This is a genomic window from Metallococcus carri (assembly GCF_011440275.1).
GTDB classification, from domain to species: Bacteria; Actinomycetota; Actinomycetes; order Actinomycetales; family Dermatophilaceae; genus Metallococcus; species Metallococcus carri.
Window position 1 is genome coordinate 56,516 of record NZ_JAAOIV010000001.1, and the last position, 55,263, is coordinate 111,778.

The following is a 55,263-nucleotide window of genomic DNA, read 5'->3' on the forward strand; positions in this document are numbered from 1 at the left end:
ATGCAGATCTCGCTCGAACTCGACCGCCAAGGACGAGGTATGCCGAGCGCCCACCTGGCGACGGTGCTCGATGCGTCCATCGCCGCTCGTCCGGTCCAGGACCTGCTGGCATGAGGCGATTGCTGGACCGCGCCCGCCGCGCTCTGACCCCGCGCTCGCGTCGGGCACCCGACCCGCAGCGCGGCGCGCCGGCGGGCACCGAGCCCGCGCGCCCGGCATACCGCGGTGACTATCGCGGTCTGCCGCCGATGAACTATGCGCCCAAGCCGGACGGCCGGCCCGACCCCGGCGAGATCGTCTGGGCGTGGGTGCCCTTCGAGGAGGATCCAAGCCAGGGCAAAGACCGGCCGGTGCTGCTGATCGGTCGCGACGGGGCCGACCTGCTCGGGCTCTACCTGACCTCCAAGGACCACGAGCGCGATGCCGCACAGGAGCGGCGGGCCGGGCGTCTCTGGCTCGATCTTGGCAGCGGCGACTGGGATGTGCGGCGCCGGCCGAGCGAGGTGCGGATCAACCGCGTGCTGCGCATCGACGAGACCACGGTGCGCCGGGAGGGTGCGGTGCTGGATGCAGCGCGCTTCGAGCAGGTGACGATCGCCGTGCGGGCGGCCTACCAGACTTCCTGACACCGGCCGCGCTGTTTTCCGATACCGTAAGTACCGGCAACCGCTACACTCGCCGGGACGTCTCGCCGGCAGGTACGGCGTGCGCGCCTATCCAGCGTGATCGGAAGGGATCCATGAGCAATCTCAGCAGCAAGCCCTCGCTCGTCGACCGTGGCCAGGCCTATGCGATGCGCCTGATCACCGCCGCGGGCGGCCTCGAGGCGATGAAGAACCCGACGCTGCGCGCCCGGGTGGAGAAGGTCCTCTACCGCGGCGCGAAGAGCGGCTTCAAGGCCCAGACCGCAGCCGGACGCGCCTTCGCCAAGAAGTCCGGCAGCGGCGATCCCACCCGACCCGCGCCGACCAAGCCACGCCGCGAGTTCAACCTGACGCCGACCGACGACCAGCAGATGATCGCCGAGGCCGCGCGCGAGCTCGCCGATGAGGTGCTGCGTCCGGCCGCAGCGCAGGCCGACACCGATCGCACGCTGCCCGAGGAGGTCGCCTCCCAGGCGGCGGCCATGGGGATGACGCTGCTCGCGGTGCCGGCCGAGCTCGGCGGAGTGGCCGAGGAGCGGTCCGCGGTCACCAGCGTGCTGGTGCTGGAGGAGCTCGCCCGCGGCGACATGGGCCTCGCGGTCGCGATCATGTCCTCGGCCGCGGTGGCCAATGCGCTCGCCAACTACGGTGACTCCGCGCAGCAGGCGACCTTCCTGCCGGCCTTCACCGACGAGAAGGACCCGGCCACCGGTGCGCTCGCGCTGGCCGAGCCGCGGCCGCTGTTCGACCCGCGCAAGCCGGCCACGACCGCGACCCGCCAGGGCGACAACCTCGTCCTCAACGGCACCAAGTCGCTGGTCGTCGGCGCCGACTCGGCCGACCTGTTCATCGTGTCCGCCCTGCTCGACAACGAGCCGCGGCTGATCATCGTGCAGCCCGGCACCGAGGGCCTGCGCACCTCCGACGACCCGGCCATGGGCATCCGCGCCGCTCGCACCGGCATGCTGCACCTGGACAATGTCACGGTGCCGACCACCAACATCCTCGGCAGCACCGACGACCACCTCGACGCCATCCGCCGCGGCCGGCTCGCGTGGGCGGCCTGCGCGGTCGGCACCGGCAAGGCCGCGCTCGACCAGCTGACGACCTACACCAAGGAGCGCAAGGCCTTCGGTGAGCCGATCGCTTACCGGCAGGCCGTCGCCTTCACGGTGGCCAATATCGGCATCGAGGTCGACGCGCTGCGCCTGGTGTGCCTGCGCGCCGCCGCCCGCCTCGACGCGGGCAAGGACGCCAGCGCCCAGATCGCCCACGCCCGAGCGTTGGCGGCGACCCACGGGGTGCAGATCGGTTCCGACGCGGTGCAGCTGCTCGGAGGCCATGGCTTCGTCAAGGAGTTCGACAACGAGCGCTGGTACCGCGACCTGCGGGCCGCCGGCATCCTCGAAGGCACGCTGCTCGTCTGAGCTCCCGGCATACATCTTTGAATTTGACTGCGCTGCAAAGGAATTGAGCAGATGATCGATCTCGAAGTCCCGAAGAAGTTCGTGCCCCTGGTGCGTCAGGCAGCCGGTATGGCGGACGAAGTGTTCCGGCCGATCAGCCGCAAATACGACCTCGCCGAGCACGAATACCCGCGCGAACTCGACCTGATGTCCGCCGTGATCGACGGGCTGTCGGAGTCCGGCGCCTCCCAGGGCGCCGGTGCGTCCGGCTCGACCCGCGCGAAGGATGACGACTCGGCCGACGAGCCGGCCGGCGTCGGCGCCGGGCGCAATTCGCGGTCGGCGAGCAAGACCAACAAGAACGGCGCCAACCTGTCCTCGGTGCTGTCGATCATGGAGACCTGCCGCGGTGACGTCGGACTGACCCTCAGCCTGCCGCGCCAGGGCCTCGGCAATGCCGCGATTGCTGCCGTCGCCAACGACGAGCAGAAGGAGCGCTACGGCAACCGGTGGGCCGCGATGGCGATCACCGAGCCGGACACCGGCTCCGACTCCGGCAATATCCGCACCACCGCCACCAAGGATGGCGACGAATACGTCCTCAACGGCGAGAAGATCTTCGTGACCTCCGGTGAGCGTGCCGAGCTCGTCGTCGTGTGGGCCACGCTCGACCGGTCACTCGGCAAGAAGGCGATCAAGTCCTTTGTCGTTGAGCGGTCCAACCCCGGGCTCAAGCTGGTCCGCCTGGAGCACAAGCTCGGCATCCGTGCCTCGGACACCGCGGCGTTCACCCTCGACAACTGCCGGGTGCCTGCGCAGGACCTGCTCGGAGACCCGGAGATCCGCACCGAGGGCGGCTTCGGCGGGGCGATGCAGACCTTCGACAACACGAGGCCGCTGGTGGCCGCGATGGCCGTGGGCCTCACCCGCGCCTGCCTCGACCTGACCGCCTCGCTGCTGGACAAGGCCGGCGTCGAGGTCGACAACGACGCGCCGATCCCGACCCAGAGCTACGCCCAGGCCACCTTGGTGCAGCTGGAGGCGGAGTACGAAGCGGCCTACCTGCTGACGCTGCGCGCCGCGTGGATGGCCGACAACGGCAAGCCCAACTCGATGCAGGCCTCGATGGCCAAGGCGAAGGCCGGACGCACCTGCGTCAACGTCGCGCTGAAGTGTGTCGAGCTGTGCGGCGCTGTGGGGTATGCCGAGACCGAGCTGCTTGAGAAGTGGGCGCGCGACTCCAAGATCCTCGACATCTTCGAGGGCACCCAGCAGATCCAGCTGCTCGTGGTGGCGCGCCGGTTGCTCGAGCTGAGCTCGTCCGAGCTGAAGTAGGCCGATCGTTCGCGGACGCGGGCGCGGGCGCGTAGCGGACGCGGACGCGTGGCGGGCGCGGGCGCGTGACGCGTGGCCGGTCGCTCGCGTCCGCATCAGCGCACGAATGGTGCTGCGGAACTGCGGACGCTGGCAGGTGCCCGGACGCTCGCGTCCGCGTCAGCGCACGTGCTGTGGTGCAGATTTGCGGACGCTGGCAGGTGCCCGGTCGCTCGCGTCCGCGTCAGCGCACGTGCTGTGGCGCTGATGTGCGGACGCCGCCGGCGTCGAGGGCGGCAGTGACGAGCGCGACCGCTTCGTCCGCGTCGATGCCGTATGCCGTGACCTCGCGGGCGTAGGCTGCCGCTGCCTGCGCCGCCTTGTCACGCTGAGCGTCTCCCCCGGCCGCGACGAAGGTTCCCTTGCGACCGCGGGTCTCGATGACCCCCGCACGCTCCAGCTCGGTGTAGGCGCGAGCCACCGTGCCCGGAGCCACCCCGAGATCCGCCGCGAGACCGCGCACTGTGGGCAGCTTCGTGCCCACCGGCATACCTCCGGAGTTGGCACCCTCGGCGATCTGGGAGCGGATCTGTTCGTAGGGCGGCGTGCCGCTGTCATCGTCGATCTCGATCATGGTGAGCCCAAGTGTGCCGCTCGGAACGTGAAAAAGCCCCCGGTGTGCTGGCACCGGGGGCTTGGCAGCGGGGCGGCTCAGGCCTTGCGCAGGTCTTCCGAGCGCTGCCACGCGACGATCAGGTCCTCGCGCGCACCGGGCGTCGTCGCGTTCTCCAGAGCGCGGACGATCGCCCGGCGGCTGCGGGCGGCCTCACGGTGGTTCTTGAACGACTTCGCGAGCGAGGTCATGACTGCACTGCTCCTTGTGTGACGTAGGTCATTCGAACATGAATTGTTCGATATCTAAATGATAGGAACGCTGGCGCGGCCGGCCAAATTCCGGACGCCCAACGTGAGCGAACTCACCCAGATCGGCACCGCAGTGACGTCTCGCGGGGATCTACTGACCTTTCGCGAGGACTTACTGACGTTTCGCGGGGATCTACTGACGCTTCGCGGAAATTGAGTGACGCTTCGACGCGCGGATGGGAGAGGATCGACCCTCGTGAGTCACATCGATGTGCAAGGTCTCGACTACTTCCTCCCCGACGGCCGACCGCTGCTGGGGGACGTCAGCCTGCGGGTGGGTGACGGCGCCACGGTTGCTCTCGTCGGTCCGAACGGCACCGGCAAGACGACGCTCATGCGGATCATCGCCGGCGAACTTGACGCCCACGACGGTGCGATCACCCGCACCGGCCAGCTCGGGGTGATGCCGCAGTTCATCGGCAAGTCCCGCAAGGAGGGCGAGACCGTCCGCGATCTCATGCTGTCGGTCTCCCCCGACCCGATCCGCGATGCCGGGCGCGCGGTCGATGCGGCCGAACTCGCGATCATGGAGCGCGACGACGAACCCGCCCAGATGGACTACGCCCAGGCGCTCGCCGACTGGGGCGAGGTCGGCGGATACGAGTGGGAGACCCTCGCCGATGTGTGCACGACGGCCGCCTTGGGTATGCCGTTCGAGCGGGCCCAGTTCCGCTCTCTCGCAACGCTTTCCGGTGGCGAGCAGAAGCGGCTGGTGCTGGAGCTGCTGCTGCGCGGGCCGGCCGATGTGTTGCTGTTGGACGAGCCGGACAACTACCTCGACGTGCCCGCAAAGCGGTGGCTGGAAACCCAGCTGCAGACTTCGCCTAAGACCGTGCTGCTGATCAGCCACGACCGCGAGCTGCTCGACGCCGTCGCCACCCGCATCGCCACGCTCGAGCCGCAGGCCTCGGGCGCGACCTGCTGGGTGCACGCCGGCCGGTTCTCGACCTACCATCAGGCCCGCCTGGACCGCAATGCGAAGCTCGAAGAGTTGCGCAAGCGATGGGACGAGGAGCACGCGAAGCTCAAGGCCCTGGTGCAGCTGTACAAGCAGAAGGCGGCATACAACTCCGATATGGCCGCGCGTTATCAGGCGGCGCAGACCCGGCTCGCCCGCTTCGAGAACGCCGGGCCACCGGAAGCCCTGCCCTTCGAGCAGAAGGTGACCATGCGGCTGCGCGGCGGTCGCACGGCCAAGCGCGCGGTCATCTGCGAGGGGCTCGAACTCGCCGCGGGTGAGAACGTGCTGATGAAGCCCTTCGATCTGGAGATCTGGTATGGCGAGCGCGTGGCCGTCCTCGGGTCGAACGGCTCGGGCAAGAGCCACTTCCTGCGACTGCTCGCTGCCGGTGGATCCGACCCGGACGTCGAGCACCAGCCGGTCGGCGACATGGTGCCGGAAACCGTTGCGCACCAAGGGAATGCGCGCCTCGGCTCGCGCGTGCGACCGGGCTGGTTCGCCCAGACCCACCAGCACGCCGGCCTGAACGACCGCACGCTGCTGGAGATCCTGCACCGCGGCGACGAACATCGCGAGGGTATGCCGCGCGAGCAGGCGTCGCGTGCGCTCGACCGGTACGAGCTAGCCCGCTCGGCGGAGCAGACCTTCGGATCGTTGTCGGGCGGACAGCAGGCGCGCTTCCAGATCCTCCTGCTGGAACTCTCTGGCGCGACGCTGCTGTTGCTCGACGAGCCGACCGACAACCTCGACCTCCATTCGGCCGAGGCGCTCGAAGACGGGCTCGAACAGTTCGACGGGACCGTCATCGCGGTGACCCACGACCGATGGTTCGCGCGCGGCTTCGACCGTTACCTGGTGTTCGGCGCGGACGGTCGGGTCTACGAGTCGGCCGAGCCGGTGTGGGACGAAAGCCGGGTGCAGCGGCGGCGGTGATCGCACCCACTCGCGGTTGAGCGAGCGGAGCGAGTCGAAACCACCCTCCCCGTCGCCGGTTGAGCGAGCGGAGCGAGTCGAAACCACCCGCCCCGTCGCCGGTTGAGCGAGCGGAGCGAGTCGAAACCACCCGCCCCGTCGCCGGTTGAGCGAGCGCAGCGAATCGAAACCAGCCTCCCCGTCGCCGGTTGAGCGAGCGGAGCGAGTCGAAACCAGCTGGCGTTCAACGGGTTTCGACGCGGACTCGGCTAGCGCCTCGTCCTTGCTCAACCACCGGAAGTGCGGCGCAGCACCCCCTCTCGCCGGTTGAGCGAGCGGAGCGAGTCGAAACCACCCTCCCCGTCGCCGGTTGAGCGAGCGCGCCGAGTCGAAACCAACTGGCGTTCAACGGGTTTCGACGCGGACTCGGCTAGCGCCTCGTCCTTGCTCAACCCCCGGAAGTGCGTCAAAACCCCCGGGGGAAGGCGGTCGCTATAACCGCCAGATTCCTCTACTACGGATGTCGTTAGAGCCAGGGCGGGAGCTGCGGGGGTGCCTCGCTGGTGAGCGCCGGACCGGGACGGCCGGCGAGATAGGCGGCGATGGCCGGCAGGCTGCCGGTCACTCGGGTTGCCTGGTCGCCCGAGCCGTTTGCGCCGCTCACCTGCCAGCGGCCGGCGCCGTCGTCGGCGACCAGATCGAGAGCAGGACCGTCGCCCCGGGACCGCTGCCGGGTGATGTCGCCGACAAGCTGCACCAGGAAATCCCGTGGCAGGTCGGTGAAACCGACGCCGACGGCGAGATCGACCGAGTGGATCAGCACCTCGCGCGCACGCATCCACACCGTCGCGCTGGCCGGCACCGGCAGACCCTTGCTGGTGCGGACCTCGCGCGCCCATGCCTCCGGCGTCAGCGCGTCGAAGGCCTGAGCCAGCCGGTCCGCCGACAGCTTCACCCGAGCCCGCAACTCACTGGGCGGCTGACCAGCACCCCGCTCGATGTCGGCTTCCCGTTGCGCCGCAGAGGCATACATCGGGGTCTCCACGCCGGTCGCGGCCCAGTGCACGAGGTTGCCGAGCGCGTCGGCGTTGTCGGCCACATGGGCGATGAGGTGCGCCCGGGTCCAGCCCGGCAGCGCGCTCGGTTCGGCGAACTGTGCGTCCGCAATGCCGTCGACGGTCTGCACAAACAGCTCGGTGCCCTCGTCGGTCATTCTCCGGGTGTCCCCAGTGCTCACGAGATTCCTCCGTCCGCGACCACGACATTCTCGCATCGTCCGAGGCCGTCCACTTCGGTGATGACCGATTGCCCCGGCGTCAGGTAGCGGGCCGGGGTGCGCGCGTGCCCCACGCCGCCGGGCGTGCCCGTGGCGATGACATCGCCCGGGACGAGAGTGACCATCGTCGACAGATAGGACACCAGGTCGACCGGGTCGAAAAGCAGGTCACCCGTGGTGTCCTGCTGCATCAGTTCGCCGTCAACGAGGGTGCGTATGCCGAGCGCCGGCCGGGTGCCGCCCGGCAGTTCGTCGGGTGTGACGAGCCAGGGACCGAGCGGCGAGGTCGCCTCCCAGTTCTTGCCCTGCATCCACTCCTTGGTGCGGAACTGCCAGTCCCGGCAGGTCACGTCGTTGAACACCGCGAAGCCGGCAATCGCCTCGGCCGCCTCAGATTCCGACGCCCGCCGCACGGGCGCGCCGACGATCACCGCCAGCTCGGCCTCCCAGTCGAAGGCCTCGGTCTCGACCGGCCGCCGCAGCGCATCGTGCGCGCCGACGAGCGTCTCGGCATATTTGGTGAAGAGGGTGGGATAGCGCGGCAGGTCCCGGCCCATCTCCTGAATGTGGGTGCGGTAATTCAGCCCGACGCAGGCGATCTTGCCCGGAGCCGGGATCAGCGGCGCGTAGGACAAATCAATCACGGCCAGGGTCGCTCCCCGCGCCGACTCGGCGACCGACCGCCAATCGGGCAATGTCAGCAGCCGACCGACGTCTGGGTAGTCGAGCCGAACGGCGGTCTCACCATCGATGCGGACCGCCGTGGTGCGGCCGTCGTCGAGTCGGACGGTCGCGAGCTTCATCGTGGGTCTCCTTCGGTCGAGCGCGCGAGTCCGAGCGCTTCGAAAATCGGTGCGTCAGTGAACTGAAAAAGATCGAGCGCGCCGGAATCCGAATCGGACGCCGAGGCCTCCGACCGGATCGACAGCGGCTGCCAGGAGGGCACGACGAACAGGTCGCCGCGCGCCACCCGCCAGGTCTCCTGCCCGACGGTCACGCTGCCGCTGCCGTCGAAGACCTGATAGACCGACGAGCCGGCCTCGCGGCGGGGTGCCGTCTCCACGCCGCGGACGATGCGGTGGAACTCCGCACGGATCGTGGGCAGCACGTCGGCTCCGGTCGTCGGGCTGACGTAACGGACCGCGGCGTGCCCGGGTTCGAGGGTGCCGGGGTCACCATCGTGTTCAAGCCGCAGTTGGTCGGTGAGGGCGGCATCGGTGTGCTCCCAGCGGTAGCACAGCAGCGGCGTCGCTGCGGTCGGACCAGGCTTCGACACCGGTCGCAGGCCGGGATGCGACCACAGGTGCTCCGAGCGTGAGCGAGCGGGCGTGGTCCGTTCGGCCGCATCCAGCCGGTCGCGGCCGAACTCGAAGAACTGCGACTCGATGCCGCACTGGAACGGGATGTCCAACCCGTCGATCCAGGCCATCGGGGTCGTCGCGGCGTTGTGGTGGGCGTGCAGACTCCAGCCCGGTTGGGGCAGGAAGTCACCGCGGCGCATGGGCACCGGGTCCCCTTCGACCACCGTCCACACCCCCTCGCCTTCGACGACGAAGCGGAACGCGTTTTGGGTATGCCGGTGCTCGGGTGCGTCCTCCCCCGGCATGAGGTACTGGATCGCGGCCCACAAGGTGGGGGTGGCGAACGGCATACCGCCCAGTCCCGGATTGGCGAGGGCGATCGCGCGCCGCTCGCCTCCGCGACCGACGGGCACCAGGGTGCCGGCTCGTTCGGCCAGGCCGAGCAGCTCGCGCCAGGACCACCGGTGCGGTTGGGCGCGCGAGCGCGGGTGGGCTGGCATCAACTCACCGATTTCAGTCCACAGCGGTACGAGTTGCTCCTTGTCGAACCCGCGGTAGAGGTCGGCGAGCTCGGGCGAGGGCAGCGGCTGGCCGGGCGCGTCCGGCGCAGGGATCGCAGGGTCGGTCATCGGGTGTCCTTTCGGGCAGTTCGGGGTTCAGGCGACGGCCGTCTGCGGCTCGGTGCGACGGCCTGGGCGCACCGCCAGCGAGGTCGTCCACAGCAGCACCGCGGCGGCGACGGCGGCGAGGGAGAAGGTCAGGAAGTTGCTGCCGACACCCAATTTCGCGTCGATCAGCCAGCCGCCGACCTGCGGCGCCAGCACCGCACCGATCCGACCGAAGCCGAGCGCGAAGCCCAAGGCTGTGCCGCGCAGCTCGGGCGGATAGTGGCCGGCGATCGCGGCGAGGATGAGGCACTGGGTGCCATGCGTGCCGATGCCGGCGACGATGAGCGCGGCGTAGACGGCGGACGACTGCGAGGGATACGTCAGCAACAGGCTGAGCGCCACACCTGCGGCGAAGGCTGCGCCCGCCGCGCTGCGCAATGGTCCGAACCGGACGCCGGCCCAGGCGGTGAGCGTGGAGCCGATCACCGCGCCGATGTTAAGCGCGAGCAGGAAGGTGAGCGGCTTGCCGAGATCGAATCGGTGATCGGACGCCATCAGCTTGGGCAGCCAGGTCGCCAGGCCGTACCACGCGAAGAGGGTCACGACGGTGGCCAGGGAGAACAGGACCGTCACCTTCCGCCACGGCGGCTGTATGACGGTCGCGAAGCTCGGCCGTGCCTGCGCGGGGGCCGCCCGGTCGGGCAGCCCGTAGCGCGCAGCGCCGCGCGCGGCCTCCTCGATCCGGCCCTGGCTGCGCAGCCAAGTTGGCGACTCCGGCAGCAGCCACACGCACACCGGCAGGAGCACGACCACGGCGACCGCGCCGACGGCATACATCGCTCGCCAGCCCGGCCCCGGCAGGATCACCAGCCCGAGCAGCGCGGCGATCGACCCGCCGATCGGGACACCGGACATCATCACCGTCGCGACCACCGAGCGGTGTCGGTCGCCGACGAACTCGGCGGTGAGCGCGTTGGCCGACGGCACGAGGCCGCCGAGGCCGATGCCCGCGACGAACCGCAGCAGCCCGAAGACCTCCGCGCTCGGAGCAACCGCGCACAACGTGCTGAAGACCGAGAACCACAGCGTCGCCCAGATGATCGTGCGACGACGCCCGATGCGGTCGGCCAGATAGCCGGCTCCCAGCGCACCGACGAGCATGCCGGCGAAGGCGAGGCTGCCGATCGTGCCGGCGGAGGAGGGTGTCAGCCCCCAGCCGGGCTCCTTGAGCAGCGGCGGGATCGTGGTGCCGTAGACGATGAGGTCGTAACCGTCGAAGACCACGACGAGCCAGCACAGCAGCACGACCACCCAGGGAGAGCGCCGCCGTGACGGGCGCGCGTTCGCGGGAGTTGAATCAGTCATGCCGGGCAGCGTGATGGATGTCTCACGGTGAAGAACATAGAGTTCTGCTATGAAGAACGCACCCGCCTATGCGGTGAGCAGTGTGGACCACGCCTTGCAGATCGCGGTGATGCTGCAGGTCGAGGGACCGCTGTCGCTGTCCGAGTGTGCTCGGCGGCTCGGCATCGCGCGCTCGACCGCTCACCGGCTGCTGGCACAACTGGTCTATCGCGACTTCGCTCGGCAGAGCGACGACCGGCTCTATCACGCTGGACCGGTGATTTCCCTTGCGGCACATGGACGTTCGCGCACCGCATTGTTGCGCAGCGTCGCCCTGCCGCATCTGCACGCCCTCGTCGAACGCTGCGGCGAATCGGTCAACCTCGTCGCGCTTGCGGGCGACTACGTGCGGTTCATCGGTTCGGTCGAGTGCAGCCAGCCGTTGCACGTCGGCAATCGCGAGGGGATGGTCTTCCCGGCCCACCTCACCTCCGGGGGCAAGCTCATCCTCGCCGACCTGCCCCCGGACGAGGTCACCGCGCTGTATGCCGAGGAGCGCTGGGAAGGGCGCCTCGACCAGCGTCCGTCACTGCCGGCGCTGCGGCGCGAGCTCACCGGCGTCCGGCGCGCCGGCTTCGCGCTCAACCGCGATCGCACCGAGACTGGGGTCACCGCGGTCTCGCGGCCGATCCGGGCTCCCGGCGCGCCCGCGGAGGCCGCTGTGGCCATCTCGATGCCGTCGGCGCGGTTCCGCTCACAGGACCTGCAGGACTATCTGACGATGCTGGCGGTCACCGCGCGTGACATCGAGCAGGATTTCGCGCGAGCACTCGCCGACGTCGGCTGACTGCGGTCAACGCGTGGCGTCGTAGCGGCGCAGCGCCTCCCTGCGCTCCTCCGCGTGATCGACGATCGGTGCGGGATAGCCGTCCGCTCCACCGTGCTTCCACGGCTCGTGCGCGGCAGCTCCCGCCAGCCCGCGCAGTTGCGGCACCCAGCGCCGCACGTACTCCCCCTCCGGATCGAATTTGCGGCCCTGGGTCACCGGGTTGAAGACCCGGAAGTAAGGCGCGGCGTCGGTGCCGGTGCCGGCGGTCCACTGCCAGCCGTGGTTGTTGGAGGCCGGGTCGCCGTCGATCAGGTGGTCCAGGAAGTGCCGCGCACCGACCGGCCACCACACGTGCAGGTCCTTGGTGAGGAAGCTCGCGGTGATCATCCGCACCCGGTTGTGCATCCAGCCCTCGGCGAACAGTTGGCGCATGCCCGCGTCGACAATCGGTATGCCGGTCTCGCCCGCCTTCCAGGCCGCCACCGCCTCGGGCGCGTCGTCGTAGACCATCGACGCCAGTCCCGGCCGCAGGTCGCTCCAGAGCGCATTCGGGTTGTGCCACAACACATCTGCGTAGAACTCGCGCCAGGCGAGCTCGGTGCGGAAGGTCTCGGCGCCACTGCCCGTGACCTCTGCCAGGTCGGCGAGGAGCGTGCGCGGGTGCAGCACGCCGAAGCGCAGATAGGGCGACAGCCGCGAGGTGGTGTCGAGGTCGGGCCGGTCGCGATCGGTGGCATAGGAGGCAAGATCGTCCGCGACGAACTCCCGCCAGCGGGCCAGTGCCGATGCTTCGCCCGCGCCGGGGAGCGCGACGTCGGCTTCGGCCGCGCTCGTTACCCGCGAGCTGGCCTCGTCATCGCCGTCGAGGCGAGCAACCCGAGGCGTGGCCCGCTCGGCCGGTGCGGGCCAGCCGTGCTCCCGCCAGGCCCGCGCGAAGGGCGTGAACACCTGGTAGGGGTCACCGGAGCCGTTGCGCACCAAGCCGGGACCCACGGCATACGGGCTCCCGGTCTCGACGAAGTCGATTCCGTTGTCCCGCAACGACTTTGCCACTGCCGCATCGCGCTGGCGGCCATAGGGAGTGCACTCCGCAGTCACGTGCACCGCGCGCGCATCGCTCTCGGAGACAACCCGCGGCACAACCTCACGCGGGTCTCCGAAGCGCAGCACCAGCCCACCGTCGAGCGAGGCATCCAGGGCCTGCAGCGTGCGCGCCAGCCACACCTGCCGCGGGGTCGGCTCGTCGGCCCAGATCGCCGGGTCGACCACGAAGAGCGGCACGACCTCGTCCTCGGCGGCTGCCGCGAGCAGGGCCGGGTGGTCACCGAGCCGCAGGTCGCGACGGAACCACAGCACCGTGGTCATGGCGTGACCTGCACCGGTGTGCCGTCGGTGACCCTCAACAGTTCGTCGTAGGTCATCGACATGATCGACGCGGGTGTGCCGGCGGCGGCCCAAATTCGTTGGTAGACAGCCAGATCGGTGTCGACGAAGGTGCGCAGGGGCGTCGGGTGGCCGGTCGGCGCCACTCCCCCGATCACCTGGCCGGTCGCCGCACGCACCCGGGCTGCGGGCGCCTTGTCGATGCGGGTCGCCCCGATGACGCTCGCCAGATGGTCGGTGTCGACTCGGTGCGCACCGCTGGTCATCACCAGGATCGGCTCGTCGTCGGCGAGGAAGCACAAGCTGTTGGCGATCGCACCGACCTCGCAGCCAAGCGCTGCGGCGGCAAGCTGGGCGGTGCGCACCTCCTCGCCGAGCACCCGGAAGTCGGGCTCGACCCCGCGATCACGCATGTGGTGCAGGACGAGGGCGTTGGTCTGGTGCATGCCCCCGATGCTGTCATGTGCCCGGACGGGCCGGTATGACGACCGGGCGCCCGCTGTCGTCCACTTCCACCCGCACGTCGGCGTGATACACCGACGCGATTCGCTCCGCGGTGAGCACCTGCGCCGCCGGGCCGTCGGCCACCACGGCGCCGCGGTCGAGCAGCAGCACGCGGTCGGCATACTGCCCGGCGGCGGTGAGATCGTGCACGGTCATGACCACGACCAGGTCGTGACGATGCCGGAGCCCGTCGACGAGTTCGAGAACCTGCTGCTGATGGCCGAGGTCGAGGGCGGAGGTGGGTTCGTCGAGCAGCAGCACGGTCGGCTCCTGCGCCAGTGCCCGAGCGAGGGTGACGCGCTGGCGTTCGCCGCCGGACAGAGAGCCCAGCTCGCGCGCGGTGAAGTCGGTGAGCTCGAGGGTGTCCAGCACCGAGCCCACCACCTCGCGGTCGACCGGTCGCGGCCCGGAGAAATAGCCGAGGTGTGCGGTGCGGCCGAGCATCACGTAGTCGGCGACTGGCATCGCCTCGGGCAGCACCGGCGCCTGCGGCACATAGCCGATCAGCCGGGCCCGGGGACGCGGACGCAGTCCGGCCAGCTCGACATCGTCGACGGCGGCCCGGCCGGACACCGGCAGCAGCCCGGCGAGCGCGCGCACCAACGACGACTTCCCCGCACCGTTCGGGCCGACGATCATCAGCCAGTCCGGCGACTCCACGGTCAGGTCGACGCCGGTGACAACGTCGACGCCGTCGAAGCGCACCCCCAGCCCGCGCGCGGTCAGCCGCGTCATGTGGCGCTCCCGCGCAGCGCGCGCAACACCCATACGAAGGCCGGTGCGCCGATCAGCGCGGTCACCACGCCGATCGGCAGTTCACCCGGCGACACGATCGTGCGGGCCACCGTGTCGACGAGCATCAGGAAGGCCGCACCCAGCACGAGCGACAACGGCAACACCCTGCGGTATGACGAGCCCGCGAGGCGCCGCGCCACATGCGGGATCACCACCCCGACAAAGCCGATGAGCCCGCTCACCGCCACCGCGCTTGCGGCGGCCAACGCGCTGGCGGCGATCACCAACAGCCGCACCCGGGCGGCCGGCATACCCAAGGAGGTCGCCTCCTCATCACCGACGGCGAGCAGATCGAGATGGCGACCGTGCAGGAAGACGCCGAGGCAGCCGACCACGGCATACGGGAGCATGATCAGCACGCGATGCCAGGTGGCCCCGGAGACCGAGCCGAGCAACCACGAGTAGACCGCCTGCAGATTCTGGGTGGAGCGTTGCAGCACGAAGGTCTGCACCGCGCTGAGGAACATCGAGACCGCGATGCCGGCGAGCAGCAGAGTGGACACATCGCGGCGGCCCGCTCCGGCGAGATAGGCGAAGCCGACACCGAGCAGCGCCCCGACGAAGGCTGCGACCGGCACCACCGCGCCGTCGCTCGACCCGGTGCCGACGATGACCAGGGTGGCGCCGAGGCCGGCGCCGGCCGACGCGCCGAGCAGGCCGGAGTCGACCAGCGGGTTGCGGAAGACGCCCTGATAGCCGGCGCCCGCGACGGCGAGCACGCCGCCGACGAGCCCGGCGAGGATCAGCCGCGGCAGCCGGATCTCCAGCAGCAGGGTGCGGTCGAGCGGGTCGAGCGCGTGCGGCAGGTGCACGCCCGGGAGCTCGTTGATCAGGGTGACCGACACCGACAGCGGGTCGATGCCGGCCGCCCCGACCACGCTGCTGATCAGCAGCGCCGCGAGCAGGACGAGCAGGGCGAGCGTCAGCGCCCGCCCGAAGCGGTGCTCAGGCAGCGCTGCTCGACGCACTGCCGGAGGCGCCACCCTTCACCCCGCTGACCGCCTTGGCGATGGCGGCCACGAACTGCGGCAGGCGCGGGCCCCAGCGCGAGGCCAGGTCGGCGTTGACCGGGATGACGTTCTTGTTCTGCACCGCCGGCATCGCCGCCCAGCCCGGGCGGGCCATCACCTTGGCGACGCTCTGACCACCGTTGGCCGCATCGGCGTCGGCCAGGAAGATCAACTGCGGCTTGGCGGCGATGATGTATTCGGGGGTGAGCTGCGGGTAGCCACCGTCGGCAGCCTTGCTGGCCTTGTCGGCGACATTGGTGAGCCCGAACTGGCCGACGACCTGGCCGATGAAGGTGGTCGACGTGGCCGAATAGTAGGGCGCCGCGCTGACCTCCCAGAAGTAGCTCACGCCGGGGTGCTTGCCGCCCTTGGCCACCTCGGAGGCGATCTGGGTGCGCATCGTCATCACCGTCTTGGCCGCCTCGCGCGGGTGACCGGTGGCGGTGCCGAGCCCGTTGATCTGGGTGTAGGCGTCGTCGATCTTCTGCGCGGCCGGCTGGATGAGCACCGGCACGCCGAGCTTCTTCAGGCCGGCGACGAGGCCGCCGCTGTCCTGGGAGGCGACGACCAGGTCGGGCTTGTATTTCGCGATCGCCTCGATGTTCGGCGTCAGGCCGGAGAGCGTGGTCTTCGGCGCATTGGCCGGGTAGTTGGACAGCGCGTCGACCGCGACGACGGCCTTGCCCGCACCGATCGCGAAGAGGTCCTCGGTGGCGGTCGGCGACAACGACACGATGCGCTGCGGTTGCTTGGGGATGGTCACCTGCCCGTTGGCGGCGGTGACGGTGGCGGGGAAGCTCGCAGCACTGGACCCGCCGGAGCTGGTGGCGGACTCGCTGGAACTGGAGCTTGAGCTGCCGCCAGCGGAGGTGGTGGAGCTGGAGGGAGTGTTCGACCCGCAGCCGGCGAGCAGGGTGCTCACGGCGAGGGTGACGACAAGGGTGGACCGGCGCATTCCGGCATACCTCTTCCGGTTCGGCCCGCGGGTATGCCGTGTGCCTGCGCACATCGCTCTGACCCACGAGAGCTGATGGGACTTCGCGCGGGGAGGCGACCTGGCTTCGCCCGGGTGGGGCGTCACAGTTGCGGGACAGCGCCGGATTCGCACCGGCTTCGCTCCTTCGCGCGACCCGGTGAGGTTACCAGTGCGGGCTGCCCGTCAGAGCGCTGGGAAGGTCAGTCCCCGCGCGGCCAGTCCGGCGATCAGGTCGGGCAGCGCCTCGCCGGTGTGTTTGCCGTTCATGTGCATCAGCACTACTCCGCCAGCGTCGGCACGCACGGTGGTCGCGTCGCCATACACCGCGCGCCGCACGATCCGCGCGGCGCTCGCCCCGGTCCAGTCCCGGGTGTCGCAGGTCCAGAAGCAGTTCTGGTAGATGAGATCTTCCACCGTCTCCCGGAGACGACGATCGCCGAGAAGGGCATCACCATCCTGGAGCGAGGTATCAGCAGCACCCGGTGGCGTGACTACGTCGACACTGTCCAACTCGCCCGGCAGGGCATCGATGCTGACGACCTGCTCCGCTCCGCGCGAGCTGTGGCCCACTTCCGCGGCATCAGCCTCGAGCCCATCGCACCGCATGTGCTCGGCTACGAGAAGATCGGTCAGACCAAGTGGGCAGCGTGGCGTCGCAAGGAGCATCTCGAGGAGATCTGCGAATCGGACCTCGCCGCGCGGACCCTGTGTTCAACAACGGTGGTGCCCGCACCTGCTGACGTCGTCGATCAATAACCGGCGTCGAGGTCCACGACGTTGCGCAGTGGACGCCCCGCGCGGAACGCGGCCAGGTTGTCCCGGAAGAGTTGTGCGATGTGCAGATCCTCGTCCGCGTCCAACGCGGCGGTGTGGGGACTGATCAGCACCCGGGGGTGCTCCCATAGCGGCGAGGTGGCCGGCAGCGGCTCCTCGGCGAAGACATCGAGGGCTGCGAATCCGATTGTCCCGCAGTCGAGTTCAGCCAGCAGCGCCGGCTCATCGATGACCGTGCCGCGACCGACGTTGACCACAGTGGCTCCGCTGCCGAGCGCGCGCAGCACCGCCGTGGACACCATGCCCTCGGTGTGTGCGGTGCCGGGCAGGGTTATCACGAGATCGTCGGCCTGCTGGGCCGCCTCGATCAACCGGTCGGGCGGGAAACTGTGGTCGACGGCGTCGCTGTGACGCTCATTCCGTTGAACCCCGAGCACGCGCATGCCGAGAGCCCGGCAGCGCCGCGCCACCTCCTGGCCGATACCGCCGAGCCCGAGCACCAGCACCGTGCGGCCGGCGAGCGTCGTGGTCGCGGTCCGGTCGGCCCACCGATGCGCACGCTGGTCGCGCTGCAGCTGCAGCACCCGCTTGGCACCCATCAGCAGACCCAAGACGGCGAACTCGGCCAACGGTGGCCCGTGCACGCCGGCCGAGGTGGTGAAGAGGACGCGTTCCAGCGCGGCGCGGGGCAGTCCCGAAGCCACCACCTGTGCGCCACCCCCCGCTGCCATCGTCTGCACCCACCTGAGGTTGGGCGCGCCGGGCAAGAGCCGGCCCAGCGACGCGGGCGACTCGTCAGGAATGCCGTACCAGATGTCGGCACCGACGAGCAGCCGGTCGAACTCGTCCTGTTGCGAACGGGTCCGGGTGAACGAGGGATCACCGACGTGGTCGCCAGGGTGGCGCATGGATGGCAGCAGCGTGGGCTCGTAGCGCACCTGAACATCCGGTATGCCGCACAGCTCGTCGGCTGCCGCGACACTCAGCGGTGTGGCGACCGCGATGATCGGTCGACGGGTCACGGAGCGTGCTCCCCGCTCATGTCGAGCAGCACCTTGCTGTGGCGAGTTCGGTCCCCCGCTGCCGCGAACGCCTCATCGAACCGCCCCAACGGGAAGCTCGCGGTGATGATCGGCTCAACCGCTAGACCACTGGCGAGCAGTTGCACTGCCTCACTCAGCTCCCCGTCGAAGCGGAAGGCCCCCACCATGCGCAATTCCCTTGTCACCAAAAGGTTTCCGGGGATGAGGGTGCCATCGGGTGGCAGCAATCCCAGCTGCACGATCGTGCCGCGCCGACGCACGAGCGGCATCGCCGAGCTGAGCGCGGCGGCGCTGCCGGAGGCCTCGATCAGGCAATCGACCTCGCTCGGCCATGCTTCGGGCTCGGCCCGGTCGGCGCGCACGGTGGCGGTCGCCCCGACCTCCGTCGCGATCTGCAGCATGGTGTCGCTGAGATCGCTGGCCACGATCTCTGCGGCTCCACGGTGGGCCAGCACAGCGACCACCAGGGCACCGATCGGGCCTGCGCCGGTGACGAGCACCCGTTGGCCCGCGACTGTGCCGGCCCGGTTCACGGCGTGCAGCGCAACCGAGAGCGGCTCTGCCAGGGCCGCCGTGCGAAGGTCGAGTCCGTCCGGGAGCGCGAGGACTTGATCGTGCGGCACGACCAGAAGCTCGGAGAAGCCGCCCTGCACGTGCGGCATGCGCGCCGCACTTCCCAGGTAGCGCGTGTCGCGGCATACGTTCCTGTGCCCGGCCAGGCATTCCGGACAGGTGTTGTCCGGCGTCGCCGGGTGAACGACGACCGGCGCACCGACGGCTGGGCCGTTGACACCGGCGCCGATGGCCGCGACGGTCCCGCTCACCTCGTGACCGAGCACCATCGGCTGTTGGATACGGAAGTCGCCGACGCGCCCGTCGTGGACGTAGTGCAGGTCGGAACCACAGATCCCGCCATACGCGATCCGGACGGCGACTTCGCCGGCACGCGGTTGCGGGTCCGGCAACTGCTCCAGCCGCAGGTCGCCCTTACCGTGCACCACGCATGCCTTCATTGCTTGTTCCTCTCGCGGACTTTGTGGATCGCCAGATGGGGTGTCGTTCGGCGATCGTCACAGGACGGCGGTCATGCCGCCGTCGACATAGATGGTCTGACCGTTGACGAAGTCCGACGCCGAGGACGACAGCCACACCAAGGGCCCGACCAGGTCGGCGACATCGCCCCACCGGCCGGCAGGCGTGCGCTTCTCGACCCAGGCGGTGAACTCGGGGTCGGCCACCAACGCGGACGTCAACTCGGTGTCGAAATAACCGGGGGCCAGGCCGTTGACCTGGATGCCATGCGGCGCAAGGTCTGCACACAGACCCTTGATCAACATGGTCAGTGCGCCCTTGCTCGCGCAGTAGGGCGCGATGCCGGGCCGGGCGAGCAACGACTGCACCGAACAGACAGTCACGATCTTTCCCGCGCCGCGAGCGACCATGAGGCGACCGAACTCGCGCGACGTCAGAAAGACACTGCGCACATTGGTCGCCATGATCTGGTCGAAGTCTGCGGTGGGGAACTCGGTGATCGGTGAACGCCGTTGCATGCCAGCGTTGTTGACGAGAATGTCGATGTCGCCAAGCTCGGCAGCGGCCGCGCGCACCTGTTCCTCGTCGGTGACATCGAAGGCCCGCCATTCGACCCGGCCGCGCGCGGTCTGCTCCAGCTCGTCATAGGTCGCAACCAACCGGTCACGGTCGCGCGCGTTGAGCACCACGTCGGCTCCCGCAGCCAGCAGCCCAGCGGCCAACGCGCGGCCGATGCCCTTGCTCGATCCGGTCACGAGTGCGCGCCGCCCGGTCAGGTCGAAGGACGTGAGCACGCTCTACCTCTTCCAGATCTTCTTGTATGCCGCTTCGTAACCCGAGGGGTTCCATGAATTGGCGGGACCCAGGTTGGCCTTGGTGGAGACGTGGACCGCGGGCACATAGCCGGACGCCGGCGCGTTGTTCAGCGCGCGGTTCATCTCATCGATCATTTGCCAGCCCTCTGACACCAGCGGTGACGGCACCGACGCAGCCTGGTAGTTGCCGCTGCGGATGCGCTGCAACGCCGAGGTGTCACCGTCGCCAGCACCGATGTTGACGATGTCACCCGCCTTGACGCCGGCCGCCCGCAACGGCGCCGCGGCATTCTCGAAGTAGACATCGTTGATCGCGGTGGAGTAATTCCACTTCTGGCCGTACTTGCTGACCAGCGACGAGACCGCGGCCGGCATCCGGTTGCTGACGTCGGCCAGCGGGATGTTCTGGGTGCTGAGGAGTTTGATCGAGCTGCACGTCTTCAATTCCTTCTCGATCATGGCCGACTTGCCGGCTGCGAAGGGGATCGACTTGTCGGTGAAGACGACGACGCCGGCCGTCCCATTGCTCTCGGCGATGATCCAGTCGGCGGTGATCTTGGCGACGTCGGCGACCTTGGTCGTCACATTGCTGAAGAGCTTGGGGCTCGTGCTCGGCCCGGGAGTCGCCAGCGCCTGCCACCCCACCAGCGGAATGTTCGCCTGGTTGGCCTGGGCCACCTGAGCCGAGGTCGAGTTGGGGTCGAAACCGCCGATCATGATCCCGTCCGGTCGGAGCGCGAGCGCCTGGGAGAACGCTGACTGGGTCCCGGCGGGGGTGCCCTTGCCGTCGATGACGCGCACCCGCCAGCCGATGGCTTTCGCGGCGGCAGTGACACCGGAGGCGGCGCCGGCGACACCGGGGTTGGTCATATCGGCAGCGACATAAACGATCGACTTGCCGCTGACGGCGGCGGGGCCGGTCGTCGGACCCGCCCACGGCGTGTCCTTTGCGGAGGCCTTGTCGACCGCGGCGCGGGCGCTCTTGACCACGCTGCTGCAGCTACCGCCGGCCGCGTTGGTCTTCGGAGCCGAAGAGCTGTTGCTGCCGTGCGAGCAGGCCGTGAGACCGACCATCGAGATGATCGCCGAGGCCGCGGCGACGAGGCGCCGGATGGAACTGGACATGCGTCGTTCTCCTTCGTGCTGCGGTTGCGGGCAGACGGGGCTGCCTGTCCATCACGCGAGTTCAGGGATAGTGCTATCGGTGGTGGCCCGAGTTCAGCGGCGGTCGGGGACGATTGCGCCGTCGGCGTTGTCCTGGTCAACGGGACCTTGGGACGGTGACGGCGCTCCGGCACTCGGGCTTGCGCTCGAGCCACCGGGGCCCGCATCGCTACCCGCTCCTTCCCGCATTGCCTGTCGGCTGGCGCCGAGTCCGGCGGCGACCTTCCGACGGGCCGAGAAGCCGGCGAGGCCGAGGGCGATGAGGAGGGTCACGCCGTTGAAGAGGTCGGTGACCCAGAAGTCCGCACCCATCTGATTGATGCCCGCGAGGCCGACAGCCAGCGTGATGACGGCGACGACGGTGCCGATGGCGTTGACGCGTCCCGGGCGGATGGCGGTCGATCCCAACAGCGCACCGACGAAGGCTGGCAACAAGTAGTCCATACCAACGCTGGGGTTGCCGACCTGTTGCTGGCTGGCGAGCAGGACGCCGGCAAATCCGGTGACCGAGGCGGACAGCGCGAAAGCGCAGATGGCGTATTTGCGGGTCGATATGCCGACCAGCGCAGCCGCTCGGGCGCTGGAGCCGATCACGTAGAAGTAGCGGCCCACCGGGAATCGTTCCAGCACGACCCATAGGACGGCGGCGACGACCGCGACATACACCGCGACGATGGGGACCGGGCCGATGGCGGTGTCATAGAGGTAGACGAACCCAGTCGGCAGACTTCCACCGGGGACCACCCGCGCCCCACCGGTAATCGCCCCGGTGATCGCATAGAGGACGGTGCCCGAGCCCAGGGTGGCCACGAAGCTGTCGATCTGTCCGAACTCCACCAGCAGCCCGTTGATGACACCCACGAGAGCGAGGGCGAGGACGACCGTGATGCTAGCCACGAGCCAGGGCCAGCCAGCGATCACCAGTTTCAGGGCGAGCACGTGGGCGAGCCCCAAGCCGTATCCGATCGACAGATCGAACTTCCCGATCGCGATCGGGATCATCGCGCCGAGCGCGAGCAGGGCAGGAATCGCGTTGTTCGACAAGATCGCCGACACATTCGCCGAGGTCGGGAAGGTCTGCGGCAAGGCAATGCTGAAGACAGCGATCAGGACCACTGCGAGGAGCGGCAGACCGTAGGTGCCAACCACCCCCGACGCATTCTTCTTCATCAGACGGCTTCCTTCACAGAGCTCGAAGTTGCGGCCGACGAAGCAGCCGTCGTGAGACGGGGGATGGTGAGTTCGTCCCCGGAAAGACTGGTCGTGACCTGGCCGTCGACGAAGACGAGTGCTGTGCGGCAGGCGGTGACGACTTCCTCGAAATCGGTAGAGATCAGCAACACCGCGAGGCCATCGGCTAAGGCCTGGTCGAGCAGGGCGTAGATGTCAGCCTTGGCACCGACGTCGACGCCTGCGGTCGGCTCCTCCAGGATCAACAGCGTGCGCGGCACCGAAAGCCAGCGTCCGATCATGATCTTTTGCTGGTTGCCACCGGACAGCGTGGCGATCGGCAGTTCCGTGCTGAGCGGCCGAACACCGAAGCGCGTCATCCAGTGGTGCGCTTCGCGGCGCTCGGCGCGCGGTGACATCCACGACAACGGCGCTCGCTTGCGCACGGCCGGGTTGACCAGGAGGTTCTCGCGGTTGGTGAGTTCGGGTGCGCAGCCTTCCTCCACCCGATTGCTGGTGACGAAGCCGGTCCCCCGTGCAACGGCGTCCGTGACCGACGTCGGCGCATAAGGCTTGCCGTTGAGCTCCACCGACCCGGCCAGAATCTGCGAACTACCGGCGAGTGCTCGGCCGAGCTGCATGTGTCCGGCACCTGTCAGCCCCGTCATGCCAAGGACCTCGCCAGCGTGCAGCCGCAGACTCACCGGGCCCGCACCCTCGACCACCACATCGCTCAGTTCGAGCACGAGCGGGCCTTGCCCGCGCTCGACAACCGAGTAGGTCGCATGCTTCTTGCCCACAATGTGCTCGACCAGTTGGTCAGGGGTGTAGTCCGACAGAGCACCGTCAGCCACGACCGCGCCGTCGCGCAGCACGGTCACGTGATCGGAGATTCGGAAGACTTCGTCCAGCCGGTGGCTGATGTAGAGGATGCCGTGACCGGAGTCGCGCAGCTTTTTCAGCACCGCGAACAAGCGCTCAGAGTCGTGGGCCGGCAGCGAAGCGGTCGGCTCGTCCAGCACGATGATTCGGGCGTCCTGAGCGAGGGCCCGAGCGATGGCGACGAGGGAACGGTCGGCCCGGCTGAGCGACGAGATCGGCGTGCGCGGGTCTAGGTGCGCGGCACACAACTGCAGTGCGGCAGCACCCTTGTCATGGACTCCGGACCAATCGATCAGGCCAGCCCGACGAGCGTATCCGGTGCCGAGCGCGATGTTTTCAGCCACCGACATCCACTCCACCAAACCCAGGTCCTGGTGAATGAAGGCCATCGTGCCGGGTTCGACCGGGCCGGCTACTTCGGTGCCACCGACCACGACCACACCGGAGGTAGCGGTGTAGACACCCGCAAGGATCTTGATCAGTGTCGACTTGCCCGCACCGTTTTGACCCAGCAGCGCGTGGATGGTGCCGGCCTCCAAGCGGAGGTCGACGTCGTCCAAGGCGACCGTGCCGCCGAAGACCTTCCGCAGCGCGGTGATCTCGATCAGCGGGGTTCGCCCAGGTGCTGGGTCGGGAACCGCCATGACACATCTCCTCTGTGGCCAACGTCACCCTGGCGTTCACCACAATGAACCACGATCAGTATGTTGGTCAAGCCTTCAGGCGAAATTCCGCTCCCAAGCCCTCTGAGGTATGCCGGTCCGCCTCGCCACCGCTCGCAGCGAGGAGTTCAGCTACGGGCTCGCAGGGGGACGCTGATCGCGGCCGCGATCTCGACGAGCTCATCGACGAGTCGAGGCACCCCGATCTCGTGCTCACGCGCCTTCAGGATCGTGGCGCTGACGGCGAACCTGGCCGGTTGGTCGGGCACGTCAATCACCGGAACGGCAACGCACAGCACGCCGGGAGTCGTCTCTTCGTCGTCCAAGGCGTAGCCCCGCTGCCGGCATTCGCGCAGATCGGCCAACAGGGACCCGAGCGTGGAGTGTGACTTCGCGGTGAAACCCGGACTCAGCGGACGGCCCTGATAGCGGTCGCGCACGGCAGCCTCGGGCAGCGTTGCCAGCAAAGCCTTCCCCGTAGCCGTGATGTGAGCAGGCAACCGGTCGCCGATGTTGGCCGTGAGCCGGATCGGCTGCGACCCGTCGAACCTGGCGAGGTAGAGCACGTCCAATCCGTCCAGCATGGACAATCGTGCCGCTTCGGCCGACACATATTTGGATCGTCGGCATTGGGTGTAGAACTCATCGACCTGATCGACCTGGCCCAGATAGGCGCCGGCCAGGCTGACCAGCTTGCGACCCAGGCGGTAGCCCTCGCCCGAGTGCGAGATCAGCCCCTGCTCCTCCAACTCGGCGCACAGATTCGCCGTTGAGGATTTGGCGATGCCCAGGCTGCGGGCGATCTCGGTCAGGGTGAGCCCCCGCGAACCGGTCGTTGTCAGCAAGTCCAGGATCGCCACAGCCCGCGCTACGGCCGGCACCACGCTCTTGCCCTCCGCGGCCATTGCCTGCTCCGCCATCACTGCCCTCTGTCCAAGATAGTGGACTGCGTCCAGTCCTATGGTTTACGGTTGCACGGCGTCCCACTCGAAGTATGACCAGTAGATCGCAGCTCGCGCTTGGCGGGCGGCAAGGACCGCACGACAGGCCGACGCGCTTCGTGTCACAGCCCACTCGTCGGAGAGGACCACTATGTGCGAGCAGGAGCCGACCGCAACGACGGCGAGCACCACAGCCAACCGGGGAGGCCGACCGGTCTCCCGGGCGGAATTCGACAAGATGTTCGAGCAGCTGCGCACCTGGGGCACCCATGCCGACGCCTCGCGCGGTGCGTGGGCCGAGGCCGGTCCCCGACAGGCCGCGGACGCCGCGCGCTTGGTGCGCTCGGGTCGTTCTGCTGCATTGGGATTGCCGTGGAATACCGTCGCCGGACCGGACAACGCGGTGCCGGCACTGCACTACATGTCCGACCTCGGGGTGCGAGAGGCGCCTGAGCCGTCGACCAACAAGGACTTCATCGGGGCCGACTTCCACGGCAAGGCGGTCAGTCATCTGGATGCGTTGTCGCATATCGCCTACCGCGGTGAGCTGTATGACGGGCACGTCTCGACGGAGGTTGTCGACGCGACCGGCGCGTCCTTCGGTTCGGTCGGCGCGCTCGGTCACCTCGTCACCCGCGGCGTGCTCATCGACCTGCCGCACGCTGAAGGCGTGGACTGGCTGGAGCCGGGCACCGCGGTCGGTGCCGAGGACCTTCAGCGAGCCTGTGACACCTTAGGTGTCGAGCCGCGCCCCGGAGACGCCATTCTGTTGCGGACCGGGCACTTCGCCCGACGTCGGAAGCTCGGCCCGTGGGACCCGAGCACGGCCAGTGCCGGACTGCACGTCGATGCGATGCCGTGGATCGCCCGGTATCGTCCGGCGGTCCTGGGTGGCGACGGCGACTCCGACGTGCGGCCATCGCCGACTCCCGGCATACACTCCCCCATTCACATTCTGGCCATCACCGCATTGGGCACCCCGCTGCTGGACAACCTGGACCTGGAAGACCTCGCCTCGCTCGCGGCGTCGGAAGGTCGATGGGAGTTCTTCTTCGTCGTCGCACCGCTCAACATCGAGCGCGGCACCGGCTCACCGGTCAACCCGATCGCGGTCTTCTGATGTGCGCTCAGCCCAGCATCGCCCGCGTTGGTGTCAGCCGCGACTTCCTGGATGACCGTGGTCAAAATGTCTGGGGTGACATCGGCCTGTCCGCCCTGACCGAGGCAGGCATCTCGTGGGAGTACCTTCCGCAGACGGTCTCGACCCTTTCGCCATCAGACATCGAAGGGTACGACGCCCTCATCATCGCCGCGCCGGCAGTCACCGCCGCCACCTTCGAGGGCCTGGCCCAACCGCCGCAGTTGATCGCACGTTTCGGGGTGGGTTACGACGCCATCGACCTGACGGCATGCACCGCCGCCGGGACCATCCTGACCATCACGCCGGACGGCGCCCGCCGGCCGGTGTCGACGGCCACCTTGACGATGATCCTCGCGGTCTTGCACAACCTCGTCGTCAAGGATGCGATCGTGCGCGAGGGCGACTGGTCGCGGCGCGAGCAGTGGATGGGGCGTGGCCTGACCGGCCGGACCGTCGGACTGCTCGGCCTGGGCAATGTCGCCCAGGATCTCGTCGGCCTCCTCGCCCCCTTCGACTGCCGGATCGTGGCCCACGATCCCTACGCTTCCCCAGCGGTCGCCGACCGGCTCGGCGTCGAACTTCTCGATCTCATCGACCTCGCCCGCCGCAGTGACGTCCTCGTGGTCCTCAGCGCGCTGACCGAGCAGACCCGGGGCATGGTCAACGACCAGATCCTGCAGGCGTTGCCGGAAGGCGCCATCGTGGTCAATCTGTCCCGTGGCCCGATCATCGACGAGTCGGCTCTGATCCGGGCCTTGGAGTCCGGCCGGTTGGGCGGTGCCGGCCTCGATGTCTTCGAGCAAGAGCCGACGAGGTCAACCTTGCGTGAGCGCGACGATGTCGTGCTCAGTCCGCACAGTCTCGCCTGGACCGACGAGATGTCTGCTGGCAACGGCGCCAGCTGCGTGCGAGCCGTCTTGGACGTGGCCGCCGGCCGACGACCTCGGTTCGTGGTGAACACCGAGGTTCTGCGTCAGCCACGGTGGGCATCGCTGAAGGAGGATGCGTAATGGTGGACCGCACCCCGATCGGGGTCCTCGGCTTGGGCAACATGGGTATGCCGATCGCCCGCCGCCTGGTCGCCGCAGGTCATCAGGTCATCGGCTGGGATCGTGCCGACCGCGAATTGGACGGTGGCACGATCGTGCGCTCCGCCGCCGAGGTCACCGGCCGATGCGCCACCGTGCTCTATCTCCTGCCCGAACTCGAGATGATCAGACCGCTGCTCGCGGACGGACTGCTCGATGACGCCGCAACGCGGACCCTGATCGTCATGAGCACCTGCTCACCGGTCGCCATCACCGACCTCGCCGCATCGCTGGCGGATCGCGGCATACGGCTGATCGATGCGCCGATGAGCGGCGGCGTGACGGGCGCCGAGCAGGGCCGGTTGTCCATCATGGTCGGTGCGGACCAGGCCGACTTCGACGCGGTGGCACCATTGCTGGCCGTGCTGGGCACGACGGTCCGCCTGCTCGGGCCAGTCGGAGCCGGGTCGGTCGCCAAGGCCTGCAACCAGCTCGTTGTATCCGCGACGCTGTGCGCACTCGCGGAGGCGACACTCATCGCCGAGCGGAACGGTCTGGACCGGGAGTTGATGCTGGACATGCTGGCTGGTGGGCTGGCCGCGTCTGAGGTGCTCACCCAGAAGCGGCACGCCCTGGCTAATGACGATTTCCGCCCCACCGGACCGGCGAAATTCCTGGTGAAGGATCTGCGCTTCGCTGAAGAGGCCGGAGGGTCGCTCGATCTCCCGGTGCGAAGTGCCGTCGCTGGCTTGTTCAACGCCTTGACCGACGCCGGTCTCGGCGACCAGGACAACGCGGTGGTCCTGCAACACCTACGCGACACACAACCTCCCGCGTGATGGCGCCGGTGCCGGCTCTGGTCGTCGCCGGCCCGGCCGGGTCAGGCAAGTCGACTGTGGGCGCGGCGCTCGCCGAGGCACTGCGCATACCGTTCATCGAGGGCGACGACCTGCACCCGCCAGCCAACATCATCAAGATGACTGCCGGGGAGCCGCTGACCGACACCGATCGGGAGCCGTGGCTGCGGCGGGTCGGCGAAACCTTGGCCGCCCACCCGCAGGGCGTCGTCGCCAGTTGTTCCGCCCTGCGCCGCTCACACCGAGCTGTCCTTGTATCGCGATGTCCCACAGCGCTTTTCATCGTCCTTGAGGTGCCGGCCGAGAAGTTGTGGGAGCGGCTCGCTGCGCGCACGGGCCACTTCATGCGTGCCGACATGCTCGACTCGCAGCTCGCGACCTTCGAGAGTTACAGCGACGAGGAGCGCCACCTGCGCGTGGATGCCACCCAGCCGTTGCCGGCGCTTGTGGAAACGATCGTGCGGACAATCGCCGATGTGCCCGCGGCAGCCCGCGGATCGCACCGGCCGTAAGCCTGCTTGTGGTGGAGCTAAGGGGATTCGAACCCCTGACCTCTTCCATGCCATGGAAGCGCGCTACCAACTGCGCCATAGCCCCAGGTGTGCCGACCGCTCAACGCGGCGACCGGCATACTCTAGCCCTGTGCGCGGCCCGCGACCAAATCAGGTGCGGCACAACGCAACTCAGCCCTCGAAGTTGGTCGACTCCATGGGCTCGGCGGCCTCAGTCGCGCTCTTCTTGCGGCGAACGTAGAGCTGCCGGCGCACCCGCGCGACCACGGTGCCATCGCGCAGGGTGAGCTCGGTCTCGAACCACGGCAGCACCTTCTCCCCGCTGGCCGCCTCCGCGCGGATCTGCTCAGTGCGCTCCTTGGGCACCTCGAAGGTGCCGAAGATGGTGCCCACGCCGGGGCTGACATAGGTGATCTCGGCCGCCTGGTCCCACACGTAGTAGTCGCGGCCGAGCTGGTGCATGAGCAGCAGCGCGTAGAACGCATCCGACATCGCGCCGATCGAGCCACCGAAGGCCGTGCCGTGTTGGTTGCGGTTGAGCCGGTTGAGTTTGAGTTCGACGCGCGCGACCGTCCAGTCCGGCGTGAACTCCCGCACCCGGATCCCCATGCCGAGCAGCGGCGGGAAGAAGTTCATCAGCCGCGACAGCTGGTGCGGCTGGTAGTGCTTGCGCGAGCCGAGCTTGGAGGTGCGGCGGGTCATGAGGTCTCTTCCTTCTCGGGCGCCTCAGGTTGCGGCGCGCGGGCGTTCCATTGCTCGATCCGCCAGCCGTGCGGGGACTCGACGAGCTCCGCCCAGTGACAGTTGCCGAGGCCGGCGAAATGCAGCCAGGCGGTGTGCTGGTCGATGCCGGCGAGCGCCGCGACCAGCGCCCGGCCCGCAACCCCATGCGTGGCGATCACCGAGGTCGCGCCGGCCGGCAGCCGCGCCAGCAGGTCGTCCGCGGCGGCGCGGGTGCGCTGCGCAACCTCGCCGACCGTCTCCCCCGTCTCGCCCCGCCGCAGGTCCTCGCCACGAGTCACCGCATCGAGCATCGGGCCGTATGCCGTCCGCACCTGCCCGCCGTCCAGCCCCGACCATCGACCCACGTCGATCTCCCGCAGGCGCTGATCGGTGTGCACGGGCAGGCCGGTCCGCCGGGCCAGGGCTGCCGCCGTCGCCGCGGCTCGTTGCAGGTCGCTGGACCAGATCACCACCGGGTCGTATGCCGTGAGCGCGGCCGAGGCGATCGCCGCCTGCGAGCGCCCCAGCTCCGACAGCTCGGTGTCGAGCTGGCCCTGCCAGATGCCCGCGGCGTTGTGGGTGGTCTGCCCGTGCCGCCAGACGATCAGGCGGCGCACCGGCTCGCCGGCACCGAGCGCACGTTCGGACGGCCCCGGGACGGCAGCGGTCGTCATACGTCCAGGGGAACGGGAGGGCAGTCGCGCCAGAGGCGCTCGAGGTCGTAGAACTCGCGCTCCTCGTCGTGCATGACGTGCACCACGATGTCGCCGAAGTCGAGCAGCACCCAGCGGTCCTCGCGCTTGCCTTCGCGGCGCACGACCTTGACCTTGAGCTCGTGCAGGCGCTCCTCGATGGCGTCGACGATGGCGGTCACCTGGCGCTCGTTGTCACCGGAGGCGACCACGAAGACGTCGGTCAGGGCGAGCTGGTCGCTCACGTCGATCGCGACGACCGAGGTCGCCAGCTTGTCCGAGGCCGCGGCGGCCGCGGCACGCGCGAGTTCGATCGCCCGATCGGTGGCGGTCACGCGGTCCCCTTCTGGTCTGTTTCGTCCTGCAGCACCCCGGCACCGGGCCGGTAGAGCTGGTATTTGCCGATGTACTGCACCACGCCGTCCGGCACGAGGTACCACACCGGCTCCCCCGCGACCACCCGGTTGCGGCAGTCGGTCGAACTGATCGCCATCGCGGGCACCTCCTGCAGGATCACCCGATCCTGCGGCAGTCCAGTCTTGGACAGCTCGTGCCCGGGCCGGGTGACCCCGATGAAGGTCGCCAGATCCCACAGCTCCTCCACGCCCTTCCAGGACAGGATCTGGGCGAGCGCGTCGGCACCGGTGATGAAGAACAGTTCCGCGTCCGGCCGCTGCTCGTGCAGGTCGCGCAGGGTGTCCAAGGTGTATGTCGGCCCCGGCCGGTCGATGTCGACCCGGCTCACCGAGAAGCGGGGGTTGGAGGCGGTGGCGATCACCGTCATCAGGTAGCGGTGCTCCGCCGGGGAGACCTCGCGCCCGGCCTTCTGCCAGGGCTGACCGGTCGGCACGAAGACGACCTCGTCGAGGTCGAGCAGGGACTGGACCTCACTGGCCGCCACGAGGTGCCCATGGTGGATGGGATCGAAGGTCCCACCCATCACCCCGAGTCGCAGGGTCAGTGCCTTTCGCCGTCGGCCGCGGAGCGGTCGTCATGCACCGGCGCGTCGGTGGCCGAGGTGGCCCCGAACCGCGCCGCGGTGTTGCGGAAGGCCCACAGGATGCCCAGGCACACCGCGAAGAAGAGCAGGCCGAGGGCGCCATACATCCAGGGCGGCATCGGGAGTTCGTGCTCACGCAGCGGCGGCACCTCGGGCTCGGCGAGCAGCGACACAAAGCGGGAGGACATGGGCGGCAGCCTAGCGCCTGCTGTCAGGAGTTTTGCGGGCGACCACCTACTATGAGCCCACCATGTCGCTGTGTCTTTCGGTCGTCGTCCCCATGTACAACGAGCAGGACGTCCTGCCGCTGTTCGTCGAGCGCTTGCGCCCCGTCCTCGACGAACTGGGCGAGCCCTACGAAGTGGTCGCCGTGGACGACGGTTCGGCCGACCAGACGCCAGTGCTGCTGCAGCGGTTCAAGCGAGAGTGGCCGCAGCTGCGCGTGCTGCGGTTGCGCGCCAACTCCGGTCACCAGGCCGCGATCTCCGCCGGGCTCGGCGCCTCCCGCGGGCAGTGGGCGGTCACCATCGACGCCGACCTGCAGGATCCGCCCGAGGTCATCGCCGAGATGCTCCACGTCGGGCGGTCGCAGAATGTCGACGTCGTGTATGGCGTCCGCACCGACCGCTCGACCGACACCGCCTTCAAGCGCTCCACCGCGCGGCTGTTCTACACCACGATGCGGCGGCTGTCCGGCATCGATGCGCCGATGGACGCGGGCGACTTCCGGCTGATGTCGCGCTCCACGGTGGACGCGGTGATGGCGCTGCCGGAGCACAACCGGGTGCTGCGGCTGGTCGTGCCGACCCTCGGCTTCCCCTCGGCCACCGTGGGTTATCGGCGCGACGAGCGCGCCGCCGGGGAGTCGAAGTACCCCTTGTCCAAGATGCTCAAGCTGACGCTGGACTCGGTGACCGGGTTCAGCCAGGCGCCGCTGCGGTTCGCCACCTGGTTCGGGTTGATCGGTTTCACCGTCGCGGCGTTGATGCTGCTGTTCGCCCTCTGGCAAAAGGCCCGTGGCAATGTCGTCCAGGGCTGGACGTCGACCGTGCTGATCGTGGCCGGTTTCGGTGGCGTGCAACTGCTGTGCCTCGGCATCCTCGGTGAATATGTCGGGCGGATCTATGCCAGCCAGCAGGCGCGGCCGTCCTATTACGTCGCCTACGACTCCCTGGCCGACGACCGCCGCGCCGACGAGAGGGACGGCAATCAGGCGCGGATCTGACCGTCGCCCTCGACGATCCACTTGGTGCTGGTCAGCTCGGCCAGCGCCATCGGCCCGCGAGCGTGCAGCTTCTGGGTGGAGATGCCGATCTCGGCACCGAACCCGAACTCGCCACCATCGGTGAACCGGGACGACGCATTCACCATCACCACCGCAGCATCCACCTCGGCGATGAATTTCCTTGTCGCTGAACGGTCTTCGGAGACGATCACCTCGGTGTGCAGCGTGCCGAACCGGTCGATGTGCTCGATCGCGGCGTCCAGGGTCGGCACCACGCCGACGCTCATCTCCAGCCCGTGGAACTCCGCCGCGAACTGTTCGTCGGTGACCGGCTCGACCGCGATGCCGGCCGCCCGGCCCAGCTCGACGACGAGCGGCTGACCGTAGAGCGTCACGCCCTCCGCCGACAGGTCGCCGAGCACCTTGGGCAGGAACTCCTCGGCGACCTCGGCGTGCACCAGCAGCGACTCGGCGGCATTGCACACGCTGGGCCGCTGCGTCTTGGAGTTGAGCACGATGTCGCGCGCGACCGTGAGGTCGGCCGCACGGTCGACATACACGTGCACATTGCCGATGCCGGTCTCGATCACCGGCACGGTCGCGCCGAGCACGACGGCCTGAATCAGGCCCGCTCCCCCGCGCGGGATCACCAGATCGACCAGCCCGCGGGCGGTGATGAGGGCGGTGACGTCGTCGTGGCCGCCGTCGAGCAATTGCACCGCATCGGCGGGAAGGTCGGCCTGCTCAAGGGCCGCGCGCAGCGTGCGCACGATCTGCGCATTGGAGTCGGCGGCGGCCGAACCGCCGCGCAGGATCATCGCGTTGCCGCTCTTCAGGCCCAGACCGGCGGCGTCCACGGTGACATTGGGGCGCGCCTCATAGATCATCCCGACCACGCCCATCGGCACCCGCACCTGGCGGATCTGCAGGCCGTTGGCGAGCGTCGAGCCGCGCACGACCTCGCCGACCGGGTCGGGCAGTCCGGCGATCTCGCGCAGCGCGTCCGCGATCGCCGCAACCCGCTCAGGGGTGAGCCGCAAGCGGTCCTGGAGGGACTCCGGCATACCCTGCTCGCGCCCGCGGGTCAGGTCGGACTCGTTCGCGGCGACGATCTGCCCGCTCGCCTGCGTCAACGCGTCGGCCAGTATGCCGAGCGCCGCGTCCTTCTCGGCTCGCGACAGCAAGGCGAGGCGGCGGGAGGCGCTGCGGGCTCGCTCGGCAGCATCACGCACCCGCTGGCGGGACTCCTCAAGGGCGGCGTCGGTCATGCGGTTCATCGTAGGTCGGCTGCGACGGCGGTGCCGAGGCCGACGACATGGTGAGAAACCGGCGCGTGGCTCAGGCCCGCCTCACCCGCGCCCACCAAAAGTCACCATCATGGCGACTTCCGCGGCCAGCACCAGCCGGTATGCCGCCAAAAGTCTCCACATTGGCGACTTCACCAGCCGATACGCCGAACCCGCGCTAAAAGTCTCCACAATGGCGGCTTCCTGCGGGTCTGAGCCGGGGCCGCGGGCGGATCAGGCGGCGGCTGCCTTGTCGCGGCGCTGACGGTTCCAGACCCCGAAGAACACCACGACCAACGTCGCGATCGCCAGATAGTTGCTGTACCGGGCGATGGTCGTGACCAAGTCGTGCGCGGGCTGGCCGACGCGATAGCCGACATACATCCAGATGCCGCGGTAGACGACCGCGGCCGCGAAGTCGATCAGCAGGAATTTGCGCAACCGCATCCCCACGTCGCCGACGAAGGCATTGACGATCGCCGACGGGACGAACGGGATGAACCAGACGAGGAAGACCGCCGGGCCACCGAAGCGGCGAGCGAGCTGCTCGGCATACCGGCCGGTGCGGGCAGCCCAGCGGGAGCGACCGCCCCACACCTCGATGATCCGGTGACCCCACAGCTTGCCGGCCCACCAGAAGACCCAGTCGAATTTGATCGAGGTGAGCGCGGCGGCGAGCAGCCCGGCCCACCACCACGGCTCAGGTCCGATCCGCAGCCGGGCACCGATGTCGACCATCGCGATATTCGAGCCGGTGACGCACGCCAGCAGGTAGGAGTTCAGGCCCAGCAGCACCGGGCGCAGGGGCAGCATGGCGATGCCGTAGACACCCAGCAGCGCGATGGCGGCCCAGCAGCGCAGGTCGGCCTGGGTGGGTTTGCCCTGCCAGGGCATCCGCGGGTCGTCCCACCAGGGCTTCTGCTCGGCCGCGGTCTCGCCCGAGGCCTCGGCTGAGGTCTCGTCGGAGACCGGGTCGGGGGTCGAGGAGGGTTCGGGTGTCATCACTTTCCCCGTCGAAGGACGACCAGATCGTCCCGATGGACGAGCTCGCGCTCGTATTCCGGTCCGAGCTCCCGGGCCAGCTCGCGCGTGCTGCGGCCGAGCAGGTTCGGCAGTTCGTGTGCGTCGTAGTTAACGAGGCCGCGGGCGATCACGGTTCCGCCGAGGTCGACCAGATCGACGGCATCTCCGGCGGAGAATTTGCCACGCACCTCGCGCACCCCGGCGGGCAGCAACGATTTGCCGCGCCGGGTCACCGCGAGCACCGCGCCGTCGTCGAGCACCAGGCCGCCCTGCGGAGCCGTGGCATGGGCCAGCCACAGTTGCCGCGCTGTGCGGGCGCGCTGGGTCGGCGCGAAGACCGTCCCGACGTCCTGCCCGCTCAGCGCGTCTCCCGCCCGGTCCGCAGAGGTCAACACGGTGGTCACGCCCGCGCCAGTGGCGATGCGAGCCGCTTCGACCTTGGTGATCATCCCGCCGGTGCCGACCGCCGAGCCCCGCTTGGAGATGTCGATCTCCCCGAGGTCTTCGGCATCGGGGACGAAGCCGATCCGCCGCGCGCCCGGCCGGGAGGGCGGGCCGTCATACAGCGCGTCGACATCGGAAAGCAGCACGAGCGCGCGGGCGCCGATCAGATGCGCCACCAAGGCGGCGAGGCGGTCGTTGTCGCCGAAGCGAATCTCGTGCGTCGCGACCGTGTCGTTCTCGTTGACGATCGGCACCACTCCGAGGGCGAACAGGCGCTCCAGGGTGCGGCGGGCATTGGTGTAGTGACCACGCCGGGTCACGTCGTCGGAGGTGAGCAGCACCTGGCCGACGAGCACGCCGTGCCGCCCGAAGGCCGCGGTGTATGCCGCCATCAGCGCCGTCTGGCCGACACTCGCCGCCGCCTGCTGGGTGGCCAGGTCGCTGGGGCGCTTGGCCAGCTGCAGCGGCGTCATACCGGCCGCGATCGCACCGGAGGAGACCAGCACGACCCGGTGCCCGGCGGCATGCCGGGCGGCAAGGACATCGGCCAACGCGTCGATGAGCGCGGTGTCGAGCCCGCCTCCCGCGCGGGTCAACGAGCTGGACCCCACCTTGACGACGAGGGGGTCCGCAGCCCGTATGGCGTCCCGGTGGTCCACCCGGCCCAGCCTAGTGAGCGCGGCTCAGTCGTCGGTCCACAGTCCGGCATCACGCTCCGCGCCGAGCTCCTCGCGGGCTTCGCGCTGAGCGTCCTTGCGGGCGTGGAAGTCGTCGCGCTTCTCGGCGCGGGTCGGCCGGTGGTGCTCGTCGAGGCGCAGGTCGGTGCCACGCGCCCCGAGGTGCTCGGCGCCGGTCGACATCGTCGGCTCCCAGTCGAAGACCACGGCGTTGTCCTCCGGGCCGATCAGCACGGTCGAACCGGCCACCGCGCCGGCCTTGAAGAGCGCCTCCTCGACGCCGAGCCGGTTCAGCCGGTCGGCGAGGTATCCGACCGCCTCGTCGTTGGCGAAGTCGGTCTGCCGGACCCACCGCGTGGGCCGCTCACCGATGATCCGGAAGAGCTCGCCGTCGGAGGTGCGCTCCCGGCGCACCGAGAAGCCGGTGTCGTCAACTGCCTTGGGGCGCACCACGATTCGCTGCGGCACGACCGCGGCCTCGATCTCACGGCGGGCCTGCTCGACATGCCGCGCGAGCGAGAAGGACAGCTCCTGCAAGCCGATGTGCGCCACCGCCGAGACGATGTGCACCTCCAGGCCGCGCGCCTCCAGATCGGGCTTGACGAACTCCGCGAGTTCCACCGCGTCCGGCACGTCGGCCTTGTTGAGCACCACGATGCGGGTGCGTTCGGACAGGGGTCGGCCACCCAGGCTTTCGTCGGCGACATATTCCGACAGTTCGTGCTCGATCACGTCGAGGTCGCTCAACGGGTCGCGGCCCGGCTCGAGCGTCGCGCAGTCGATGACGTGCACCAGCACCGAGCACCGCTCGACATGGCGCAGGAACTCCAGGCCGAGGCCCTTGCCCTGGCTCGCGCCCGGGATCAGGCCCGGCACGTCGGCAATCGTGTAGCGCATGCCGCCCGCGGTGACCACGCCCAGGTTGGGCACCAGCGTGGTGAAGGGATAGTCGGCGATCTTCGGCTTCGCAGCGGACAGCACCGACACCAGGCTGGACTTGCCGGCCGACGGGAAGCCGATCAGCGCGACATCGGCGAGCGTCTTCAGCTCCAGCACGACGTCGCGCGTGTCGCCCGGCTCACCGAGCAGCGCGAAGCCGGGGGCCTTGCGCCGCGGCGAGGCCAGCGCCTTGTTGCCGAGCCCACCGCGGCCGCCGCGCGCGACGACATACCGCGTGTTGGCGCCGACCAGGTCGGCCTCGATCTCGCCGCTCGGCGATTTCACCACGGTGCCCTCGGGCACCGGCAGGATCAGGTCCTCGCCGTCGGCGCCATTGCGCTCGGCGCCGGCGCCGGGCTTGCCGTTGGTCGCCTTGCGGTGCGGGGTGTGGTGGTAATCGAGCAGCGTGGTGACCTGCGGGTCCACCTGCAAGATCACATCACCGCCGCGGCCGCCGTTGCCGCCGTCCGGGCCGCCGAGCGGCTTGAACTTCTCGCGATGCACGGACGCGACGCCATGACCGCCGTTGCCGGCCACCACATGCAGCACCACGCGGTCGACGAAGTCGGTCGCCATACGAGAAACTCCCCTCAACAGACACGGAGGGCGAGTCCACCACGGACTCGCCCTCCGATCATGTGTATGCCGCTCAGGCCGTGACGTCCTGCTCGACGACGGCCTCAACGATGTTCACGGTGCGACGGCCGCCCTTGCTGCCGAACTCGACCGCGCCCGCCTTGAGGGCGAACAGCGTGTCGTCGCCGCCACGGCCGACGTTGACGCCGGGGTGGAAGTGCGTGCCGCGCTGGCGGACGATGATCTCGCCGGCGTTGACGACCTGACCGCCGAAGCGCTTGACGCCGAGTCGCTGTGCGTTGGAGTCGCGACCGTTGCGGGTCGAGGACGCACCCTTCTTGTGTGCCATGTCTGCCTACCTCAGAATCGGTTCGAACGTGGGGATGGAGGCTCAGGCCTCGATCGCGGTGACCTTGACGCGGGTCAGCGGCTGACGGTGGCCCTGACGCTTGCGGTAGCCGGTCTTGTTCTTGTACTTCATGATGGTGATCTTGGGGCCCTTGGTGGCCTCGACGACCTCGGCGGAGACCTTGACCTTGGCCAGCTTGTCGGCGTCAGAGGTCACCTGGGTGCCATCCACCAGCAGCAGCGGCTGCAACTCGATGGAGTCACCGGCCTTGACGGCCACCTTGTCGATGATGAGGACGTCGCCGACGGAGACCTTCTCCTGGCGTCCGCCCGCGCGAACGATCGCGTACACGTTGAACTTCCTTCTCGTCATGGCGCACTCGCTCGGTATGACCGGCTGACAGCTACCCCGTCGCGGGACGTCGGCTCGGTGGGCGCACCAAAGGTCAAGATTACTGGTCGGCGTCGGTCCCGGCCAAATCCGTGGCCGGTCCCCCGGTCGGCGGACCGGCGGGAGCCACGACGCGCTTGCGCTTGCGTCGGGTCTTGGTCGGTATGCCGCCCGCCGGGCTGTCCGTGCTCGTCACCGGGCCGGTGACCTCGGTGGCCGGGCTCTCCGGCGCGAGCGGGCGCTCGGCCGGAGCCGGCGTGCTCGTCGCGGGCACCGGCTCCCGCTCGGCCGGAGCCGAATCGGCCGGAGCCGAATCGGTCGGAGCCGAACCGGTCGGGGCCGAGTCGGTCGCCGTGCTCGGCGCGGCGATGGTCGGCGCGACATGGGCGGTGGCGGCGGCGTGCGCCGCGGCCGCGATCTGCGCGGCGGTCGGACCGCTCGGCTGCTTGGGCTGGCTGTCGTGCTGGTGGTCGGTGCCGTTGTCGTTCTTGCGGCCCCGGCCACGGCGCGAGCGGCCACCGCCGTTGCCGCCACCACCGGTGTTGCCGCCCTCGCCATTGCCCGACTTCTCGACCGGATCTGCGTGGATGATGATGCCGCGCCCACCGCAGTGCTCACAGGGCTCGGAGAAGACTTCGACCAGACCGGAGCCGACCCGCTTGCGGGTCATCTGCACCAGTCCGAGGGAGGTGACCTCGGCGACCTGGTGCTTGGTGCGGTCGCGGCCGAGGCACTCGAGCAGCCGCCGCACGACCAGGTCGCGGTTGGATTCGAGGACCATGTCGATGAAGTCGACGACGATGATGCCGCCGATATCGCGCAACCGCAGCTGGCGCACGATCTCCTCGGCGGCCTCCAGGTTGTTCTTGGTGACGGTCTCCTCCAGGTTGCCGCCGGAGCCGACGAATTTGCCGGTGTTGACGTCGATCACGGTCATCGCCTCGGTGCGGTCGATGATCAGCGAGCCACCGGACGGCAGCCAAACCTTGCGGTCCATCGCCTTGGCGAGCTGCTCGTCGATGCGGTGCTCGGCGAAGACGTCCTTCTCACCGGTCCACTTCTGCGCCCGCTCCGCCAGATCGGGAGCGACCGCGCTCAGGTAGTCCGACACCTCCGCCCAGGCGGTGTCGCCCGACACCACGATCTTGCGGAAGTCCTCGTTGAAGACATCCCGCACGACCCGCAGCATCAGGTCCGGCTCGCCGTGCAGCAACGAGGGCGCGCTCGTCGACTTGGCCGAGGCGGCCTTCTCGATGCCGGCCCAAATGCCCTGCAGGCGCTCGATATCGGCCTTGAGGTCCTCCTCCGAGGCGCCCTCGGCGGCGGTGCGCACGATCACGCCGGCCTCCTCGGGAACGATCTCCTTGAGGATCTTCTTCAGCCGGGCACGCTCGGTGTCGGGCAGCTTGCGCGAGATGCCGGTCATCGCGTTGCCCGGCACGTAGACCAGGAAGCGGCCGGGCAGCGAGATCTGGGAGGTCAGCCGCGCGCCCTTGTGACCGATCGGGTCCTTGGTCACCTGCACCAGCACGGTCTCGCCGGACTTCAGGGCGTGCTCGATCCGCTTGGGCTGGCCGTCCAGGCCGGCAGCGTCCCAGTTGACCTCCCCGGCATACAGCACGGCATTGCGGCCCCGACCGATGTCGACGAAGGCTGCCTCCATCGAGGGCAGCACGTTCTGGACGCGGCCGAGGTAGACATTGCCGGCCATCGAGGCCGACTGGGATTCGCGCGAGACATAGTGCTCGACGAGCACCCCGTCCTCGAGCACGCCGATCTGGGTGCGCCCGTCCTTCTCCCGCACGACCATGTCGCGCTCAACGCTCTCACGGCGGGCGAGGAACTCGGCCTCGGTGATGACGGTGCGGCGGCGACCGGCCTCGCGCCCCTCGCGGCGGCGCTGCTTCTTGGCCTCCAGCCGGGTCGAGCCCTTGATCGCGGTGACCTCGTCGCGATCCTTGCGCGGCTCGCGCACCTTGGTGACGGTGCCGGGCGGGTCCTCGCTATCGCCATTGCCGCTGCGGCGGCGACGCCGGGTGCGACGACGGCTGCTGCCGCCCTCCTCGCCCGCGTCATCCTTGGCGCCGGCGTCGTCCGCCTCGCCACCCTGGTTGCCCTCGGCGGTGGACTCCTTGTCGGCGGCCTTCTTCTTGGCGGGGCGCTTGCCCTTGGGCTCGGGCACCTTGTCGTCGGTGTCGGCCTTGTCAGCCTTGTCGCCCTTGTCATCGGCCGCGGTGTCACCGGTGGTGTTGTCGGCATCGGCCTTGCCGCGGCGGCCACGTCCACCACGACGGCGCGAGCGCGGAGCCTGCGCGTCGTCGTCGCCGGAGTCCGTGTCGTCCTGCCGGTCGGGTTCGTCCTGTGCGGCCGCCGGGGCAGTCGCCTGCGAGGTCGCCCGGCGCGGGGCACGGGCTTCGAGGTCGGGAGCCTGGAAGAGCAAGCCGAATGCCGCGCCGCCGGACGCGGGAGCAGGAGGCGTGGGCTCGGGGGCCGGGTCGGCCGGTGCCTGCGAGGCGGAGAAGAGTGACGTGTCCTCGCGCGACGCTTCGTCGGCAGGATTGAGATCGTCCTGGGGGCTCACAGCCCCTCCTTCGGAATCAGCACGCGGGATGGCCCGCAACCTGGGCTCACGCCCGGCACACCCGCATGAAGCGGTTTGGCCGTCGTCGACGCCCGGTGGTGGGCGCCACGACGAAAGTCGTCTGCTGCATCGTCTCGGTTCGCGCTGCGCGCGGCTGCCGAGTCCGCTGCCGTCAGGGGCCGGATCCGCGGGTCGGCGCGCTCACGTGGGCGCGGCCGGTCGGGTGATCCCCCTGCCGGGGCGTCGCGGCGGGTTGCGTGCCGCCGGACGACCGCCGCCCAGTATCGCACACCCGGCGGGGCGTACCGCTCAGCCGCGCTCGGTCAGCGGGTCGTCGAGAGCTCCGTCGGCACGCATCGGTCCCTGCGCCAACCGGGTCACCGAGCGGGTGCGATCGGCCTGCCAGCCGCACAATTCGGTCAACGCGGTGAGTATGTCGGTGGGCCGCACGGCCGGAGTCGTGTGGTGCAGCACCAGATCCAGCCCGGCCGGGTCAGCGGTGAGCTCGGCGCGCTCGATCGCGGCGCGCACATCGAAGGTGCGGGCCCCGGATTTGGTCATCCGGGTCACCTCGGCGCGATCCATCGCCAGCAGGCGCTCCAGCGCGGACCGCAGTCCGGTGACATCGGCACCCGGCAGGTCCACCCGCCATACGCTCGCCTGCAGTCGGTCCGCGAGCGCACCCGGTTCGGCCTCGACCACCTGCAGCACATCCAGACCCGGAGGGAGCGCCTCGTCCAGCGCGACGGCGACCTGCGCGGGATCGGCGCGCTCGGTCAATGAGATCTCGAAATACTCCGCCTCGCTCGCCCACCCGGTCGCCGCCGCATTGGCGTAGCTGATCTTCGGGTGGGGGTGGAAGCCGGCCGAGAAGGCCACCGGCAGCCGAGCGCGACGAACCGCTCGCTCCAGCGCGCGCTGGAAATCCCGGGTCGAGGTGAACCGCAGCCGGCCGCGTTTGGCGTAGCGCACCCGCAACTTCTGCACCGCGGGATCGGGTGCCGGACCTTCGGGAACTCGTTTCGCCACGATCGGTCAGCCTAATGCTCCGTGGTGCGAGCAGCACCAGGCGCCGGTCGAGCAGCGGCAACCGGCTGTTCACCCACTGGTCAATTGTCGTGTGCTCGCTGGGAACAGCCTCCGGGTTGGATGTGAAGCCGGGCTCGGCCATGGCAAGAGTGCTTCCCCCGAATCGCACCGCCGAGCCGTCGGAGGAAAGACGATGACTGCAAACAAGCGCGTTTCCACTCGTGCGAAGGCCGTCGGTGCCGGTGTGGCGGCCCTCGCCCTCATCGGGACGGCAGCGGCCGGCGCGAGCCCGCTCGCCTCGAACGGCAACGGCAAGGGTTATGGCAAGGGTGGTCAGCAGCCCCGCAACGTGATCCTGCTGATCGGCGACGGCATGGGTGACTCGGAGATCACCTCGACCCGCAACTACCAGGTCGGCGCCAACGGCCGGCTGAACCTGGACACCCTGCCCAGCACCGGTGCCTACACCACCTATGCGCTCCAGAAGGGCACCAACGTCCCTGACTATGTGACCGACTCGGCGGCCTCGGGCACCGGTTGGGCCACCGGCACCAAGACCTACAACGGCGCGATCAGCGTCGACACAAACGGCAAGCCGCTGCCGACGATCCTGGAGCGGGCCAAGGCGGCCGGCTACAACACCGGCGACGTCTCCACCGCCGAGATCCAGGACGCCACCCCCGCCGTCCTGGGCTCGCATGTCACCAGCCGCGACTGCAAGGGCCCCTCGGCCACCACCGCCAAGTGCCCGAGCAATGCCATCGAGAACGGCGGCGCCGGCTCGATCTCCGAGCAGCTGATGATGACCCGCCCGGACGTCCTGCTCGGCGGCGGCAAGAAGTACCTCGACGAGCGTGTCGTTGCCGGCAAGTACGCCGGCCAGACGGTGCTCGACCAGGGCCGCGCCCAGGGCTACCAGGTCGCGACCACCGCCGCGGAGATGCAGGCCGCGCCGCTGGGCAAGCCGCTGCTCGGCGCGTTCGCCCCCGGCAACCTGGACCTGGAGTGGACCGGCCCGACCCCGACCCGCACCGGCACCCCGGCGCAGCGGTGCGCCGTCAACGCCAAGCGCAACCCGGCCCAGCCGCACCTGTCGCAGATGACCCGTGTGGCGCTCGACCGGCTGAACAGCCTCAGCCGCGACGGCAAGGGCGCCAAGGGCCGCGGCGGCGCCGACAAGAAGGGCTTCTTCCTGCAGGTCGAGGGCGCCTCGATCGACAAGCAGAACCACGCCGCCAACCCGTGTGGTCAGATCGGTGAGAACGTCGAGTTCGACAAGGCCGTCGGCCTGGCGCTCAACTACCAGAAGCAGAACCCGAACACCCTGGTCATCGTCACCGGCGACCACGGCCACACCAGCCAGATCGTCCCGACCGGCAGCACCACCGCCGGTTACACGGCCACCCTCACCACGGCCGACAACGCTCCGATGACGATCAGCTACGCCACCTCCGATGTCCTCACCGGGCAGGAGCACACCGGCACCCAGATCCGCGTCGCGGCCGGTGGCCCGCAGGCCGGCCGGGTCTCGGGCGTGACCAACCAGACCGACCTGTTCACCACGATGTCGCTCGCGCTGGGTCTCTGACCGTTCACCCGCGCGTATGACGTGAGGCGGCGCCCGCTCGGGCGCCGCCTCATCGCGTGGTCACCTCAGACGACCGAGAGCGGCAGCAGCTTCTTGCCGGTCGGGCCGATCTGGATGTCGGTGCCCATCTGCGGACAGACGCCGCAGTCGAAGCACGGGGTCCAGCGGCAGTCGTCGACCTCGGTCTCGTCGAGCGCGTCCTGCCAGTCGTCCCAGAGCCACTCCTTGTCCAGGCCGGAGTCCAGGTGGTCCCAGGGCAGCACCTCGGTCTCACCGCGCTCCCGCGTGGTGTACCACTGGACATCAACTGGTAGGTCGGCGAATGCCGTTGTGGCACAACGCATCCAGCGCTCGAAGGAGAAGTGCTCGCTCCACCCGTCGAAGCGGCCGCCATCACGCCATACCGCCTCGATGACCCGCCCGACGCGGCGATCTCCACGGCTGAGCAAGCCTTCGATCAGGCCGGGTTCGCCGTCGTGATAGCGCATGCCGATGGCCGAGCCATAGCGCTTGTCGGAGCGGATCGCCTCGCGCAGCTTGGCCAGCCGGGCGTCGGTCTCCTCCGGGCCGAGCTGGGCGCACCACTGGAAGGGTGTGTGCGGCTTGGGCACGAAGCCGCCGATCGAGACCGTGCACCGGATATCGCGGCGGCCGCTCACCTGGCGACCGGTGTCGATGACCCGCTTGGCGAGCTCGGCGATCTGCAGCACGTCCTCGTCGGTCTCGGTCGGCAGACCGCACATGAAGTACAGCTTCACCTGCCGCCAGCCGGCGCCGTAGGCCGCGGCGACAGTGTTGATCAGGTCGTCCTCGCTCACCATCTTGTTGATGACCTTGCGGATCCGCTCGCTGCCACCCTCAGGGGCGAAGGTCAGCCCGGAGCGGCGGCCGTTGCGGGTGAGTTCGTTGGCCAGATCGATATTGAAGGCGTCGACGCGGGTCGACGGCAGTGACAGACCGGTCTGGGTGCCTTCGTAGCGATCGGCGAGGCCCTTGGTCACCTCGGCGATCTCGGTGTGGTCGGCGGAGCTCAGCGACAGCAGCCCGACTTCCTCGAATCCCGTTGCGGCCAAACCCTTTTCGACCATCTCACCGATGCCGGTGATCGACCGCTCGCGCACCGGGCGGGTGATCATGCCGGCCTGGCAGAAGCGGCAGCCGCGGGTGCAGCCGCGGAAGATCTCGACCGACATCCGCTCGTGCACGGTCTCGGCGAGGGGCACGAGCGGCTGCTTCGGGTAGGGCCAGGCGTCCAGGTCCATCACGGTGTGCTTGGACACCCGCCACGGCACACCCGGCGCCGACGGCGACGGCGCGACCCGCTTGATCCGCCCGTCGGGCAGGTAGTCCACGTCGTAGAACGCCGGCACGTAGACCCCGCCGGTGCGGGCGAGGCGCAGCAGCAGTTCGCGGCGGCCGCCGGGACGACCCTCGGCCTTCCACCGCTTGATCTCGTCGGTGATCGCCAGCACCGCCTGCTCGCCGTCACCGACGACGGCGGCGTCGATGAAGTCGGCGATCGGTTCGGGGTTGAAGGCCGCGTGGCCACCCGCGATCACCAGCGGATCGGACTCGGCACGGTCGGCCGCGTGCAGCGGCATACCGGCGAGGTCGAGTGCGGTGAGCAGGTTGGTGTATCCCAGCTCGGTGGAGAAGGACACGCCCAGCACGTCGAAATCACGCACCGGCCGGTGCCCGTCGACGGTGAACTGCGGCACGTCGTGCTCGCGCATCAGCGCTTCGAGGTCGGGCCAGACGGCATACGTCCGCTCGGCGAGAGCGTCAGTGCGCTCGTTGAGCACCTCGTAGAGGATCATCACGCCCTGGTTGGGCAGGCCCACCTCGTAGGCGTCGGGGTACATGAGCGCCCAGCGGGTGGTGAGCGCCTCGCCGGCCGGCCCGAACCCGCCGCAGTCCCAGTCTTTGACCTGGGAGTTGAGCTCGCCGCCGACATACTGGATCGGCTTGCTCACCTGGTCGAGCAGCGGCTCCAGGGCAGGGAAGATCGACTCGCCGGACATGCGTCCCAGGGTATGCCGCCCACCCATGCCGGTCGAATCGCCGCGTGATACCACAGAGGTATCATTTGAACATGGCAATGACACTACGGCTCACCGAGCAACAAACACGGTTGTTGCGCGAGACGGCCGAGCGCGATGGGACCTCGATGCATGCCCTGGCCGTGCGGGCGATCGATGCCTACCTCGCGCCGCGTACCGCAGTGCGTGACCGACTCCTGGGTCAAATCCTGGCTGAGGACGCCGCCGTCCTTGAGCGACTGCGCGACGCGTGACCGACCCGATCTACCTCGACCTGGACGATCTGGTACTCGTCGCAACCGGGGCGCTCGGCCGTCCGCCCGAGGTGCGCGACTGGGGCCTACTCGAGGCCGCTCTCGCGAGACCGCGAGCAACGGTATTCGGGCAAGATGCCTACGGCGACCTGTACCTCAAGGCCGCCGCATTGCTGTCCTCACTCGTCAAGGGGCGCGCGTTGGTTGACGGCAACAAGCGCACCGGCCTCATCGCGACCCGACTATTCCTGGCGATGAACGGGATCCGGTTCACCGGCACCGACGACGACAAGTTCACCCTCGCGCTCGACGTAGCCGACGACACGCTTGGCAGCGTCGAAGAGATCGCAGCCCGCCTGCGTGACCTCACGACTTCGACAACTACAGGGGCTCAGTCCTGGTAGAGGCCGTCTAGGTCGTCCTTGAACTTCTGCGCGACGACCTTGCGCTTGAGCTTCAGGCTGGGTGTGACCTCGCCGTCTTCGACCGTGAGGTCGCGCGGCAGGATCAGGAAGCGCTTGATCTGCTCATGCCGCGCCAGCCCGCTATTGAGCTGATCGACATAACCCTGCACCAGGTCGCGGGCCTCGTCCGAGGTGACGATCGTGCGATAGTCGGCGCCCTGCAGCGAGGACTGCTTGCCGGCCCATTCGGTGATCGCCTCCTCGTCCAGCGTCACCAGCGCGGAGACGAACTTGCGCCCGTCCCCCTCGACGACCAGTTGCGACGCGAACGGACAGATGCCCTTGAACATCGCCTCGATCTGGCTGGGTGCGACATATTTGCCGTTGGAGGTCTTGAACAGATCCTTCTTGCGGTCGGTGATGCGCACGTGGCCGGTCGGGGTGATCTCGCCGATGTCGCCGGTGTGGAACCAGCCGTCGACCAGTGACTCCGCCGTCTCGGTCTCGAGGCCGCGGTAGCCCTGCATCACGCCGCGGCCCTTGACGAGGATCTCGCCGTCGTCGCCGAGCGTGATCTGCGTGCCCGGCAACGGCCAGCCGACCGTGCCGGGCTGGTTGGCATAGGGGCGGTTGACCGCGCACGCGGCGCTGGTCTCGGTGAGCCCGTAGCCCTCCAGGATCGGGATGCCCATGCCGTCGAACCAGGTGGCGATGTCCTTGTTGAGCGCGGCCGAACCGGAGATGAAGAACCGGATGTTGCCCCCGAACCGTGCCCGGATCTTCTTGGCCACCAAGGCGTCGCCGACCTTGTGCTGTATGCCGAGCCCGCCGCCGACGCTGTCCCCGCCGGTGCGCGCGCTGGACACCTTGCGGGCGTTGCCCGCATGCCAGTCGAACAGCTTCGCCTTGAGCCCGCCCTCGTCGCGCATCATCGTGGTGATCCGGCCGTAGACCTTCTCGAAGATGCGCGGCGCGGCACCCATCCAGGTCGGGCGCACGGTCGGCAGGTTCTCCACGATCTTGTCGACCCGCCCGTCGATGGCGGTCGGGAAGCCGATCTGCAGCGGCAAGGTCAGCAGCAGCTTGCCGAAGACATGCGCGAGCGGCAGCCAGAGGTATTGCACGTCATCCTCACCGAGCAGCCCGATCGCATCGACCGCGCTGACCTCGTAGACCCATGAGTCGTGCGGCAGCCGCACACCCTTGGGCCGGCCGGTCGTGCCCGAGGTGTAGATGAGCGTCGCCAAGTGCTCCTTCTGCACCCCGGCGACGCGCTCGTCGACCGCATCGGCATGTGCCTCGAGATATTCCGCGCCGCGCAATTCGAGGTCGACCAGGGTCATCACGTCGTCGCCGTCGGCGCGCCCGTCGAAGGTCACGATGTGGGTGACGCTCGGCACCGCGTCGCGACCCTCCCGGATCATCGCGGTGTGGGTGTCGTCCTCGGTGAAGACGACCTTCGCGCCGGAGTCGCTGATGATGTAGAGCGTGTCGTCCACGGTCGAGGTCGGGTAGATCGTGGTCGTCGCGGCGCCGGCGAGCATCACGCCGAGATCGGCGAGCGCCCATTCCACCCGGGTGGCGCTCGCGAGGGCCACCCGGTCCTGCGCCTCGACCCCGAGCGAGATGAGGCCGGCGGCGATATTGCGGACCCGCTCGTCGGCCTGCTTCCAGGTCATCGAGGACCAGCCGTCACCCTGCGGGAAGCGGAAGGCCTCACCCTGCGGAGTCTTGCCGACCCGGTCGACGAACAGATGCGCCACCGTGGGCTGCGCCTGCTCGATAGTGCTGAAATCCGGCTTCTCGTCCGAGACCGACATGACCATGGGTGACTACTCCTCGCGCGTCCGACCCGCACCTCGGCGGGTGGTTGCGGCCACCCTAGCCCGCCGCCCGGCGCCCGTCAGTAGAGCCGGCGCAGACTGACCAGGTGGACGTTCTCGAGCAGCCCGATCGCCGCCCAGCAAGCGAACATGCTCGACCCGCCATACGACACGAACGGCAGCGGGAGCCCGGTGACCGGCATCAGCCCGAGGTTCATCCCGACGTTCTGCAGGATCTGAAAGAGGAACCAGCACACGACGCCGACCGCGACCAGCCGGCCGAAGGAGTCCTGGGCCGCGCGCGCGATGAGCACCCCGCGGACGACCACGAAGGTCAGCACGAGCACGATCACCGCGCTGCCGAGGAAGCCGAGTTCCTCCCCCGCCACCGAGAAGACGAAGTCGGTCTGCTGGAAGGGGATGAAGCCACCCTGGGTCTGCCGGCCCTGAAAGAGCCCCTCACCGGTGAGGCCGCCCGAGCCGATGGCGATCTTGACCTGGCGCACCTGGTAGCCGATCCCGGTCGGGTCGACGCTGGGGTCGGCGAAGGCGGTGAGCCGGGCCCGCTGATAGGCGCTCAGCACCGGCGTCGTGACCGCGAGGGCGATGGCGATCGCCATACCGACGAGGGCGGCGACCAGCCACCAGCGGGAGGCGCCGGACACGGCGACCACACCGAAGGTGAGGGCCAGCAGGACGAGCACTTCGCCGAGGTCGGGCTGCAGCAGCACGAGCGCGATGGGCACCCCGGCGACCGCGAGCGCCAGCCAGACGTCCCGGGTGGGCGGCGGCGCGCCTCGTTCGCCGCGCTCGGCGAGGATCATCGCCAGGCCGACGCAGAGCGCCCCCTTGGCGAATTCGGCCGGCTGGATCGAAAAGCCCGGCACCTGGATCCACGAGCGCGAGCCGTTGATCGTCGAACCGAGCGGTGACAGCACCAGCACCAGGCCGAGCACCGACACCAGGTAGACCCACGGCGCGATCGCCCGGATCAGCCGGAAGTCGACGCGCATGCAGGTCGCGCCGATCAGCAGCCCGACCACCAGGTTGATCAGGTGCCGCAGCAGGTAGCCGTCGCCATGGGTATGCCGGGTCGCGGACCACACGAGCACCGCACCGACCAGCGACAGGCCGAGCGCCGCGATCCACAGTCCCCAGTCGCCGCGGCTCCAGGACAGCTGCCGCCGGTCGAGACCGAAGGACCGGGCCGGCGAACCGATCACGGCTGCAGCAGGTCCCGGCAGATGTCGACGTCGCGGGTCATCTGCTCGATCAACGCCTCGATCGAGTCGAAACGGACGTTGCCGCGCAGCCGCTGCACGAACTCCACCCGCACGTGCTCGTCGTAGAGGTCGAGGTCGTCGCGATCGAGGACATAGGCCTCGACCGTGCGCTCGGGGACATCGTCGAAGGTCGGGTTGGTGCCGACCGAGATGGCGGCGGGCATGCGGTGGTCGGGGTGGTCCTCGGGCAGGTTGTCGCGAACCAGCCAGCCGCCATACACCCCGTCGGCGGGCACGAGACCGGTCGACTCCGGCGAGAGGTTCGCGGTCGGGAAACCCAGCTCGCGACCGCGCATGTGGCCGCGCACGACGGTGCCGCGCACCTCGGGCAGCCGGCCGAGCACGTGGGCGGCGGCGGGGATGTCGCCCTCGTGCAGGTGGGCGCGCACCGAGGTGGAGGAGAAGCGACCGTCGTCGCCGACGTCCTGCAACACGGTGACCTCGAAGCCGTATTTCTGGCCGAGCTCGCGCAAGGTGTCGACGTCGCCGGAGTTCTTGGCGCCGAACTTGGTGTCCCGGCCGACCACGACCGCCTGGGCGCCGAGGGCCTGGACGAAGACGGCGTGCACGAATTCCTCGGGGCTCATCGCCGCCAGCTCGAGGGTGAACGGCAGGACGAGGGTGACGTCGACGCCGTGGTCGGCGATGCGCTCCAGGCGGGTCGGCAGGTCACACAGCTGGTCGGGGGCGCGGTCGGGGTGCAGGACCCGCAGCGGGTGCGGGTCGAAGGTCACCGCGATGGCGTGGATCGAGCGGCCGCGGGCCTGCCGGACGACTTCGTCGAGCAGCGCGCCGTGACCGAGGTGGACGCCGTCGAAGTTGCCGATGGTGACGACACTCGGGACGACCTCGGAGGGGACGGACGCCAGGTCGGTCAGCTGCAGCACGGCGGCAACTCTAGCGAGCGCCGATCGGCCTCTCGTCAAGGCGCAGCAGCTTCCAGCCGAGCACCGCGAGCAGCCAGGTCACCGCGAAGACCCCGACGATCACGAAACCCACACCGTCGAGGTTGATGCCGCCGATCGCGGCGACCGGACCGGACCGCAGATCCAACCGCTCGGCGAGCACCGAACACACCTCGATGCTGCCGATGACCAGGGCCACGAAGACCGACAGCCAGGTGACGGTCGCGTTGTAGTAAAGGCGGCGCACCGGCCGCGCGAAGGCCCAGCTGTAGGCCTTGGCCATGAAGATGCCGTCGGCGGCGTCGAGCAGGCTCATGCCCGCGGCGAAGAGCACCGGCAGGGTGAGGATCGCGTACCACGGCAGCTGGAAGGCCGCGGCGCCACCGGCGAGCACCAGCAGGCTCACCTCGGTGGCCGTGTCGAAGCCGAGACCGAACAGGAAACCGATCGGGTACATATGCCATGGCTTGCGCACGCTCTTGGTGAGCCCGCCGAGGAAGCGGTTGAAGAAGCCGCGGTTGTTCAGGTGCTGCTCCAGCGCGGCCTCGTCGAGCTCACCGCCGCGGGCGCGCCGCCATACCTTGATGATGCCGACCAGGGCCACCAGGTTGAGCGCGGCGATGATCAGCAGGAAGACACCGGACACGGTCGTGCCGATGATGCCGGTGATCTCGTGCAGCCGGGAGCCGCCGTCCTTGACTGAGGCGGCGAGCGCGCGGATGCCGGCGGCGAGGAGCAGGCAGAGGGCGAACACCACGCTGGAGTGCCCGAGCGAGAACCAGAAGCCAACGCTCACCGGCCGGCGGCCATCGTTCAGCAGCTTGCGGGTGGTGTTGTCGATCGCGGCGATGTGGTCGGCGTCGAAGGCGTGCCGCATGCCGAGGGTGTAGGCGGTGATGCCGAGGCCGATGCCGAACACCTGGGTGTGGCCGGTGCCGTCCGCGCCGAGCTTCAGCTGCTGCGGTGCGACGATCGCGATCAGCGTGCCCCAGCCGATGACGTGCAGCGCGATCACGAAGAGCGTCATACCGATCACCGAACGACGCTCGTCCGGCGTGAACGCCGAGGCGACCCGACGATGCCAGCCGACCGACGGCTCCCCCACGGACGTCGCGCTGGCCATCGGGTGCTCTCCTCGTGATCGGTTCACGCCGGCCGAGCCGACGACCGCCATCCTAATCACGTCCTGCGACTGAGTCGCATCTGGCGTCAGAGTTCGGGACGCCAGCGGTCGCACCGCGCGTCCGCACCAACGCACCACCGCTCGTGCAGATCTGCGGACACCGCATCCACCCCGCACCTCGTGTCCGCACCAACGCACCACCGCTCGTGCAGATCTGCGGACACCTCACCTGCCCCTCAGGTGCTGGCTGCGCTCAGGCGGGCGGGAAGACGACGAGGCTGCGCGCCTGCCGGCCGGAGTCGTCGATCATCGCGACGAGGTCGTCGCCCGGCCCGACGGCCGCAGCCACCGCACCGAGGCCGGTGGCGCCGATCCGCTTGCCGTGTCGCAGATCTTGCGCTTCGTCCGCGGTGAGCTCGCGGGTCGGGAATTGGGCCCGCGCGGCCTCCGCCAGAGGTATGACGGGCAGCGGGTCGCCTCGCTCGACCGTCGCACCGAGGTCGTCCAGCCGGTGGCAGGCGCCCAGGTCGTAGGCACCGACCCTCGTGCGGCGCAGCGCGGTGAGGTGGCCGGCCGAGCCCAGCGCAGCACCCAGGTCGCGAGCCAGCGCTCGCACATAGGTGCCCGACGAGACTTCCACGCTGACGTCGAGGTCGATCAGGTCGTCGTGGCGGCGCAGGTCACGAATCTCGAAGTGCGACACCGTGATTGGCCGCGCAGGCAGGTCAACGTCCTCTCCCCCGCGCACCCGCGCGTAGGAGCGTTTGCCGTCGATCTTGATCGCGCTGACGGCGCTCGGCACCTGCAGCAGGTCACCGGTCAGGGCGGCGACCGCGTCGGCAATCCGCTCGTCGGTGAGTCCGCTCGCACCGGGTGACGAGGTCACCTCGCCTTCGGCGTCGTCGGTGAGCGTGCCCTGCCCGAGCCGGATCGTCGCGTCATAGGCCTTGTCGCAGCCGACGAGATAGGTGAGCAATTTGGTCGCCCGGTTGATGCCGAGCACGAGCACGCCGGTGGCCATCGGGTCCAGCGTCCCGGCATGACCGACCCGGCGGGTCGCGGCCAGCCGCCTCGTGCGGCCGACGACATCGTGACTCGTCCAGCCCGCCGGTTTGTCGACGAGCAGCAGGCCGTCGATCACTCGTCCTCGTCGGACACGCGCGGCTTCTTGTAGGGGTCGGCGTCCCCGGCATACCGCTGGGCGTCGGCGCTGCGGGCGAGCTCGGCGTCCCGCTCGCGCGCGGCGGCGAGGGCGGCCTCGATATTGGCCGCGCCCTCCGGGATGGCGTCCGGGATGAACTCCAGCGACGGGGTCAGCCGGATGCCGAGGCCCTTGCCGACGTGCGAGCGGATGCGGCCGCGCCATTCGGTCAGCACCGCGGCCGTGTCCTCACGCTCGGCGTCGCTGCCGAAGACGGTGTAGAACACCGAGGCGTGCTGCAGGTCGCCGGTGACCCGCACATCGGTGATGGTCACGAAGCCCAACCGCTCGTCCTTCACCCGCCGCTCGACGAACTCGGCGACCAGGGTCTTGATGCGCTCGGCGATCTTGCGGGCGCGTGCGGGGTCGGCCATGACGGCGTCTCCTTCGACAGGCGGGGGTGGGCAGTCACCCAGCCTAGACGGCGCCGGACGTCACTCCTGGCACGGCCGCAACTCGATCCGGCCACCGGGCTGGGCGAACCGGTCGGCGATCTCCTCGGCACGCTGCTGCGAGGCCACGTCGATCAGGAAGAACCCGGCGAGGTGCTCGGCGGCCTCGGCATACGGCCCGTCGGTGACCGGGTGTTCGGTCGGCGTCCAGGAGAAGATCTTGGCCTTGGCCGGATCGTCGAGGGCGGCGGCGGTGACGAGCTCGCCGCGTTCCCGCATGGTGGCCATCAGATCCTCGAAGCCGGCCCCGGAGTGCTCGAAATAGGACTCCGGCTGGGCGCGGCCCTCGTCGGTGAACCGATCGGTCGGGTGCCCCCAGGGTTGGGGGTTGGAGTGGACGAGGATGACGTACTTCATGTCGAGCTCCTTCGCGGATGCTGGGGCCGGGCGGTCCGTCCCTCATGACCATGACGGGCGGGACTCACCGGAATCGACGGCTACTGCGAAGACTGCACCATCTCGATCACGCACCGCGGTCCCGGCGCCTGAGCGAGTCGGCGATCACCAGTCACCAGCACGGCGTCGAGAGCCTCGGCGAGCGCCACGTAACAGGCGTCGTACGGTGTGAGGTTGTTGCGCAACTCCCAACACCTCGTAGTCAGCGCCCGGTGTGGGGCGCGCTCGAGCGGCATTGTCTGCAGGTCACGGATCGCGGTCTCGGCCAGCCTCGGGTCGACCGCGCCCGACCGGACCCCCCGGCGCAGGACGGAAAGAACCTCGAGGTCCACCAGCTCGGGGGCGGCGACGACCTCGCCGCGCAACCTTTGACGCACGGCGTGGCCGTCTGGGCCCCCACTCACCAACCCGACGACGAGCGCGCTCGCGTCAACGACGATCACGGTCGGCCCGCACCATCTCCGCGGTGTCAACAACAGTCAATGCAGCGCCGTCACGGGAGGCCGCTGCGTCCAGTATTTCGTCGAGCGTGGGGCGGGCGGCCTCATCGATCAGGCGAGATCGCAAGTACTCCTGCAGCGACTGATGGGCTGCGGCCGCGCGACGTCGCAGGACGGCGTGCGTGCTCTCCGGCACATCCTTGATCTGGACACTGGGCATGGCGCCATTATGGCGCCATGTCTGCCTCTGCCGCCACCTACGCCTTGCGCGCGACGAGCAGGTCGCGGTCGATCGAGGCATCGACGCGGTGCCGGACGTCGGGGATCTCGCAGACCGTCAGGCCGTGCTGCTCGACCAGTTCGTGCAATTCCTCGACCGGCGCGACATGCCGGTTATACGACAGCCCGATCGCTCCTCCGGTGCGCAGCACCCGCGTCCACGACGGCAGCGAACGGTCCAGCAGGCCGAGCGGGCTGCGCGCCAGCCGGTCACCGTGCGAGCCGTGCTGCACGCCGTATGGCGTGTCCGTCACGATCACGTCGATGCTCGTGGGTCGCAGCACCCCGTCGAGATCGGTCGCGTCGGTGCTGACATAGCGCAGCCGGTCGGTGTGCCCGGCCTTGAACGCCGCCTTGTCGGGCGCGATCTCCAGGGTGAGCTGGCGCCCCCGCGTGCGACCGGCGACGGTCAGCGCCTTCTGCTCCACTTGATGCTTGAACCGGTGCTCGCGTGCCCAGGTCTTGATGAAGGCGGCATACGCCTCGTAGTCCTTGCGATCGATGTCGACGCCGGTGACCTCCAGCCCGTGCAGCAGCGCGAGATTGAGCGTCGTGCCGCGGCCGCACAACGGATCGAGCACCCGCAGGCTGCCGTCGAGCAGCCGCGCCGGCCAGGCGGTCATCGCGGCAGTCACGTTGAGACACAAGCGAGTCCACTGCTCGTTGGTCTTACCGGCGTACTTCTGGATGGTCACCAGATCGTCCGGATAGCGCCGGACTTCGGGCAACTCCAGCGGCCGCAGCAGGTCGCCCTCCGGCAGGTATGCCGCGAAGGTCGCCGACAGCCGCGCGAGCACGCCAGGCACCCGCTCGTCCTCCGGCACGCGCACCACCAGATAGGGCACCCCGGCGATCACCCGAGTCTCGACCTCGACCTGCCCGACCAGGGCGCCCAGCACGGCACCGGCCTCGGCCGCGGCCAGGCGGGGCGCGGCGTCGGCATACACCCGGTTGGCGGACGGGGCGAGCAGGAGCAGATACTCGGACACGGGGCGCAGGTTAGTGGCTGCCGCTGGGCGCACCCACCCGGCGGCGATAGGAGCCCGGCGGCTCGCCGACGAGCAGGGTGAAATCGCGGATGAAATGTGCCTGGTCCGCCCACCCCAGGCCGGCTGCGAGCGACGCCAGGGACTCCTCGCCGCCGGCGTGCAGCGCGACCACCGCGTCATGCACCCGAGCGCGCAGCAGCACCCACTTGGGGCCGACGCCCAACTGGCGGCGGAAGGCGCGCTGGGTGGACCGCACGGTCGTGCCCATCAGCGCCGCGACGGCGGCCACGGTCGTGAGCGTCCGGTCGGCGTCGATCTTGTCCAGCACCGTCGCGACGGTCTCCCCCTCGTGGGTCGGTGGCCGCAGGATCGCCGCCAGGTGGGCGTCGAAGGTCCGCGCCGCATCGGGCAGCCCGGCCCGCAATCCGGCGACCTCGGGCGCGAGGGTGAGCGACCGGTCGGCCCGGCATACCCGATCGGTGACCTCGACCGCCGGCCGCCCGGTCGAGGCGAACAGCACGCCGGCGCGCAGGGCGACACCGGCGACGCCGCCGCGGCCTGTCAACCGGACGTCGAAGCGCTGCCGGGTCACCGCGCCGGTGAGGAAGCAGCCCTCGCCCGCCACCTGCTCGCGCGTGATGCCGCCCCACTCGACGGACAAATGGGTGCTCACCGAGGGCACCAGGGTGGAGACATAGGAGGTGCCCGGTGGCAGGTCGAAGACGACCGACCAGTAGTAGTCGACGAGCGGGGCCAGCTCAGCCGGCGGCGCCGCGCGCTGGAGCGTCGCGTGGCGGGCGAACGCGGCCGGGTCCAGCACGACGCCGCTGGTCGCCCGCTGCCCGGTTGTCGCGTTCGTCCAATCCGCCACGCGCTCCACGGTATGTGCTGGCACCGACACAGTCACCGACTCATCAGGAGGAAACCCATGAGCACCGCCAGCCT

At 69.3% G+C, this 55,263-nt stretch carries 60 protein-coding genes, 1 tRNA gene and 1 riboswitch (2 of these 62 only partly in view); of the genes, 16 read left to right on the top strand and 45 right to left on the bottom strand.

Going from position 1 to position 55,263, the window contains the following annotated elements:
- The 4 genes from G9U51_RS00265 to G9U51_RS00280 all read left to right on the top strand — a co-directional run.
- On the top strand, positions 1–114 hold the 3' end of the coding sequence (locus G9U51_RS00265) for a (Fe-S)-binding protein (RefSeq protein WP_166191519.1). 1,212 nt of this gene lie to the left of the window's left edge; only the last 114 of its 1,326 coding nucleotides appear in the window; the start codon falls outside the window, past its left edge; its stop codon occupies positions 112–114.
- Positions 111–626, top strand: coding sequence for a type II toxin-antitoxin system PemK/MazF family toxin (locus tag G9U51_RS00270; protein ID WP_166191522.1), 516 nt, complete (start codon positions 111–113; stop codon positions 624–626). Before G9U51_RS00265 ends, G9U51_RS00270 begins: the two co-directional genes overlap by 4 nt.
- Positions 627–739: 113 nt before the next feature.
- Positions 740–2,071, top strand: coding sequence for an acyl-CoA dehydrogenase family protein (locus G9U51_RS00275; protein ID WP_166191525.1), 1,332 nt, complete (start codon positions 740–742; stop codon positions 2,069–2,071).
- 51 nt (positions 2,072–2,122) lie between these two features.
- A complete protein-coding gene (locus G9U51_RS00280) occupies positions 2,123–3,385 on the top strand; it encodes an acyl-CoA dehydrogenase family protein (protein WP_166191528.1) in 1,263 nt (420 codons plus the stop codon).
- 223 nt (positions 3,386–3,608) lie between these two features.
- On the opposite strand, the gene G9U51_RS00285 is transcribed toward G9U51_RS00280, so the two are convergent.
- Complete coding sequence (locus G9U51_RS00285) at positions 3,609–3,998, bottom strand: GntR family transcriptional regulator (RefSeq protein ID WP_166191531.1); 390 nt, start codon at positions 3,996–3,998, stop codon at positions 3,609–3,611.
- A gap of 77 nt (positions 3,999–4,075) precedes the next feature.
- Positions 4,076–4,228 (bottom strand): hypothetical protein, encoded by a 153-nt coding sequence (locus G9U51_RS00290; RefSeq protein ID WP_166191534.1) that lies wholly within the window; start codon positions 4,226–4,228, stop codon positions 4,076–4,078.
- A 256-nt stretch (positions 4,229–4,484) separates the two neighbouring features.
- Here G9U51_RS00290 and G9U51_RS00295 point away from each other — a divergent pair, with 256 nt between their 5' ends.
- The gene (locus G9U51_RS00295; RefSeq protein ID WP_166191537.1) at positions 4,485–6,182 is read left to right on the top strand and encodes an ABC-F family ATP-binding cassette domain-containing protein; all 1,698 of its coding nucleotides are present in this window, start codon (positions 4,485–4,487) and stop codon (positions 6,180–6,182) included.
- A 505-nt stretch (positions 6,183–6,687) separates the two neighbouring features.
- Here G9U51_RS00295 and G9U51_RS00300 read toward each other — a convergent pair.
- Genes G9U51_RS00300 through G9U51_RS00315 form a run of 4 tightly spaced genes read right to left on the bottom strand, consistent with a single transcriptional unit; the run spans position 6,688 to position 10,711 of the window.
- On the bottom strand, positions 6,688–7,398 hold the full coding sequence (locus tag G9U51_RS00300; protein WP_207947891.1) for a maleylpyruvate isomerase family mycothiol-dependent enzyme: 711 nt from the start codon (positions 7,396–7,398) through the stop codon (positions 6,688–6,690).
- On the bottom strand, positions 7,395–8,240 hold the full coding sequence (locus G9U51_RS00305; protein ID WP_166191543.1) for a fumarylacetoacetate hydrolase family protein: 846 nt from the start codon (positions 8,238–8,240) through the stop codon (positions 7,395–7,397). Before G9U51_RS00305 ends, G9U51_RS00300 begins: the two co-directional genes overlap by 4 nt.
- Positions 8,237–9,367 (bottom strand): cupin domain-containing protein, encoded by a 1,131-nt coding sequence (locus G9U51_RS00310; protein WP_166191546.1) that lies wholly within the window; start codon positions 9,365–9,367, stop codon positions 8,237–8,239. Before G9U51_RS00310 ends, G9U51_RS00305 begins: the two co-directional genes overlap by 4 nt.
- Positions 9,368–9,394: 27 nt before the next feature.
- Entirely contained in the window at positions 9,395–10,711 is a 1,317-nt protein-coding gene (locus tag G9U51_RS00315; RefSeq protein WP_166191549.1) for an MFS transporter, read from the bottom strand.
- 49 nt (positions 10,712–10,760) lie between these two features.
- Here G9U51_RS00315 and G9U51_RS00320 point away from each other — a divergent pair, with 49 nt between their 5' ends.
- Entirely contained in the window at positions 10,761–11,537 is a 777-nt protein-coding gene (locus G9U51_RS00320) for an IclR family transcriptional regulator (RefSeq protein WP_166191552.1), read from the top strand.
- 6 nt (positions 11,538–11,543) lie between these two features.
- Here G9U51_RS00320 and G9U51_RS00325 read toward each other — a convergent pair whose 3' ends face one another.
- The 6 genes from G9U51_RS00325 to G9U51_RS00350 all read right to left on the bottom strand — a co-directional run bounded on the left by G9U51_RS00325 (position 11,544) and on the right by G9U51_RS00350 (position 16,601).
- Positions 11,544–12,884, bottom strand: a complete 1,341-nt coding sequence (locus tag G9U51_RS00325; protein ID WP_166191555.1) for a cryptochrome/photolyase family protein — start codon at positions 12,882–12,884, stop codon at positions 11,544–11,546.
- Entirely contained in the window at positions 12,881–13,348 is a 468-nt protein-coding gene (locus tag G9U51_RS00330) for a YbaK/EbsC family protein (RefSeq protein WP_166191558.1), read from the bottom strand. The genes G9U51_RS00325 and G9U51_RS00330 overlap by 4 nt, the downstream gene beginning before the upstream one ends.
- A gap of 13 nt (positions 13,349–13,361) precedes the next feature.
- Positions 13,362–14,141 carry an ABC transporter ATP-binding protein gene (locus G9U51_RS00335; protein ID WP_166191561.1) on the bottom strand — a complete coding sequence of 260 codons (780 nt, stop codon included), beginning with the start codon at positions 14,139–14,141 and terminating at the stop codon, positions 13,362–13,364.
- Complete coding sequence (locus tag G9U51_RS00340; RefSeq protein WP_207947892.1) at positions 14,138–15,169, bottom strand: FecCD family ABC transporter permease; 1,032 nt, start codon at positions 15,167–15,169, stop codon at positions 14,138–14,140. Before G9U51_RS00340 ends, G9U51_RS00335 begins: the two co-directional genes overlap by 4 nt.
- A complete protein-coding gene (locus tag G9U51_RS00345) occupies positions 15,147–16,166 on the bottom strand; it encodes an ABC transporter substrate-binding protein (protein ID WP_166191564.1) in 1,020 nt (339 codons plus the stop codon). Before G9U51_RS00345 ends, G9U51_RS00340 begins: the two co-directional genes overlap by 23 nt.
- Positions 16,167–16,249: 83 nt before the next feature.
- A riboswitch (adenosylcobalamin (AdoCbl) riboswitch) is annotated at positions 16,250–16,340 on the bottom strand.
- Between the two features lie 30 nt (positions 16,341–16,370).
- Positions 16,371–16,601, bottom strand: coding sequence for a polysaccharide deacetylase family protein (locus tag G9U51_RS00350; RefSeq protein ID WP_166191381.1), 231 nt, complete (start codon positions 16,599–16,601; stop codon positions 16,371–16,373).
- Between the two features lie 18 nt (positions 16,602–16,619).
- Between G9U51_RS00350 and G9U51_RS00355 the strand changes: the two genes are divergently transcribed.
- Complete coding sequence (locus tag G9U51_RS00355; protein WP_328823265.1) at positions 16,620–16,943, top strand: nucleotidyl transferase AbiEii/AbiGii toxin family protein; 324 nt, start codon at positions 16,620–16,622, stop codon at positions 16,941–16,943.
- Here G9U51_RS00355 and G9U51_RS00360 read toward each other — a convergent pair.
- The 7 genes from G9U51_RS00360 to G9U51_RS00390 form a co-directional block, all read right to left on the bottom strand.
- On the bottom strand, positions 16,937–17,983 hold the full coding sequence (locus G9U51_RS00360) for a D-2-hydroxyacid dehydrogenase (protein WP_328823226.1): 1,047 nt from the start codon (positions 17,981–17,983) through the stop codon (positions 16,937–16,939). The genes G9U51_RS00355 and G9U51_RS00360 overlap by 7 nt on opposite strands.
- Positions 17,980–19,017 carry an L-idonate 5-dehydrogenase gene (locus tag G9U51_RS00365; protein WP_166191567.1) on the bottom strand — a complete coding sequence of 346 codons (1,038 nt, stop codon included), beginning with the start codon at positions 19,015–19,017 and terminating at the stop codon, positions 17,980–17,982. The genes G9U51_RS00360 and G9U51_RS00365 overlap by 4 nt, the downstream gene beginning before the upstream one ends.
- Before the next feature lie 57 nt (positions 19,018–19,074).
- Positions 19,075–19,830 carry an SDR family oxidoreductase gene (locus G9U51_RS00370; RefSeq protein ID WP_166191570.1) on the bottom strand — a complete coding sequence of 252 codons (756 nt, stop codon included), beginning with the start codon at positions 19,828–19,830 and terminating at the stop codon, positions 19,075–19,077.
- Positions 19,831–19,833: 3 nt separating this feature from the next.
- The gene (locus tag G9U51_RS00375) at positions 19,834–20,976 is read right to left on the bottom strand and encodes a substrate-binding domain-containing protein (protein ID WP_207947893.1); all 1,143 of its coding nucleotides are present in this window, start codon (positions 20,974–20,976) and stop codon (positions 19,834–19,836) included.
- Positions 20,977–21,069: 93 nt separating this feature from the next.
- Positions 21,070–22,185, bottom strand: a complete 1,116-nt coding sequence (locus tag G9U51_RS00380; protein ID WP_166191573.1) for an ABC transporter permease — start codon at positions 22,183–22,185, stop codon at positions 21,070–21,072.
- Positions 22,185–23,711 (bottom strand): sugar ABC transporter ATP-binding protein, encoded by a 1,527-nt coding sequence (locus G9U51_RS00385; protein ID WP_166191576.1) that lies wholly within the window; start codon positions 23,709–23,711, stop codon positions 22,185–22,187. The genes G9U51_RS00380 and G9U51_RS00385 overlap by 1 nt, the downstream gene beginning before the upstream one ends.
- A 146-nt stretch (positions 23,712–23,857) precedes the next feature.
- Positions 23,858–24,649, bottom strand: coding sequence for an IclR family transcriptional regulator (locus G9U51_RS00390; protein ID WP_207947894.1), 792 nt, complete (start codon positions 24,647–24,649; stop codon positions 23,858–23,860).
- A 172-nt stretch (positions 24,650–24,821) separates the two neighbouring features.
- Between G9U51_RS00390 and G9U51_RS00395 the strand changes: the two genes are divergently transcribed.
- Genes G9U51_RS00395 through G9U51_RS00410 form a run of 4 tightly spaced genes read left to right on the top strand, consistent with a single transcriptional unit; the run spans position 24,822 to position 28,208 of the window.
- A complete protein-coding gene (locus tag G9U51_RS00395) occupies positions 24,822–25,790 on the top strand; it encodes a cyclase family protein (RefSeq protein ID WP_166191580.1) in 969 nt (322 codons plus the stop codon).
- Complete coding sequence (locus tag G9U51_RS00400) at positions 25,790–26,821, top strand: 2-hydroxyacid dehydrogenase (RefSeq protein ID WP_166191584.1); 1,032 nt, start codon at positions 25,790–25,792, stop codon at positions 26,819–26,821. Before G9U51_RS00395 ends, G9U51_RS00400 begins: the two co-directional genes overlap by 1 nt.
- Complete coding sequence (locus G9U51_RS00405; protein WP_166191587.1) at positions 26,821–27,678, top strand: NAD(P)-dependent oxidoreductase; 858 nt, start codon at positions 26,821–26,823, stop codon at positions 27,676–27,678. Before G9U51_RS00400 ends, G9U51_RS00405 begins: the two co-directional genes overlap by 1 nt.
- Positions 27,678–28,208, top strand: coding sequence for a gluconokinase (locus G9U51_RS00410; protein WP_166191590.1), 531 nt, complete (start codon positions 27,678–27,680; stop codon positions 28,206–28,208). Before G9U51_RS00405 ends, G9U51_RS00410 begins: the two co-directional genes overlap by 1 nt.
- A gap of 9 nt (positions 28,209–28,217) precedes the next feature.
- Here the strand turns inward: G9U51_RS00410 and G9U51_RS00415 are convergent.
- The 6 genes from G9U51_RS00415 to G9U51_RS00440 form a co-directional block, all read right to left on the bottom strand.
- Positions 28,218–28,293: transfer RNA gene (locus G9U51_RS00415), tRNA-Ala, on the bottom strand.
- 86 nt (positions 28,294–28,379) lie between these two features.
- Positions 28,380–28,910 carry a DUF4442 domain-containing protein gene (locus tag G9U51_RS00420; protein WP_235945263.1) on the bottom strand — a complete coding sequence of 177 codons (531 nt, stop codon included), beginning with the start codon at positions 28,908–28,910 and terminating at the stop codon, positions 28,380–28,382.
- Complete coding sequence (locus tag G9U51_RS00425) at positions 28,907–29,605, bottom strand: histidine phosphatase family protein (RefSeq protein WP_166191593.1); 699 nt, start codon at positions 29,603–29,605, stop codon at positions 28,907–28,909. The genes G9U51_RS00420 and G9U51_RS00425 overlap by 4 nt, the downstream gene beginning before the upstream one ends.
- Positions 29,602–29,958: a ribosome silencing factor gene (gene rsfS, locus G9U51_RS00430; RefSeq protein ID WP_166191596.1), complete on the bottom strand. Its 357-nt coding sequence runs from the start codon at positions 29,956–29,958 to the stop codon at positions 29,602–29,604. Before rsfS ends, G9U51_RS00425 begins: the two co-directional genes overlap by 4 nt.
- Positions 29,955–30,578: a nicotinate-nucleotide adenylyltransferase gene (nadD, locus tag G9U51_RS00435; protein WP_166192564.1), complete on the bottom strand. Its 624-nt coding sequence runs from the start codon at positions 30,576–30,578 to the stop codon at positions 29,955–29,957. Before nadD ends, rsfS begins: the two co-directional genes overlap by 4 nt.
- A gap of 2 nt (positions 30,579–30,580) precedes the next feature.
- On the bottom strand, positions 30,581–30,811 hold the full coding sequence (locus tag G9U51_RS00440) for a hypothetical protein (protein ID WP_166191599.1): 231 nt from the start codon (positions 30,809–30,811) through the stop codon (positions 30,581–30,583).
- 62 nt (positions 30,812–30,873) lie between these two features.
- Between G9U51_RS00440 and G9U51_RS00445 the strand changes: the two genes are divergently transcribed.
- A complete protein-coding gene (locus G9U51_RS00445; RefSeq protein WP_166191602.1) occupies positions 30,874–31,848 on the top strand; it encodes a glycosyltransferase family 2 protein in 975 nt (324 codons plus the stop codon).
- Here the strand turns inward: G9U51_RS00445 and G9U51_RS00450 are convergent.
- The 8 genes from G9U51_RS00450 to G9U51_RS00485 form a co-directional block, all read right to left on the bottom strand.
- The gene (locus tag G9U51_RS00450; RefSeq protein WP_166191605.1) at positions 31,833–33,125 is read right to left on the bottom strand and encodes a glutamate-5-semialdehyde dehydrogenase; all 1,293 of its coding nucleotides are present in this window, start codon (positions 33,123–33,125) and stop codon (positions 31,833–31,835) included. The two genes, G9U51_RS00445 and G9U51_RS00450, sit on opposite strands and share 16 nt — an antisense overlap.
- 243 nt (positions 33,126–33,368) lie before the next feature.
- Positions 33,369–34,136: a DedA family protein gene (locus tag G9U51_RS00455; protein WP_166191608.1), complete on the bottom strand. Its 768-nt coding sequence runs from the start codon at positions 34,134–34,136 to the stop codon at positions 33,369–33,371.
- Entirely contained in the window at positions 34,136–35,260 is a 1,125-nt protein-coding gene (proB, locus tag G9U51_RS00460) for a glutamate 5-kinase (RefSeq protein ID WP_166191611.1), read from the bottom strand. The genes G9U51_RS00455 and proB overlap by 1 nt, the downstream gene beginning before the upstream one ends.
- Positions 35,261–35,284: 24 nt before the next feature.
- Positions 35,285–36,793 carry a GTPase ObgE gene (gene obgE, locus G9U51_RS00465; protein WP_166191614.1) on the bottom strand — a complete coding sequence of 503 codons (1,509 nt, stop codon included), beginning with the start codon at positions 36,791–36,793 and terminating at the stop codon, positions 35,285–35,287.
- Between the two features lie 73 nt (positions 36,794–36,866).
- On the bottom strand, positions 36,867–37,142 hold the full coding sequence (gene rpmA, locus G9U51_RS00470; RefSeq protein WP_166191617.1) for a 50S ribosomal protein L27: 276 nt from the start codon (positions 37,140–37,142) through the stop codon (positions 36,867–36,869).
- A gap of 42 nt (positions 37,143–37,184) precedes the next feature.
- A complete protein-coding gene (rplU, locus tag G9U51_RS00475) occupies positions 37,185–37,493 on the bottom strand; it encodes a 50S ribosomal protein L21 (RefSeq protein ID WP_166191620.1) in 309 nt (102 codons plus the stop codon).
- Between the two features lie 100 nt (positions 37,494–37,593).
- Positions 37,594–40,143, bottom strand: a complete 2,550-nt coding sequence (locus tag G9U51_RS00480) for an Rne/Rng family ribonuclease (protein WP_456238023.1) — start codon at positions 40,141–40,143, stop codon at positions 37,594–37,596.
- Positions 40,144–40,422: 279 nt separating this feature from the next.
- Positions 40,423–41,142, bottom strand: a complete 720-nt coding sequence (locus G9U51_RS00485; protein ID WP_328823229.1) for a TIGR03936 family radical SAM-associated protein — start codon at positions 41,140–41,142, stop codon at positions 40,423–40,425.
- A gap of 193 nt (positions 41,143–41,335) precedes the next feature.
- Here G9U51_RS00485 and phoA point away from each other — a divergent pair, with 193 nt between their 5' ends.
- Complete coding sequence (gene phoA / locus G9U51_RS00490; RefSeq protein ID WP_166191628.1) at positions 41,336–42,730, top strand: alkaline phosphatase; 1,395 nt, start codon at positions 41,336–41,338, stop codon at positions 42,728–42,730.
- A 65-nt stretch (positions 42,731–42,795) separates the two neighbouring features.
- Here the strand turns inward: phoA and G9U51_RS00495 are convergent, their stop codons facing one another.
- Complete coding sequence (locus G9U51_RS00495; protein WP_166191631.1) at positions 42,796–44,751, bottom strand: TIGR03960 family B12-binding radical SAM protein; 1,956 nt, start codon at positions 44,749–44,751, stop codon at positions 42,796–42,798.
- A 71-nt stretch (positions 44,752–44,822) separates the two neighbouring features.
- On the opposite strand from G9U51_RS00495, the gene G9U51_RS00500 reads away from it, so the two are divergent.
- Together G9U51_RS00500 and G9U51_RS00505 are read left to right on the top strand one after the other, a co-directional pair.
- Entirely contained in the window at positions 44,823–45,023 is a 201-nt protein-coding gene (locus tag G9U51_RS00500; protein ID WP_166191634.1) for a CopG family transcriptional regulator, read from the top strand.
- A complete protein-coding gene (locus tag G9U51_RS00505; RefSeq protein ID WP_166191637.1) occupies positions 45,020–45,427 on the top strand; it encodes a type II toxin-antitoxin system death-on-curing family toxin in 408 nt (135 codons plus the stop codon). The genes G9U51_RS00500 and G9U51_RS00505 overlap by 4 nt, the downstream gene beginning before the upstream one ends.
- On the opposite strand, the gene G9U51_RS00510 is transcribed toward G9U51_RS00505, so the two are convergent.
- The 11 genes from G9U51_RS00510 to G9U51_RS17705 all read right to left on the bottom strand — a co-directional run bounded on the left by G9U51_RS00510 (position 45,415) and on the right by G9U51_RS17705 (position 55,189).
- Positions 45,415–47,253 (bottom strand): AMP-dependent synthetase/ligase, encoded by a 1,839-nt coding sequence (locus tag G9U51_RS00510; RefSeq protein WP_166191640.1) that lies wholly within the window; start codon positions 47,251–47,253, stop codon positions 45,415–45,417. The genes G9U51_RS00505 and G9U51_RS00510 overlap by 13 nt on opposite strands.
- 77 nt (positions 47,254–47,330) lie before the next feature.
- Positions 47,331–48,473, bottom strand: coding sequence for a rod shape-determining protein RodA (gene rodA, locus G9U51_RS00515; protein ID WP_328823230.1), 1,143 nt, complete (start codon positions 48,471–48,473; stop codon positions 47,331–47,333).
- The gene (locus G9U51_RS00520) at positions 48,470–49,420 is read right to left on the bottom strand and encodes a bifunctional riboflavin kinase/FAD synthetase (RefSeq protein WP_166191644.1); all 951 of its coding nucleotides are present in this window, start codon (positions 49,418–49,420) and stop codon (positions 48,470–48,472) included. Before G9U51_RS00520 ends, rodA begins: the two co-directional genes overlap by 4 nt.
- A 10-nt stretch (positions 49,421–49,430) precedes the next feature.
- Positions 49,431–50,561: a Nickel transporter NicT gene (gene nicT, locus G9U51_RS00525; protein ID WP_166191648.1), complete on the bottom strand. Its 1,131-nt coding sequence runs from the start codon at positions 50,559–50,561 to the stop codon at positions 49,431–49,433.
- Between the two features lie 253 nt (positions 50,562–50,814).
- A complete protein-coding gene (gene truB / locus G9U51_RS00530; RefSeq protein WP_166191651.1) occupies positions 50,815–51,702 on the bottom strand; it encodes a tRNA pseudouridine(55) synthase TruB in 888 nt (295 codons plus the stop codon).
- On the bottom strand, positions 51,699–52,136 hold the full coding sequence (rbfA, locus tag G9U51_RS00535; protein WP_166191654.1) for a 30S ribosome-binding factor RbfA: 438 nt from the start codon (positions 52,134–52,136) through the stop codon (positions 51,699–51,701). The genes truB and rbfA overlap by 4 nt, the downstream gene beginning before the upstream one ends.
- Positions 52,137–52,196: 60 nt before the next feature.
- A complete protein-coding gene (locus tag G9U51_RS00540) occupies positions 52,197–52,571 on the bottom strand; it encodes a YciI family protein (protein ID WP_166191657.1) in 375 nt (124 codons plus the stop codon).
- A gap of 80 nt (positions 52,572–52,651) precedes the next feature.
- Positions 52,652–53,053 carry a type II toxin-antitoxin system VapC family toxin gene (locus G9U51_RS00545; protein WP_166191660.1) on the bottom strand — a complete coding sequence of 134 codons (402 nt, stop codon included), beginning with the start codon at positions 53,051–53,053 and terminating at the stop codon, positions 52,652–52,654.
- On the bottom strand, positions 53,040–53,270 hold the full coding sequence (locus G9U51_RS00550) for a FitA-like ribbon-helix-helix domain-containing protein (RefSeq protein ID WP_166191663.1): 231 nt from the start codon (positions 53,268–53,270) through the stop codon (positions 53,040–53,042). Before G9U51_RS00550 ends, G9U51_RS00545 begins: the two co-directional genes overlap by 14 nt.
- Before the next feature lie 37 nt (positions 53,271–53,307).
- On the bottom strand, positions 53,308–54,318 hold the full coding sequence (locus G9U51_RS17700; RefSeq protein ID WP_166191666.1) for a TRM11 family SAM-dependent methyltransferase: 1,011 nt from the start codon (positions 54,316–54,318) through the stop codon (positions 53,308–53,310).
- A 10-nt stretch (positions 54,319–54,328) separates the two neighbouring features.
- Positions 54,329–55,189, bottom strand: coding sequence for a helix-turn-helix domain-containing protein (locus tag G9U51_RS17705; RefSeq protein WP_166191669.1), 861 nt, complete (start codon positions 55,187–55,189; stop codon positions 54,329–54,331).
- Between the two features lie 57 nt (positions 55,190–55,246).
- Here G9U51_RS17705 and G9U51_RS00565 point away from each other — a divergent pair, with 57 nt between their 5' ends.
- Positions 55,247–55,263 carry the 5' end (the start) of a VOC family protein gene (locus tag G9U51_RS00565; protein WP_166191672.1) on the top strand. Its footprint extends 349 nt past the window's final position, so only the first 17 of its 366 coding nucleotides appear in the window; its start codon is at positions 55,247–55,249; the stop codon falls past the right edge of the window.

Excerpts from the sequence above, each read along its gene's own strand:
- G9U51_RS00270 (WP_166191522.1), top strand. The coding sequence starts at position 111 with ATGAGGCGATTGCTGGACCGCGCCCGCCGCGCTCTGACCCCGCGCTCG.
- G9U51_RS00275 (WP_166191525.1), top strand. The coding sequence starts at position 740 with ATGAGCAATCTCAGCAGCAAGCCCTCGCTCGTCGACCGTGGCCAGGCC.
- G9U51_RS00280 (WP_166191528.1), top strand. The coding sequence starts at position 2,123 with ATGATCGATCTCGAAGTCCCGAAGAAGTTCGTGCCCCTGGTGCGTCAG.
- G9U51_RS00285 (WP_166191531.1), bottom strand. The coding sequence starts at position 3,998 with ATGATCGAGATCGACGATGACAGCGGCACGCCGCCCTACGAACAGATC.
- G9U51_RS00290 (WP_166191534.1), bottom strand. The coding sequence starts at position 4,228 with ATGACCTCGCTCGCGAAGTCGTTCAAGAACCACCGTGAGGCCGCCCGC.
- G9U51_RS00305 (WP_166191543.1), bottom strand. The coding sequence starts at position 8,240 with ATGAAGCTCGCGACCGTCCGACTCGACGACGGCCGCACCACGGCGGTC.
- G9U51_RS00310 (WP_166191546.1), bottom strand. The coding sequence starts at position 9,367 with ATGACCGACCCTGCGATCCCTGCGCCGGACGCGCCCGGCCAGCCGCTG.
- G9U51_RS00315 (WP_166191549.1), bottom strand. The coding sequence starts at position 10,711 with ATGACTGATTCAACTCCCGCGAACGCGCGCCCGTCACGGCGGCGCTCT.
- G9U51_RS00320 (WP_166191552.1), top strand. The coding sequence starts at position 10,761 with ATGAAGAACGCACCCGCCTATGCGGTGAGCAGTGTGGACCACGCCTTG.
- G9U51_RS00325 (WP_166191555.1), bottom strand. The coding sequence starts at position 12,884 with ATGACCACGGTGCTGTGGTTCCGTCGCGACCTGCGGCTCGGTGACCAC.
- G9U51_RS00330 (WP_166191558.1), bottom strand. The coding sequence starts at position 13,348 with ATGCACCAGACCAACGCCCTCGTCCTGCACCACATGCGTGATCGCGGG.
- G9U51_RS00335 (WP_166191561.1), bottom strand. The coding sequence starts at position 14,141 with ATGACGCGGCTGACCGCGCGCGGGCTGGGGGTGCGCTTCGACGGCGTC.
- G9U51_RS00345 (WP_166191564.1), bottom strand. The coding sequence starts at position 16,166 with ATGCGCCGGTCCACCCTTGTCGTCACCCTCGCCGTGAGCACCCTGCTC.
- G9U51_RS00365 (WP_166191567.1), bottom strand. The coding sequence starts at position 19,017 with ATGAAGGCATGCGTGGTGCACGGTAAGGGCGACCTGCGGCTGGAGCAG.
- G9U51_RS00375 (WP_207947893.1), bottom strand. The coding sequence starts at position 20,976 with ATGTCCAGTTCCATCCGGCGCCTCGTCGCCGCGGCCTCGGCGATCATC.
- G9U51_RS00380 (WP_166191573.1), bottom strand. The coding sequence starts at position 22,185 with ATGAAGAAGAATGCGTCGGGGGTGGTTGGCACCTACGGTCTGCCGCTC.
- G9U51_RS00385 (WP_166191576.1), bottom strand. The coding sequence starts at position 23,711 with ATGGCGGTTCCCGACCCAGCACCTGGGCGAACCCCGCTGATCGAGATC.
- G9U51_RS00390 (WP_207947894.1), bottom strand. The coding sequence starts at position 24,649 with ATGGCGGAGCAGGCAATGGCCGCGGAGGGCAAGAGCGTGGTGCCGGCC.
- G9U51_RS00395 (WP_166191580.1), top strand. The coding sequence starts at position 24,822 with ATGTGCGAGCAGGAGCCGACCGCAACGACGGCGAGCACCACAGCCAAC.
- G9U51_RS00400 (WP_166191584.1), top strand. The coding sequence starts at position 25,790 with ATGTGCGCTCAGCCCAGCATCGCCCGCGTTGGTGTCAGCCGCGACTTC.
- G9U51_RS00405 (WP_166191587.1), top strand. The coding sequence starts at position 26,821 with ATGGTGGACCGCACCCCGATCGGGGTCCTCGGCTTGGGCAACATGGGT.
- G9U51_RS00410 (WP_166191590.1), top strand. The coding sequence starts at position 27,678 with ATGGCGCCGGTGCCGGCTCTGGTCGTCGCCGGCCCGGCCGGGTCAGGC.
- G9U51_RS00420 (WP_235945263.1), bottom strand. The coding sequence starts at position 28,910 with ATGACCCGCCGCACCTCCAAGCTCGGCTCGCGCAAGCACTACCAGCCG.
- G9U51_RS00425 (WP_166191593.1), bottom strand. The coding sequence starts at position 29,605 with ATGACGACCGCTGCCGTCCCGGGGCCGTCCGAACGTGCGCTCGGTGCC.
- G9U51_RS00440 (WP_166191599.1), bottom strand. The coding sequence starts at position 30,811 with ATGTCCTCCCGCTTTGTGTCGCTGCTCGCCGAGCCCGAGGTGCCGCCG.
- G9U51_RS00445 (WP_166191602.1), top strand. The coding sequence starts at position 30,874 with ATGTCGCTGTGTCTTTCGGTCGTCGTCCCCATGTACAACGAGCAGGAC.
- G9U51_RS00450 (WP_166191605.1), bottom strand. The coding sequence starts at position 33,125 with ATGAACCGCATGACCGACGCCGCCCTTGAGGAGTCCCGCCAGCGGGTG.
- G9U51_RS00455 (WP_166191608.1), bottom strand. The coding sequence starts at position 34,136 with ATGACACCCGAACCCTCCTCGACCCCCGACCCGGTCTCCGACGAGACC.
- obgE (WP_166191614.1), bottom strand. The coding sequence starts at position 36,793 with ATGGCGACCGACTTCGTCGACCGCGTGGTGCTGCATGTGGTGGCCGGC.
- rpmA (WP_166191617.1), bottom strand. The coding sequence starts at position 37,142 with ATGGCACACAAGAAGGGTGCGTCCTCGACCCGCAACGGTCGCGACTCC.
- phoA (WP_166191628.1), top strand. The coding sequence starts at position 41,336 with ATGACTGCAAACAAGCGCGTTTCCACTCGTGCGAAGGCCGTCGGTGCC.
- G9U51_RS00495 (WP_166191631.1), bottom strand. The coding sequence starts at position 44,751 with ATGTCCGGCGAGTCGATCTTCCCTGCCCTGGAGCCGCTGCTCGACCAG.
- G9U51_RS00500 (WP_166191634.1), top strand. The coding sequence starts at position 44,823 with ATGGCAATGACACTACGGCTCACCGAGCAACAAACACGGTTGTTGCGC.
- G9U51_RS00510 (WP_166191640.1), bottom strand. The coding sequence starts at position 47,253 with ATGGTCATGTCGGTCTCGGACGAGAAGCCGGATTTCAGCACTATCGAG.
- nicT (WP_166191648.1), bottom strand. The coding sequence starts at position 50,561 with ATGGCCAGCGCGACGTCCGTGGGGGAGCCGTCGGTCGGCTGGCATCGT.
- rbfA (WP_166191654.1), bottom strand. The coding sequence starts at position 52,136 with ATGGCCGACCCCGCACGCGCCCGCAAGATCGCCGAGCGCATCAAGACC.
- G9U51_RS00540 (WP_166191657.1), bottom strand. The coding sequence starts at position 52,571 with ATGAAGTACGTCATCCTCGTCCACTCCAACCCCCAACCCTGGGGGCAC.
- G9U51_RS00550 (WP_166191663.1), bottom strand. The coding sequence starts at position 53,270 with ATGCCCAGTGTCCAGATCAAGGATGTGCCGGAGAGCACGCACGCCGTC.